The following is a 56,286-nucleotide window of genomic DNA, read 5'->3' as shown; positions in this document are numbered from 1 at the left end:
GAGTGACTGAGCGGTGACCCGTTGTCAGTGGCGAGTGCCACCATGTCGAATGTGCCCGCCTTCAGCCCGATGAGGAGCAGGCCGAGCAGCATGATCACGGAACCGAGCAGCGTGTAGAGGATGAAGCGGAGGGCGGACTTCTCCCGCTTCTCGCCGCCCCAGCGGGCGATGAGGAAGTACATCGGGATGAGGACGGTCTCGAAGGCGAGGAAGAAGAGCAGCAGGTCGAGCACGGCGAAGGTGGCGAGCGTGCCCGTCTCCAGGAGGAGCAGGAGCGCCACGAAGGCCTTCGGGGAAGGACCCGCGGGCATCTTGAAGTAGCTGTAGAGCGCGCAGAGGAAGGTCAGCAGCGCGGTCAGGACGAGGAGGGGGAGGCTGATGCCGTCGATGCCGAGGTGGATGCGGACGCCGAGCGCCGGGATCCAGCTGATGTCGGTGTTCGCCTGCATCGTCGCGGGGTGGTCGTGGTCGAAGCCCGCGGCCAGGACGATGCTCAGGACGAGGACGAGCCCGGTGACGGTGACGCCGTGGCGGAGCACCGCCTGGTCGGGGTTCTTCCCCTTCAGACCGGGCGGGGGCGGCAGCAGGGCCGCGGCGGCGCCGAGCAGCGGCAGGAGGACGGCGGCCGCGAGGACGTACTGGAGGACGGTGTCGTTCACGGCTCACGCTCCGACGGCGACGAGGACGGCGAGGATCACGGAGCCGGCCAGCAGCACGCTGATATAGGTCTGCACGTTGCCCGTCTGGGTGCGGCGTACGAGGGCGCCGAGCAGCCGGGGCAGTCCGCCCGCGCCGCGGACGTACGTCTCGACGACCTCGCGGTCGAGGAAGCGGACGAGGCCGGAGGCGGCGAGCACGGGGCGGACGAAGAGCGCCGCGTAGAGGGCGTCGAGACGGAAGCCGTGCGAGGCGGGCCCGAAGAGCGGGCCGAGCAGCAGGCGTCCGGGGTCGGCGGGGTCCTGGGCGGCGGCGACGTCCCCGTAGACCTGCTCGTGGGTCTGCAGAGCGGCGGCCTCGGTGAGCGCCGGCTCCTCCTCGGCGGCCTCGGCGGTGACGACCGCGCCGAGCGGGGTGCCGCGGCGGGACGCGGTCGCCTGCCAGGCGCCGTAGGTCGCGAGGATGCCGACGACGGCGAGGCCGACGCCGAGGATCGAGGTGACCAGGGTCGGGGCGAGGGCGTTGCCGTCCAGCCAGGAGGGGAGGTCGAGGAGCGAGGGCACGAGGGCGACGGCGCCGAAGGCGAGGGTCGGGACGGCCAGCACCCACAGGACGAGGGTCATGACGGCCGGTTCCCTGCCGTGGGCCTCGGGGAGCGTGGCGCCGTGGCCGCGGAAGGCGAGGAGGAACAGGCGGGTCGCGTAGCCCGCGGTGAGCACGGCGGTGATCAGCGCGGCGACCAGGACGAGCCAGCCGACGGCCGAGGGCACGCCCTCGGCGTGGCCGGAGGCGGCGTGCTCGGCCGCCCGCAGCACCGATTCCTTGGAGAAGAAGCCGGAGAAGGGCGGGACGGCGGCCAGGGCGGCCAGCGCGATGGCCATGGTCCACATGGCGTCGGGGACGCGCTTGCCGAGGTCGCCCATGCGGGACATCGCGGCCAGCGAGTTGGTGCCGGCGGCGTGGATGACGACGCCGGCGGCGAGGAAGAGGAGAGCCTTGAAGGCACCGTGCGAGACGAGGTGGAACACGGCGGCGCTGCGGTCGCCGACGGCCAGGGCGGCGGCCATGTAGCCGAGCTGGCCGATCGTCGAGTAGGCGAGCACGCGTTTGATGTCGTCCTGCGCGAGCGCGGCCAGTCCCGAGCCGATCATGGTGATGGCGGCGAGCACACCCAGCACCGCCAGGGTGACGGTGGAGGCTTCGAAGACCGGCAGCAGCCGGGCGACGAGGTAGATGCCGGCCGCGACCATCGTGGCGGCGTGGATCAGCGCGGACACCGGGGTGGGGCCGGCCATCGCGTCGGGCAGCCAGGTGTGCAGCGGGAACTGCGCCGACTTGCCGGCGACCCCGGCGAGGAGCAGCAGACCGACGACGGTCGGGTGCGCGATCTGGCCGTGGGTGGCGGCGGTCAGGATGCCGTTGATCCGGAAGGTGCCGGCGTCGGCGGCGAGCGCGAACACACCGATCAGGAAGGGGACGTCGCCGAGCTTGGTGACGAGGAAGGCCTTGAGGGAGGCGGCCCGGGCGACCTCGGTCTCCCAGTAGTGGCCGACCAGGAAGTACGAGCAGATGCCCATGATCTCCCAGCCGACCAGCAGCACCATCAGGTCGCCGGTGTAGACGACCAGGAACATGGCGGCGGTGAAGAGGGAGACGAGGGCGGAGTAGGAGGCGTAGCGCGGGTCGTGGCGCAGGTAGGCCGTGGAGTACAGCTGCACGCAGGTGGCGACCAGGCCGACGAGGACGGCGATCAGCACCGCGAAGCCGTCGAGGTGCAGGGCGAGGTCGACGGGCACCGAGCCGGTCGGGGTGAGCCGGGTCGCGGCGTCGGTGGCCGGGCCGCTGCCCTGCCGTACGGCGACGACGACGGCCAGCACGAAGGCGGTCGCGGTGGGCAGCACGGCCAGCGGCCGGAGGAAGCCGGGGGCGGTGCGGCCGAGCAGCAGGCCGCCGACGGCGCCGAGGAAGGGCAGGAGGGGGACGAGGACGGCGAGGGTCGTCAGGGTCACGCTGCGGCCTCGGCCTTCTCTTCGGGTGCGGAGGGCCCGTCCCCTTCGCCCTGCGGGTCGTGCGGGTCGTGCGGTCCGTGCTCGGCGAGGTCGGTGAGGCGGTCGATGTCCGAGCTGCCCCGGTTGCGGTACACGAGCAGGACGACGGCGAGGCCGATGCCGATCTCGGCGGCGGCGATGACGATGACGAACAGTGTCAGCGCCTGCCCGGCGTGGAGGGTGTCGCGGAGCCAGACGTCGAAGGCGACCAGGTTGAGGTTGACCGCGTTCAGCATCAGCTCGACCGACATCAGGACGAGGATCGCGTTGCGCCGGGCGAGGACGCCGTACAGGCCGACGGAGAACAGGAGGGCGGCGAGGACGGCGGGGTAGGCGAGATGCATCAGCGCTCTCCCGGCTGCTGACGGGACTGCTTGCGGGACAGGACGATCGCACCGACGAGCGCGGCGAGCAGGAGCACGGACAGCGCCTCGAACGGCAGCACCCAGTGCCGGAAGAGGATCTGTCCGGTGACCTTGGTGGAGCCCTGCGCGGCGCCGTCCACCTCGATCCAGGTGGCCCGGAAGGCGTCGACCACGACCCACACGAGCGTGCCCGCTGCGGCCACCGCCACGGCCAGCGCCGCGATCCGGTTGCCCGAATCGGCGTCCGGGGAACGGCCGATGGGCGCCTTGGTGAGCATCAGGCCGAACAGCACGAGCACGACGACGGACCCGACGTAGATCAGCACCTGCACCCAGGCGATGAACTCGGCGGTGAGGAGGAGGTATTCGACGGCCACGCCACCGAGCGCGACGACCAGCCACAGGGCAGCGTGCACCAGTTGCTTCGTGGTGACGCTGACGACTGCGGCGGCCAGGGTCGCCACGCCGACGAGGACGAAGACGATCTCGACGCCGGTCGGGGACAGGAAACCGGGGTGGGCGGCGGTGAGGTTCACGCGTCGCCCCCCGGCTCCTCGGCCTGGGTCTGGGTGGCCGCCTGGGCCTCGGCCTCTGCGGCGGCTGCCGCGGCGGCGGCCTTCTCCGCGGTCTTGCGGGCGGCGCCGATCTCCTTGGGCTCCTCGGCGGCGGGGTCGAGCGGCGGCGGGGCCGGCACCGTCCACATCCACTCGCGCAGCTTGTCGCGCTCGTGGGTGAGTTCGAGGATGTCGGTCTCCGCGTACTCGAACTCCGGCGACCAGAACAGGGCGTCGAAGGGGCACACCTCGATGCAGATGCCGCAGTACATGCAGAGCGAGAAGTCGATGGCGAAGCGGTCGAGCACGTTGCGGCTGCGTTCGCGGCCGGCGGGGGTGGCGGCGGGCACCGTCTCCTTGTGGGAGTCGATGTAGATGCACCAGTCGGGGCACTCGCGGGCGCACAGCATGCAGACCGTGCAGTTCTCCTCGAACAGCGCGATCACACCACGGCTGCGGGGCGGCAGGTCGGGCTGCACCTCGGGGTACTGCGCGGTGTGCGAGCGGCGGGTCATCGTGCGCAGGGTGACGGCGAGGCCCTTGGCCAGGCCGGAACCGGGGACGCCCATCAGGAGATCACCACCTTCACCACGCCGGTGAGCGCGATCTGGGCCAGGGCGAGCGGGATGAGGACGGTCCAGGCGAGCCGCTGCAGCTGGTCCTCGCGCAGCCGGGGGTAGGTGACCCGCAGCCAGATGACGACGAAGGCCAGGGCCGCGGTCTTGAGCAGTGTCCACAGCCAGCCGACGCTGCCGGACCAGGGGCCGTGCCAGCCCCCGAGGAACAGGACGGTGGTCAGACCGCACAGCACGACGATGCCGGCGTACTCGGCGAGCAGGAACAGGGCGAAGCGCATCCCCGTGTACTCGGTGTACGCACCGAAGATGATCTCCGAGTCCGCGACGGGCATGTCGAACGGCGGGCGCTGGAGTTCGGCGAGGCCGGCGGTGAAGAACACGACGGCGCCGATCAGCTGCCACGGCGTCCACCACCAGGCGTACGCGTCGACGATGCCGGGCAGCGAGAGCGTCCCGGCCGCCATGGCGACGGACGCGGCGGCGAGCAGCATCGGCAGCTCGTACGACATCAGCTGCGCGGCGGTGCGCAGACCGCCGAGGAGGGAGAACTTGTTGGCGGAGGCCCAGCCGGCCATCAGCGAGCCGAGCACGCCGACGCCCATGACGGCGAGGACGAAGAACAGGCCCGCGTCGATGTCCTGGCCGACGAGCCCGTCGGGACCGACCGGGATCGCGACGAGCACCAGGAGGTAGGGCAGCAGCGCGACGGCGGGCGCGAGTTGGAAGATCTTCCGGTCCGCGTCGGCCGGGACCACGTCCTCCTTCTGCGCGAACTTCACGCCGTCGGCGACGAGCTGGGCCCAGCCGTGGAAGCCGCCGGCGTACATGGGCCCGAGGCGGCCCTGCATGTGGGCCATGACCTTGTGCTCGGTCTGGCCGACGACCAGGGGCAGGACGAGGAAGGCGACGAGCACGGCGAGCAGCCGGAGGATCACTTCGAGGGCGTCGCTCACGGTGTGCTGCCTCCTCCTGCGTCGTCGGGGTCGGGGGTGCCGGCGGCGTCGCCGCCCGGTGCGGGCCGCGCGGGTTCGTCCTCCGCGCCGCCGGCCGGTGTGGCCTGCCCTGCGGGAGGCCGGTCGCCGTCGGCCGCGTCGGCGGCGGCGGGTGCCTGCGGGGCCGCTTCCGGCGCCGGGCCGGTGGCGGGCGTGTCACGCGGGACGTCCCAGGGGGCGTCCGGGGTGCGTTTGCGGGGCGTCGCGGGAGCCGCGGGGGTGTCCGTGGCCGGCGCCGCGGGGGTCCCGGCGGGGGCACCGGTCTGGCTGACGGAGCCGTCGCCGGCCGAGCGGGTACGGCGCGGGGTCGCGGCAGGGGCGGCCGGGGCCGCGTCGCCCTGGCTCGCGGAGCCCTCGGTGACGCTGCGGGTGCGCCGTGCGGGACGCTCGGCGGCGCCCGCCGCACCGGCGCCTGCCGCACCGGCCGCGCGCGGGGTGCGGGCGGGTCGCGCCGGGGCGGGCGGCAGCTGCCCCTTCAGCGGGCCCCACTCGTTGGGGTCGGGCACGCCCGGCGGCAGCATCTGGCGGCGCTTGGGCCCGCCGTGCTCGGACTCGCCCGGCTCCTTCGCGCCCGGCCAGGCCTTGGCGACGCGCGCCGCCAGCACGAAGTCCTTGCGCAGCGGGTGCCCCTCGAAACCGTCGGGCAGCAGCAGCGGCACCAGGTGCGGGTGGCCGGTGAAGCCGACGCCGAACATCTCGTGCGTCTCGCGCTCGTGCCAGGCGGCGCCCGCGTAGACGCCGGTGGCGGTCGCCAGGGCCGGTGCCTCGTGCGGGACGGTCGTACGGATCATCAGCCGCCGCACGGAGCCGACCGCGGGGGCCACGACGTGGGCGCAGACCCGGAAGCCGGTGCCGGGTTCGTCGACGGCGCTGAGCCAGTCGAAGAAGGTGCAGCCGAGGGTGTCCCGGGCGGCCCGCAGGGCGTCCGTCCACGACGCGGCGGGGACGTCGACGGTGAGCAGACCGTACGCCTCCTCCGCCGTGGCCCCGGCGCCGAAGACCTCGGCGACGGCGTCCGGCTCGGGGAGCCGGTCGAAGGGCGTGGTCACTTCGTGGCCTCCCCGGGCGGCGGCGGGGCCTGGACGAGGCCGCTGCGCAGCGCCGCGGTGGACGCGTGCGGGGTGCCGCCGTCGCCGTAGCGCTCGCCGAGCGATTCGCGGGCGATCTTCTCCTGGAGCTTGAGGATGCCCTGCAGCAGCGCCTCGGGCCGCGGCGGGCAGCCGGGCACGTAGACGTCGACGGGGATGATCTGGTCGACGCCCTTGGTCACCGAGTACGAGTCCCAGTAGGGCCCGCCGCAGTTGGAGCAGGCGCCGAAGGAGATGACGTACTTCGGCTCGGGCATCTGCTCGTACAGCCGCTTGACGGCCGGGGCCATCTTGTCGGTGACGGTGCCGGAGACGACCATGAGGTCGGCCTGGCGCGGGCCGGGCGCGAAGGGGATCACGCCGAGCCGGATGAAGTCGTGCCGGGCCATGGACGCGGCGATGAACTCGATGGCGCAGCAGGCGAGCCCGAAGTTGAAGACCCACAGGCTGTAGCGGCGGCCCCAGTTCAGGACCACCTTCATCGGTTCCGGCGCCAGGCGCGCCAGCGTTCCGAGGCGGCGCGGCTCCGGCAGGTACTCGGGAGTGCTCACATCGGTCACTTCGGTCACGTCCATTCCAGGACGCCCTTCTTCCAGGCGTAGAGCAGACCGACGGCGAGGAAGCCGAGGAAGACGAACATCTCGACCAGCGTCGTGCCGCCGTACCCCTCGGCGGCGAACACCGTCGCCCAGGGGAAGAGGAAGATCGCGTCGACCGCGAAGATGACGTAGAGGAAGGAGTAGACGTAGTAGCGGACCTGGGTGTGCGCCCAGCCCTCGCCGACGGGGTCGACGCCGCACTCGTACGTGAGCATCTTCTCCTGCGTCGGCACGACGGGCCGCAGCAGGCGACCGGCTCCGAAGGCCACGGTCACGAAGAGCACCCCGAGCACCGCGACCAGCCCGACGACCGAGTAGCCGTGGAAGTAGTCCACGTCCGTCCGCCCCTCGTTTCTCGTCGTAAGCGCGTTGTCCAGCGATCCCGGTGGATCTTTAGACGATCTGTACGAACGGAGTCTAGGCCCTGCCCCCCGGAGCCGAACCACCCGTCCTGACCGGTGGTACGGATAACCCCACCTTGTCCTGGCAGGCGCACCCCATGGCGGTGGCCGCCCCGTCCCCGGCAGGCTTGGCGTCATGACCATCAACTCCCAGCGCGGGGAAGCCGCCCCGCTGCCGCCGGCGCGCTTCGCCTTCGACGCCGTGACGTGGAAGGAGATCGCGTATCTCCTGGCGAACCTGCCCGTGGACCTCGTGGGCTTCGTCTTCGTGGTCGTTGTGCTCTACCTCGGCGTCGGGCTGTCGGTGACCGTGATCGGACTGCCGCTGCTGGCGCTGGGACTGGCCGGCTGCCGGCTGCTGGGGCGGCTGGAGCGGATACGGGCGCGCGCCATGCTCGGGGTGGCCGTGGAGGAACCCCGGCAGCTGCGTCCCGGGCGGATGGGCTTCTTCCCCTGGCTGTGGACCTCGTTGAAGGACCCGGTGGGGTGGCGGCACGCGCTGTACTTCTTCATCCGGCTGCCGTGGGGGATCGCCACCTTCACCATCGCCCTGACCTCGCTCTTCGTGGCGTGGCCGGTGCTGCCGTTCATCGCCAGGGGGCTGGCCAACGCCGACCGCGCGATGGTCCGCGGCCTGCTGTCGCCCTCCGACGAGCTGGAGCGGCGGATCGCGGAGCTGGAGTCGGACCGGGGCACCGTGGTGGACACCGCAGCCGCCGACCTGCGCCGCATCGAGCGCGACCTGCACGACGGGGCGCAGGCCCGGCTCGTGGCCCTCGCCATGGACCTGGGCCTGGCCAAGGAGAAGCTGCAGGAGGACCCGGAGGCGGCGGCGAGGATGGTCGACGACGCCCACGGCGAGGTGAAGCTGGCCCTGCAGGAGCTGCGCGACCTGGCCCGCGGCATCCACCCGGCCGTCCTCACCGACCGCGGCCTGGACGCCGCCCTGTCCTCGGTGGCCGCCCGCTGCACGGTGCCGGTGCAGGTCCAGGTGGACCTGGCGAGCCGCCCGGCGCCGGCGATCGAGGGCATCGCGTACTTCACCGTCTCCGAGCTGCTGCAGAACATCAGCAAGCACAGCGGGGCCCGCCGGGCCGTCGTCGAACTGTGGCGCTCGGACGGCCGGCTGATGATCCAGGTGCGTGACGACGGCCGGGGCGGGGCGACCACGTCGGGCGGCAGCGGTCTGGGCGGGCTGGCCGAACGGCTGGACTCGGTGGACGGTCTGCTGGTCGTCGACTCCCCGACGGGCGGCCCGACGACGGTGACGGCCGAACTGCCCTGGCGGGACCGCGCCTGAGCCGCACACGGAGAAGGCCGGCGCCCGTGGGGAGGGCGCCGGCCTTCTCCTGTTGCCGTCAGGCGGCGAGTCCGGCCTCCGCCGCCGGGGTGGCGGCGGGCTCGGGCCGGCTGTCGCGCATGACCAGGGCGGCCAGCAGGGCGGCGGCCAGGACGCCGACCGCGCCGATGGTGAAGGTGGTCGACATCGAGGCGGTGAACGCCTCCCGGGCCGCGCGGACCATGGCGCCGTCGCCGTGGGCGGCGGCCAGCGCTCCGGCGATGGAGTGCCTCGCCTCCTCGGGGGTGCCGGCGGGCATCCCGCGGGAGAAGCCGCTCGCCAGCAGCGAGCCGAGGATCGCGATGCCGAGCGCGGTACCGGCCTGCTGGATGGTGTCGTTCAGGGCGGAGCCGACGCCCGCCTTCTCCGCGGGGATGGTGCTCATCAGGGCGCCGACCGCGGCGGGCATCGCCAGGCCCGCGCCGAGGCCGAGCAGGCCGAGGGCGACCGCGGGGACGGTGAAGCCGCTGCCCTCGGTGACGGTGGCCAGCAGCGCGAAGGAGGAGGCCATGACGAGCATGCCGCCGAGGATCAGCGGGCGGTTCCCGGTCCGCGCGGCGATCCTGGCGCCCAGGACGTTGCCGGCCAGCGCGGCGACGGCCAGCGGCACGAAGGCGGCGCCCGCCTTGACCGGCGAGTAGCCGAGCACGAACTGCAGGTACTGGGTGAGCACCAGCAGCAGGCCGCCGTTGCCGATCTGCACCAGGGTCAGCGAGAGCGAGCCGCCGCTGAAGTTGCGGTGCCGGAACAGGACCAGCGGCACCATGGGCGCGGCGGTGACGTTCTCCCAGGCCACGAAGGCGCCGAGGGCGACGACCGCGACGGCCAGGGTGGTCCCGGAGCGGCCGCCGACGGCGCCGTGCTGCGGCAGCTCGATGATCCACCAGACCAGGGCGGTCATGCCGGCCGCGGACAGCACGGCGCCGAGCGGGTCGGGCTTGCTCCAGGGGCCCTTGGACTCCGGCATGAGGGTGAGGCCGGCGAGGACGGCGAGCGCGACGACGGGGACGTTGATCAGGAAGATCGCGTGCCAGGAGAAGTGGTCGATCAGCACGCCGCCGAGCACCGGGCTGCCGACCAGGCCCAGCATCGACACCGAGCTCCACGCCGCCATCGCCTTGCCGCGCTCCTCCTCGTCGAAGACGGTGATGAGGATCGAGAGCGTCGAGGGCATGATCAGCGCGCCGCCGAGGCCCATCGCGACCCGTACGGCGATGACCTCGCCCGGGCTGGTGCAGAAGGTGGCGGCCAGCGAGGCGGCCCCGAAGAACAGCAGGCCGACGATCATCACCTTCCGGCGTCCGAACCGGTCGCCGAGGCTTCCCGAGGTCAGCAGCAGACCGGCGAAGACCAGGATGTAGGAGTCGAGGATCCACTGCGTGTCCTGGGCGCTCGCGCCGATGTCCCCGGTCATCGCGGGCACCGCCACGGTCAGCGCCATGCTGTCGACCACCAGGACCAGCGAGCTGAGGCACAGCACGATCAGGATCCACCAGCGGCGTGGGTTGCGGGTTTCCATGGGGTGTCCTTCCCGGGACCTCGGTTCGTGCGTACACCGTTCCTTCGATGCGCACACTGTACGCATGGCGGAACAGTGTGCGCAACACCCATTCCTGTACGCTGATGCGAACGCTGTACGCAGCAGTCCCCGCCCCGACACCTCGGCCACCGCCCGCAGGTCCCCGAAGGAGTGCCATGGCCGCAAGGACGAAGCCGAACCCGATCCCCTCCGTGTGGGCCCGCCGGCAGCGCGAGGCCGACCAGCCCGCGCTCAGCCGCGACGCGATCGTCCGCGAGGCGGTCGCCGTGCTGGACGCCGAGGGGATCGAGGCCCTCAGCATGCGCAAGCTCGGGGCCCGGCTGAACGCGGGCGCGACCTCGCTCTACCGGCACGTCGCGACCAAGGACGAGCTGATGGAGCTGGCCGTCGACGAGGTCGCCGCCGAGATCGCGGTCCCCGCCGCCGGCGGCGCCGACTGGCGCGCGGCGGTCACGGAGGCCGCCGGGTCCTTCCGCGCGACAGCGCTGCGCCACCCGTGGCTGTCCTCGGTCCTGGGCCAGGCGGGCCTCGCCTACCTGGGCCCCAACCTCATGTCGTACTCCGAGCGGCTGGCCGCCCTGTTCGCCGGCGCCGGCTTCCCCGAGCCGGGCCGGGCGATCGACACCCTGCTGAGCTACGTGATCGGCATGAGCACCACGGAGGCGGCCTGGCTCACCACGGTGGCCCGCTCCGGCGAGAGCGAGGCCGACTTCATCGCCCGCCTCATGCCCGCCGCGCAGGCCGCCGCGGCCCCCCACGACCACCTGTCCGCCTCCTACGCCGACCCCGCGGAAGCCGTCGGGGACCCGGTCGCGCTGCGCGAGGCCAAGTTCGCCTACGGCCTCGACGTCGTCCTGGACGGGCTGGCGCTGCGGCTGCCCCGCTGACCCCGCCCCGGTGCGGGCCGCCGCAGCCCGGGGGTGGGGTTTTCCCCAGGTCCGAGACGCCGATCCGCACCATGGGCGCGAGGTCCCCGGAAGAGGAGGCTGAAGGCATCACAGGCGGAGACAGGCCGGTACGACGAAGAGGACGGACGTGACCATGGCATACGGATTCCCGGAGCCGCGCCAGCACCGGCTGCCCGCGGCGCTGCGCGCGCCGTTCGAGGCCCGCACCTGGCGCGAGCTCCTGTATCTGCTGCTGAACCTGCCGATGGGCGTCATCGGCTTCGTCTTCACGGTGACGATGCTGTCGCTCGGCGCGGGCCTGCTGGTCACCTTCCTCGGGCTGCCCGTCCTGGCCGTCATGCTGGCCGGCTGCCGGGGGCTCGGCGTCGTGGAGCGCGAGCGGGCCCGCCAGTGCCTGCGCATCGACGTGGCCGCGCCCGAGCCGCTGCGCCGGCGCCCCGGCCAGGGCTTCATGTCGTGGCTCGGCGGCCAGCTGACCAGCGGCGCCTCCTGGCGGCACATCCTGTACTTCTTCGTGCACTTCCCGTGGGGCGTGTTCACCTTCTCGGTGGCCGTCTCCTTCGTCACCTACGGCTGGGGGCTCCTCACGTACCCGCTGTGGCAGTGGGTCTTCCCGGCCTACACCGACCAGCCCGGGCTCCAGCTGTACGGGGACGGGAACGGCAACGGCTGGTGGCTGGACACGCCGTTCGAGGTGGCCATGACCTCCGTGCTCGGACTGCTGCTGGTCCTGGCCACCCCCTGGCTGATCCGCGGCATGGCGTACGTCGACCGCGGCCTGGTCGCCGGGCTGCTGGGGCCGTCACGGCTGGCCAGCCGCGTCACGGAGCTGGAGTCGGACCGGGGCACGGTCGTGGACACCGCCGCCGCCGACCTGCGCCGCATCGAGCGCGACCTGCACGACGGCGCCCAGGCCCGGCTCGTGGCGCTCGCCATGGACCTCGGCCTGGCCAAGGAGAAGCTGCAGGAGGACCCGAAGGCGGCCGCCACCATGGTCGAGGAGGCGCACGGCGAGGTGAAGCTGGCCCTCCAGGAGCTGCGCGACCTGGCCCGCGGCATCCACCCGGCCGTCCTCACCGACCGCGGCCTCGACGCCGCCCTCTCCTCCCTCGCGGCGCGCTGCACCGTGCCGGTGGAGGTGAGCGTGGACCTGCCGGGGCGCCCCGTGCCCGCGATCGAGGGCATCGCGTACTTCACCGTCTCCGAGCTGCTGCAGAACATCAGCAAGCACAGCGGCGCCTCGCGCGCCGCGGTCGACCTGTGGCGCTCCGGTGACCGGCTGATGATCCACGTCGTCGACAACGGTCGCGGCGGCGCATCCACGGGGCGGGGCTCGGGTCTGGCGGGGCTCGCCGAGCGGCTGGGGGCGGTGGACGGCGTCCTGGCGGTCGACTCCCCCGCCGGCGGCCCGACCACCGTCGCGGCCGAGCTGCCCTGGCGGACCTGACCCCGCGGAGCCCGCGGTGCCGCTGGACCGGTGAGGACCGGAAGACCCGAAGACCGCAGAAGCCGCAGAAGCCGAAGAAGCCGAAGAAGAACCTAGAGGACGCTCACCGCGCCCCCCTCCGTCCCTCCCCCGCACTCCGCCCCGGTGGCAAGGCCGTGTGCCGGCCGCCGGAAGCTGGAATGCTGGGGAGGGACACGTCGACGTCGACACGGGGGAGCCGGTAGCGGTGGAGGACAGGGTGCGGGTGGTCATCGCCGAGGACTCGGTGCTGCTGAGGGAGGGACTGACCCGCCTGCTGACCGACCGCGGGCACGAGGTCGTCGCCGGGGTCGGCGACGCCGAGGCCCTGCTGAAGGTGATCGGGGAGCTCGCCGCCGAGGAGGCGGTGCCCGACGTTGTCGTGGCCGACGTGCGGATGCCGCCGACCCACACCGACGAGGGCGTGCGCGCCGCGGTGCGGCTGCGCCGCGACCACCCGCAGCTCGGGGTGCTGGTGCTGTCGCAGTACGTGGAGGAGCAGTACGCCACCGAGCTGCTGGCCGGCAGTTCCCGCGGGGTCGGGTATCTGCTCAAGGACCGGGTAGCCGACGTTCGGGAGTTCGTCGACGCGGTCGTACGGGTGGCCGGCGGCGGTACCGCCCTGGACCCGGAGGTGGTGGCACAGCTCCTGGGGCGCAGCCGCAAGCAGGACGTGCTGGCCGGTCTCACCCCGCGGGAGCGCGAGGTGCTGGGACTGATGGCCGAGGGCCGGACGAACTCGGCGATCGCCAAGCAGCTGGTGGTGAGCGACGGGGCCGTGGAGAAGCACGTCAGCAACATCTTCCTGAAGCTCGGGCTTGCCCCCAGCGACGGCGACCACCGGCGTGTCCTGGCCGTGCTCACGTACCTGAATTCCTGATCCTCTGACGTATCGTCAGAGGCACCCGCGGAGGCGAGAACCGGAGCGGCGCCAGGAGGCGTCCCATATGGAGGAAACAGGCAGCACGGGCTCCGGGGGGCGGTGACCGTGACCCATCAGGGCACAAAGGGAGCTCAGCGCGGCGCTCACGTTGCGGGTAGGCCCGGGAAGGCGACCCTTACCCACGTACGATGGCGCGTGGGACACAAGGTCACGGCCCCGGTCGTGAGCCGCCGCCTCGAAGGAGGTCCGATTCAGTGACCAGCCAGGTCAGCAGCCCGACAACCCCCGATCGTCCCGTTCTGGGAGAGCAGCGGAAACCGGCCAAGGAGACCAGGAAGCTCGATCGGGTGGTGATCCGCTTCGCCGGGGACTCCGGCGACGGCATGCAGCTCACGGGAGACCGGTTCACCTCGGAAACGGCGTCGTTCGGCAACGATCTGTCGACCCTGCCGAACTTCCCGGCCGAGATCCGGGCCCCGGCAGGCACCCTGCCGGGCGTCTCCAGCTTCCAGTTGCACTTCGCCGACCACGACATCCTCACCCCGGGCGACGCCCCGAACGTCCTGGTCGCGATGAACCCGGCGGCACTGAAGGCGAACATCGGCGACCTGCCGCGCGGCGCGGAGGTCATCGTCAACACGGACGAGTTCACCTCCCGCGCGATGGGCAAGGTCGGCTACGCGGCCTCGCCGCTGGAGGACGGCTCGCTGTCGGGCTACGCGGTGCACCCGGTACCGCTGACCACCCTGACGGTCGAGGCGCTCAAGGAATTCCCGCTGACCCGCAAGGAGGCCGAGCGCAGCAAGAACATGTTCGCGCTCGGGCTGCTGTCGTGGATGTACCACCGTCCCACCGAGGGCACCGAGGACTTCCTGCGCAAGAAGTTCGCGAAGAAGCCCGAGCTGGCCGAGGCGAACGTCGCGGCCTTCCGGGCGGGCTGGAACTTCGGCGAGACGACCGAGGACTTCGCGGTCAGCTACGAGGTGGCCCCGGCCGAGGCGGCGTTCCCGGCGGGCACCTACCGCAACATCTCGGGGAACCTGGCCCTGTCGTACGGCCTGGTCACCGCGAGCCGGCAGGCGGACCTGCCGCTCTTCCTGGGTTCGTACCCGATCACCCCGGCCTCGGACATCCTGCACGAGCTGAGCAAGCACAAGAACTTCGGCGTGCGCACCTTCCAGGCCGAGGACGAGATCGCCGGCATCGGCGCCGCGCTCGGCGCGGCCTTCGGCGGCTCGCTGGCCGTCACCACGACCTCCGGTCCGGGCGTCGCGCTGAAGTCGGAGACCATCGGGCTCGCGGTGTCGCTGGAGCTGCCGCTGCTGGTCGTCGACATCCAGCGCGGCGGCCCGTCGACGGGCCTGCCGACCAAGACCGAGCAGGCCGACCTGCTGCAGGCGATGTACGGCCGCAACGGCGAGGCGCCGGTCCCGATCGTGGCGCCGTGCACCCCCGGCGACTGCTTCGGCGCGGCGCTGGAGGCGGCCCGCATCGCGCTGACCTACCGCACCCCGGTCCTGCTGCTCTCCGACGGCTACCTGGCCAACGGCTCCGAGCCGTGGCGGGTCCCCGAACTGGACGAGCTGCCCGACCTGCGGGTGCAGTTCGCGACGTCGCCCAACCACGTCGCGGAGGACGGCACCGAGGAGTTCTGGCCGTACCTGCGCGACCCGGAGACCCTGGCCCGCCCCTGGGCGGTACCGGGCACTCCGGGCCTGGAGCACCGGATCGGCGGCATCGAGAAGCAGGACGGCACCGGGCACATCTCGTACGACCCGGCCAACCACGACCTGATGGTGCGCACCCGGCAGGCCAAGATCGACGGCATCGAGGTGCCCGACGTGGTCGTCGACGACCCGGACGGCGAGGCACGGACGCTGGTCGTCGGCTGGGGCTCGACGTACGGGCCGATCACGGCGGCCGTACGGCGCATCAGGGGCGCAGGGGGCGCGGTCGCACAGGTCCATCTGCGCCATCTGAACCCCTTCCCGCGGAATCTCGGGGAGGTCCTCGGTCGTTACCAGAAGGTAGTGGTCCCGGAGATGAACCTCGGCCAGCTCGCCCACCTGCTGCGGGCGAGGTACCTGGTCGACGCACGCTCGCACACCCAGGTCACCGGCCTGCCCTTCAAGGCCGAGCAACTCGCTGCCGCCATCCAGGAGGAGAGCGCAGATGTCTGAGGCTCCTGCCGTCGAACACCGCACGCCCGGGCTGCCGGCGCTGTCCCTGGTCCCCAAGGCCGAGGCCAAGCAGTCCATGAAGGACTTCAAGTCGGACCAGGAAGTGCGCTGGTGCCCCGGCTGCGGTGACTACGCGATCCTCGCCGCGGTGCAGGGCTTCATGCCCGAACTGGGCCTGGCCCGGGAGAACATCGTCTTCGTCTCGGGGATCGGCTGCTCCTCCCGCTTCCCGTACTACATGAACACCTACGGGATGCACTCCATCCACGGCCGCGCCCCGGCCATCGCGACCGGGCTGGCCGCCTCACGACGCGACCTGTCGGTGTGGGTGGTCACCGGTGACGGCGACGCGCTGTCCATCGGCGGCAACCACCTGATCCACTCGCTGCGGCGCAACGTGAACCTCAAGATCCTGCTCTTCAACAACCGGATCTACGGCCTGACCAAGGGGCAGTACAGCCCGACCTCCGAGCTCGGCAAGATCACCAAGTCGACGCCGATGGGCTCGCTGGACGCGCCCTTCAACCCGGTCTCGCTGGCGCTGGGCGCGGAGGCCTCCTTCGTGGCCCGCACCGTCGACTCCGACCGCAAGCACCTCACGAGCGTGCTGCGGGCGGCCGCCGCGCACCCGGGCACGGCCTTCGTGGAGATCTACCAGAACTGCAACATCTTCAACGACGGCGCCTTCGAGGTGCTGAAGGACCGGACCTCCGCCGAGAACGCGGTGATCCGGCTGGAGCACGGGGAGCAGATCCGCTTCGGCGCGGACGCCGCCAAGGGCGTCGTGCGCGACCGGGCGACCGGAGACCTGAGGGTCGTCGACGTCGACGCGTCGAACGAGGACGAGGTGCTGGTCCACGACGCGCACGCCGCGACGCCCACGACCGCCTTCGCCCTGTCCAGACTCGCCGACCCCGACACGCTGCACCACACGCCGATCGGCGTGTTCCGCAGCGTCGAACGGCCGGTCTACGACGCCCTGATGTCCGAGCAGCTGGAGCAGGCCGTCGAGCAGCACGGCAAGGGCGACCTCGCCGCCATGCTGGCCGGCACCGACACCTGGACGGTCGTGGGCTGAGCCCACCCGCCCACGGCGCCCACCGAGGCCGCCGTACGGGGCCCGGGCCTGACGATCAGGCCCGGGCCCCGTCGTACGTCCGGCGGGCCGCCATGACCTGCTCGGTGCGCCGCTCGGTCCAGCGGGCGAGCGCCCAGACCTGGTCGGCGGCCTCCTTGCCGAGCGGGGTGAGGGAGTACTCGACGCGCGGCGGGATGACGGGGTGCGCCTCGCGGTGCACGAAGCCGTCGCGCTCCAGCGTCTGCAGGGTCTGGGCGAGCATCTTCTCGCTGACCCCGCCGACCGTGCGGCGCAGCTCGCTGAAGCGCAGGGTGCCGTCGGTCAGCGCCGCCAGCACCAGCACACCCCAGCGGCTGGTCACGTGCTCGAGGATCACGCGCGAGGGACAGTTGCGCGCGTTCACGTCGGGGGGCGCCTGGAGCACCTCGCTCAGCTCTTCCCTTACGTCCATACCACTAGCTTACTTTGAAGTGGGTACTTTCTGGAAGTTAGTACCAGCCCTAGGGTTAGTCCAGTCATCACCGACGGGGACTAAGGAAACTGGAGTGAACCCCTCATGAGCATCGTCGTCACCGGAGCCACCGGACAGCTGGGCCGCCTCGTCGTGGACCGGCTGCTGGCCGAGGTACCGGCCGAGGCGGTCGTGGCCGTCGTGCGCGACGCCGACAAGGCCGCGGACCTGGCCGCCCGGGGCGTCGAGCTCCGGGTGGCCGACTACAACGCACCCGGGACACTCAAGGGCGCCTTCCAGGCGGGCGACGTGGTGCTGCTGATCTCGGGCAGCGAGGTCGGGCAGCGCGTCGCCCAGCACACCGCCGTGATCGAGGCCGCCAAGGAGGCGGGGGTCGCGCGGCTCGCGTACACCGGCATCCTCGGCGGACCGGCCGCCGACTACCTGCTCGCCGCCGAGCACCACGCCACCGAGCAGGCCCTGCTGGACTCCGGCCTGACCTACACGATGCTACGCAACGGCTGGTACACCGAGAACTACACGGCGCAGATCCCCACCCAGCTGGAGCACGGCGTCGCGGGCAGCGCGGGCGAGGGCCGCGTCGGCTCCGCCGCCCGCCGGGACTACGCGGACGCCGCCGCGGCCGTGCTGACCGGCGAGGGGCACGAGAACGCCGTGTACGAGCTCAGCGGGGACGAGGCCTGGACGATGGCCGAGTACGCCGCCGAACTGGCCCGCCAGTCCGGCCGGCCGGTGGCCTACGCCGACCTGCCCGCAGACGCCTTCCTGGCGGTCCTGACCGGCGCCGGGCTGCCCGGGCAGATGGCCGCGGTCTACGTCGACGTGGACGTCGCCGGCATCTCCCGCGGCCTCCTCCAGGGCGGCAGCGGCGACCTCGCCCGGCTGATCGGACGTCCCACCACCCCGCTCGCGGACACCATCGCGGCGGCGCTCAAGAGCTGACCCCGGGCGGCGGGGCGGCGGGCGGCGCTCCACTCGCGGGGCCCGTCCGCGGCCCGCCCGCGGCCCGTCCCGGCGCGTTCCCGACCTGCGGCGAAGGTGTCATGACCGTCATGCGATACGCAGATGACGGGAGGAGGCCCCGCACGCTACCTTCGAGCAGTCGGCGAGCGTCCCGGGAGGAACGAGTGAGCGAGCAGCGTGCCGGTCTGCTGTACGGATTCGTTGCCTACGGGCTCTGGGGGCTCTTCCCCCTCTACTGGCCGCTCCTCGAACCGTCCGGCGCGGGCGAGATCCTCGCGCACCGCATGGTCTGGTCGCTGGTCGTCGTCTCCGTCGTGCTGCTGGCGATGCGCCGCTGGGCGTGGGTCCCCGAACTCCTGCGGCAGCCGCGGCGGCTCGCGATGCTCGCCGTGGCCGCGGCCGTCATATCCGTGAACTGGGGCCTGTACATCTGGGGCGTCAACAGCGGCCACGTCGTCGAGACCTCGCTGGGCTACTTCATCAACCCGCTGGTCACCATCGCCCTCGGCGTCCTCGTGCTGCACGAGCGGCTGCGGCCCGCGCAGTGGGCGGCCGTGGGCGTCGGCGCCGCCGCCGTCCTGGTGCTGACCCTCGGGTACGGGCGGCTGCCCTGGATCGCGCTGACGCTGGCCTGCTCCTTCGCCACGTACGGCTTCATCAAGAAGAAGGTCGGCATGGGCGGCCTGGAGTCGCTGGCGGCGGAGACGGCGATCCAGTTCCTGCCGGCCCTTGGCTACCTGCTCTTCCTCGGCACCCGGGGGGAGACAACCTTCGCCTCGCACGGGGCCGGGCACGCCTCCCTGCTGGCCGCCTGCGGCGTCGTCACCGCGGTGCCGCTGATCTGCTTCGGCGCGGCGGCCATCCGCATCCCGCTGAGCATGCTGGGGCTGCTGCAGTACCTGGCCCCGGTCTTCCAGTTCGGGCTCGGACTCCTCTGGTTCCACGAGGAGATGCCGGCCGAGCGCTGGGCCGGCTTCGGCCTCGTCTGGCTCGCCCTGGCCCTGCTGACCTGGGACGCGCTGCGCGCCGCCCGGCGCGGCCGGATCGCGGTGCGCGACGCCGCCGTGGTGCCGGACGAGGCGGCGCCACGCGGGGCCGTCACGGGGTGAGCGGCGGCGTCCGCGTCTGCGGCGCCTCCCGGCGGGAGCGGTGGGCACGGACCTTGTGGCGGTTTCCGCAGTGCTCCATGGAGCACCAGCGACGCCTGCCCGGGCGCGAGGTGTCCACGAAGACCAGCCGGCAGTCGTGGGCGGAGCATTCCCGTACGCGGTCGGCGTACGGGCCGGAGAAGAGCTCCACCGCGTCCCGCGCGACGGCCGCCAGGACCTGGTTCCCGGTGACCGGGGTGCGCCAGCTGCGGCTCCCGTCGGGGGCCAGGCGCAGTGCGGGGGGACGCCAGGCGGCCGCCTCGTTGAGGACGACGAGGTCGGGGGCGGGGAGCGGCTCCCCGTGGACGCGGGCGACGGCGATGCGCCAGAGCGCGTCGCGCAGGTAGCGGGCCACGGCGACGTCGTCCGGGGAGACGGTGAGGGCGCCGGGGTAGGGGCGCAGCCGGGACGCCGCCGCCCAGCGGGCCAGGTCGGCGGGGCCCTGGAGGACCTCGTGGCCGGCGTGGGCGCCGGGGCCGCCGGTGGGCAGCAGTTCCAGGCCGAGAGCGCCCGGGTCGAAGCGGTAGGCAACTCCTTCGGATGAATGGAGGACCAGACCGATTGCGGGCTCCGTCATGTAACCAATATAACTGGTTACGAGCGTCGGTCGCGGCCGGCGGGGACGCGAACGAGGGGGCTCGTCATGGCAGTTCACTGGAAGCTCGTGATCGACGCGGCGGATCCGCATCAGCAGGCCGCCTTCTGGGCGGAGGCCCTGGAGTACACGCTCGAGGACCACAGCGTGCTGATCGGGAAGCTGCGGGGCTTCGGCGCCGTCACGGAGGAGATCCTGACGGAGGTCGCCGGCCGTGCGGCCTGGCGGGACCTGGCCGCCGTGCGGCATCCGGACGACCCGTACGACGAGGAGAGGGGCAGCGGCCTCGGGCGGCGCATCCTCTTCCAGCGGGTGCCCGAGGCCAAGACGGCGAAGAACCGGCTGCACATCGACCTCCACCCCGGCGAGGGGCGACGGGAGGAGGAGGTGGCCCGGCTGGAAGCGCTCGGCGCGAAGGTGCTGCGGCGGATAGCCGAGCCCTCGGGCACCTGGGTCGTCATGGCCGACCCGGAGGGCAACGAGTTCGACGTCGCATAGCCCTCGTGCGCTCGCCTTGACGGCGGAGGCGGAGCGGTGAAAACATCTCCATGCGTACGCAACTAATGCACACGCAAGGAGATGACGGGGTGTCGGACTCAGAGCGGTCGTTCCTCTTCCTGGTGGGAAGCAGCCGCGCCGACGGCAACACCGAGACGCTGGCGCGGCAGGCGGCCGAGCAGCTTCCGCCCACGGCGGACCGGCGCTGGCTGCGGCTCAAGGACCTGCCGCTGCCGCTCTTCGAGGACGTCCGGCACGAGGGCGAGGGCCGCTATCCCGCGCCGTCCGGGCATGCCGCGACGCTCCTGGAGGCCACCTTGGCGGCCACCGACATCGTGGTGGTCTCCCCGCTGTACTGGTACAGCGTCTCGACCTCCACCAAGCTCTACCTGGACCACTGGTCGGGGTGGATGCGGGTGCCGGGGCTGGACTTCCTGGAGCGGATGCGCGGCAAGACCCTGTGGTCGGTGACCGTGCACGGCGGCCGGAACCCGGCGACGGCGGCCCCGCTGGTGGGCACCCTGCGCCACACGGCGGACTACGCCGGGATGCGCTGGGGCGGGGCGTTGCTGGGCTACGGCAGCAGGCCGGGCGACATCCTGCGGGACACGGCGGCACTGGGCCGGGCGAAGAACTTCTTCAGCTGACCGGCGGCCGGCGGTCGGTGGCCTCAGGCCGTGACGTCGCGGGTGGTGAAGCGGGCCCAGGCCGCGGATCCGAACACGGCGACGTAGAGGGCCTGGAGCTGGAAGTTGCTGCGCATCTCGTCCCAGTAGACGGGGTCGCGGACCAGGTCGGCGAAGCTCAGCCAGTAGTGCGGGAAGAGGTAGGGCTGCACGGCGTGCAGTTGGGGGATGGTGTCGACGATCTGCACGGTGATCAGCAGGCCCACGGTGGTCGCCATGGCGGCGATACCGCTGGTGGTGAGCGTGGAGATGAACAGGCCCAGCGCGGCGATGCCGGTGAGCGAGGCGGCCACGACCAGGGCGACCAGCAGCGCGCGCAGCAGCCCCTCGGAGAAGGGGACGGTCGTGCCCGACAGCAGGGTGACGTCGCCGAGGGGGAAGAGCAGCGCGCCGGTGACCAGTGCCGAGACGGCCACGACGAGCGTGCCGATCAGGCAGAAGGCCAGGACGGAGGCGTATTTGGAGACCAGCAGACGGGTGCGCCCGGCCGGGGCCACCAGCAGGTAGCGCAGGGTGCCCGCGTTGGCCTCGCCGGCGATGGCGTCGCCCGCCACGACACCGATCGCCATGGGGAGGAAGAAGGGCAGGGTCGCCGCGAGTGAGGCGAACACCAGGAACAGACCGTTGTTGGTGATCAGCGCGACGAAGGCCGGGCCGTCCCCGCCACCGCCGCCGGCCGAGCCGCCGTCACCGGTCTCGATCCGCACCGCGATGCCGATGAGCACCGGGACCCCGGCCAGGACGGCCAGCAGGGCGAGGGTGCGCCAGCGGCGGAGCACGGTCACCAGTTCGCTGCGGAACAGCCCGAGCGAGCGGATCGGCCACACCGACCTGGTCAGGGTGTCAGCCTGCGACATCGAAGCCCTCTCCGGTCAGCGCGACGAACGCGTCCTCCAGCGACGCCCGTTCGACGCCGAAGCCGCGGACGCGGACTCCGGCGGCGACGAGTGCGGCGTTGAGAGCGGCGAGTTCGGGGAGCGCCGCCGGGTCCTGCGGCAGTTCCCCGGTGACCCGGTCGCCGTCGGCGGCGAGACCGGTGACCCCCTGCTCCTTCAGGACGCGCACCGCCTCGGCGGGGTCGGGGGTGCTGACCACCAGGCGCCCGGCGGAGGACAGCGCCTCCACCGGGCCCTGGGTGATCAGCCGGCCGCGGGACATCACGGCGGCGTGCGTGCAGACCTGTTCGATCTCGTCGAGGAGGTGGGAGGAGAGGAAGACCGTGGTGCCGTCCGCGGCCAGTTCCCTGACGAGCGAGCGGATCTCCCGCATGCCCTGCGGGTCCAGGCCGTTGGTGGGCTCGTCCAGCACCAGCAGCTCCCTGGGCCGCAGCAGCGCGGCCGCCAGGCCGAGCCGCTGCTTCATGCCCAGCGAGTAGGCCCGCGCCTTCTTGCCCGCCGCGGCGGCCAGGCCCACCCGCTCCAGGGCGGTGTCGACCCGCGCCCGGCGGGTGCGGGGTCCGGCGGTCGGATCGGCGGCGTCGAAGCGCAGCAGGTTGTCCCGGCCGGAGAGGAAGCCGTAGAGGGCAGGACCCTCGATCAGCGCGCCCACGCGCGGCAGGACGCTGCGCACCGCGCGCGGGATGGGCTCGCCGAGCACCCGCGCCGTGCCGGAGGTCGGGGCGATGAGCCCCATCAGCATGCGGATCGTCGTCGTCTTCCCGGAGCCGTTGGGCCCCAGGAAGCCGAAGACGCTGCCGCGGGGGACGGCCAGGTCGAGGCCGTCGACGGCGAGCTGTCCGCCGCGGTACCTCTTGGAGAGCCCGCTCGTGGAGATCGCGTGCTCACCGGTCTGGGCGGACGGCTCCCCCATCGGCGCTCCTTCGCTCTGTGACGGTGCCCTGCTCCGCGCCCTACTTCGCGGCCGCGTCGGCGGCCTTGATCAGGGCGTCCTGGGTCACGGTGCCCACGTAGACCTTGCCGCTGTCGGTGATCAGGGCGTTCACCAGGCGGGTGCTGACCACCGTGCCGGTGCCGAAGTCGCCCTTGACCTCCTTGCCGAAGGTGCCGAGCAGCCCCTGCCCGCCGAGGCCCGGGGCCCCTTCGCCGCCCTTGGAGGGTTCGGCGTTGAGCGCCTCCTGCGGCAGCCGCAGCTCGGCGATGGAGTCCCAGCCCTTGCCGAGGACGTCCAGGCCCTGCAGGCCCTCCAGGCCGCCGCCGAGGCCACCGAACTCCTCGTGCGCCCCGCGGCCCTGCTGCCCGGGCTTCTCCGCCGCCTTCTCGCCGGCCTTCTCCGTCGTGACCTCGGCGCCCTTGGGCAGGGTGAAGTCGAAGGTGGAGGCGGCGGGCCGGGAGAAGTCGACCTTGGTGAAGGCCACGTCGACGATGGCCTTCCCGCCGCCCCGCGGGGCGAGGGTGAACTTCAGCGGCACACCGGTGCCGGCGTCGACGCCGATCCGGATCGCCCCGACCGTGGAGTCGGTCGCCTTGGGCGTGACCACCAGCTGGTAGGCGTCCCGCCCGGCGATGCGCGCGGTGCCGTCCACGCTGACGGTGGAGGTGTCGTCCGCCGCGTCGAGGATCTTCTTGGCGGCCTCCTGCGGGGTGGCCGGCCAGCCCTCGGGCAGCTCGTGCCCGCCCTTGGCCCGGTCCTCACCCTGCGTCTCCTGCGGGAGGCCGGTCAGGTGGTAGGCCTGGTTGCTGCCGCTGTCGTAGGCCCAGACCTCGTCACCGTTGTGGATGAGGCTGTACTCGGCGGCGTTCTGGACGATCGACACCTTCTGCCGCTGCGGGCCGTCGGCCGCCACGCGCAGGGTGTGGGAGCCGGCCAGCAGCTGGGGCAGCTGCTCCTGAGGGTCGGCCGAGGAGTCCCCGCGGCCGCCGCCTCCGCCGAACGGCCCCGCGGCGCCCGTGGCGCCGGTCAGCACGGCCGGCAGGCCGAAGTCCGTGCTGATGCGGACCGATCCGGAGATCGTCTCGGTGTCCGAGGCCGCGACCTTGGCGATCAGCTCCTCGGCCGTGATCCTGGGCAGATCCGGGCTGCCGGCGCTCGCGAGCGCCGGTACGAGCCCGATGGTGGCCGCGGCGACTCCCGCCGCCGCCACCGGGACCGCGTAACGTATCGCCTTGGCCCGGCGCCGGGGCTCCCGGTCGTCGTCCATGGGCTGGATGGGTGCCATTACGTCCCTACCTCCGTTGTCAACGGCGGGTTCCCGTCAGCGTCGCACTCGTCCACCTCGGGCCATTGTCACCCGATCCGCCGTGTGGTGGTGCCTCTTATCCCATCAATCCCGCCACCCGGGCGCATCGCCCGCCGGGATCAACTCCGCGTACACCTCTGGGATGACGTCCCCTGACAACGGCTCAGGGCATCCGGCACCCCCGCCCCCGTGGCCGCGGGGGCCGCGTGGGCGCCGGGGACGGACCGTCGCGGGCCGGCCCGGGCGGGACTAGCCCGCGCGGTGCACCACGGCGTCGCAGAGGCCCTCCAGGGCCCGCTTGGCGGCGCAGTCGGGCAGCGGGGCCAGCAGGGCCCGCGCCTCGTCCGCGTAGCGCACGGTGTCCCGGCGGGCCTGCTCGAGCGCCGGGTGGGCGCGCAGCAGCCCCAGTGCCTCGGCGTGCCGCCGGTCGTCCGTCAGATCGCCGTCCAGCAGTTCGCACAGCCGCCGGTCGTCCGCCGAGGCGAAGCCGCCGGCCTTGGCCACGGCCGCACGCAGGTGCAGCACCGGCAGGGTCGGCACGCCCTCGCGGAGGTCGGTGCCCGGGGTCTTGCCCGACTCGTGCGAGTCGCTGGCGATGTCCAGCACGTCGTCGGCGAGCTGGAAGGCCGTGCCGACGCGCTCCCCGTACTGGGTGACGATGTCGACGACGCCCTCGTCGGCGCCGGACATCATCGCGCCGAAGCGGCACGAGACGGCGATCAGGGAGCTCGTCTTGCCGGCGATGACTTCCAGGTAGTGGTCGATCGGGTCGCGTCCGTCGCGCGGGCCGACGGTCTCCAGGATCTGCCCGGTGACCAGCCGCTCGAAGGCCTCGGCCTGGATGCGTACGGCCTCCGGCCCGAGGTCGGCCAGTATGTGCGAGGCCTTGGAGAACAGGAAGTCACCGGTCAGCACGGCCACCGAGTTGTCCCAGCGGGCGTTGGCGCTCGCCACCCCGCGGCGCACGTCGGCCTCGTCCATGACGTCGTCGTGGTACAGCGTGGCCAGGTGCGTCAGTTCCACCACGACGGCCGACGGCACGATGCCGGGCGCGTGCGGGTCGCCGAACTGGGCGGCCAGCAGGGCCAGCAGGGGACGGAACCGCTTCCCGCCCGCGTGCACGAGGTGGCGGGCCGCCTCTGTGATGAAGGGCACATCGCTCTTGGTGGCCTCCATGAGGCCTTCCTCGACGGCGGACAGCCCGGCCCGGACCCCGGACTCGAGGTCCTCGTCCATGACGCTCAGCCCGAAGGGCCCGACGACGGTCGTCACCTGGGATTCTCCTGTCGCTGAGATCGCTTCTGCGGCTTGCGGCGTGGCGCTTTACTACACCGGCAGAGTAACCGGTCGCCTCTCGATCACTGCGAGGGCATGGCCCCCTCGGGCCACTACGCCCGGTTTTGCCCGCCTGTGCCACCGGCCCGTCCCGGTCCCTCGCACCGCCTCGGCCCCGCTCCGCCGCCCGGCCGCCGTCCCACCGCCGCCTCGGACCACCCCTGACGGGGCGCCCGGAACGGGCCCCGCGCGGGGACTTCCCCGCTGTCCCGCCTTCCCCGCGGACCGCCCGCCATGCGTCCGCCGTGCCCCCGCCGTGTGCCGCCCCGGTACGTCCCCGGCGCGCACGGCGAACGGCGCGGCCCCCCGCCAAGTGCGGGGAGCCGCGCCGTGGATGGCCGCGCGAGCCCTCTCCGAGCGGAACCGGTCCGGGTCGGCCCGGACCTCCTAGCGCCCGTACGTCTTCGCCACCGCCGCCGCCAGGCGCGGCGAGGCCCACTCCGTACCGCACACGAAGCGCAGCACCGGCCCGAAGGTGGCCGCGGCAGGCAGGCCGGTGAAGTACAGCCCAGGGACGGAGGAGCCGAAGTCGGCGCCCAGCCGGGGCGAACCGCCGGTACGGGCCAGTTCGGCGCGCAGCTCCGGGCCGAGGAAGTCCAGCGCCTCCAGGTCGACGCGGTAGCCGGTGGCGGCCATGACGTGGTCGGCGCGGAACTCGGCCGCCCGCCCGCCGGGAGCGGCGGTGGACAGCACGACCCCGCCGTCCTCGTCCAGGCGGGCGCTGCGCAGCGTGTGGCCCTCGCTGACGGCGACCTTGCCCTCGAAGCGCTCCCGCAGCCACCAGGCCCCCAGCGGCCCCAGCACGCGCCGCACGAGGTACAGCCGCAGCGGCGCGGGCAGGCCGCGGAAGTACTGGGCGTGGTACGTGAAGGCGTACAGCGACCAGGCCCGGCCGAAGGGCGACGGGGGCCGCAGGCGCGGCTGCCGGTCCGGGGGGTCGCCGAAGCCCACGGCGCGCCGTCCGCGGGCCAGCAGCCGTACGGTGGCGCCCGCCTCGGCGAGCAGCGCCGCGCTCTCCAGGGCGGACTGCCCGGCGCCGACGACGACCACCTCGCGTCCGGCGAGCCGGCCCGGGTCGGTGTGCTGGGAGCTGTGCGAGACGGGCCCGGCCGCGGACGGCCCGTCGGGGGTGACGCGGCGCAGCACGTCGGGCGTGTACGCCAGGCCGTGCAGCCCGCTGGCGACGACGACCGCCCGGGCCCGGAACTGCTCGCCGGAGTCCAGCTTGAGCTCGAAGCCGCCGCTCGCGGCCCGGTCCACGGACACCACGTCGACCTGCTCCAGGTCGGGGACGAGCCGCTCCTGGAACCAGTGGCCGTAGCGGACGAAGGTCTCGGCGGGGATCAGGTCCCAGTCGGTGACCAGCGGCTTCTCCCCGGCGTCCAGGCAGAAGTCGCGCAGGGTGTGGCCCGGCCGGGCGGTGGAGATGTCGGAGGCGGCGGGGGTGGACTTCAGCACCATGGCGGAGGGCATGTTCTCGCGCCAGCTGACCATCGGGTTGCCGAAGGTGCGTACGGGAACGCCCCGTTCGCGCAGGTGTGCGGTGGTGGACAGACCGTACGGACCGGCGCCGATCACGGCAACGGGCGTCGTCATGGGTGTTCCCTTCGCATCGCGGTTCGACGTCGTGACCGGTACATCTGCATCAGGTGCCGGGCGCCCGGTCGCACGAAGCGGGCGAGCATCGTGACGAACGGCCGCGGGTCGTCGGCGGCCAGCCAGGCCAGTTCGGTGCCGGTGGCGCGGGCGGGGGCGTGGGGCGTCGTGTAGCCGCTGCGGCGGTAGGCCAGGAGGGCGGGCAGGTCGATGTTCTCGACGACGAAGCGCCGGCCCTCCAGTTGCCCGGCCCGGGGGATCTCCCGGCCGGTCAGGTCCAGGTGCTGCGCGCGGACGACGTCGATCCCGGCCGCGGATTCGAAGAGCCGGAACTGGGCGCCCATGCGGGGGTTGAAGTCGAGCAGTTTGTAGCGCCCGTCGCGGCGGTCGTAGCGCCAGTCGAGGTCGGCGATGCCCCGGAATCCGATGGCCGCGCAGAACCGGCGGGCCGTCGCGGCGAGTTCCTCGTTGGCCACCACGTAGGCGCAGGCCGTCATTCCGGCGTGCGGCGGCCAGGAACGCACCTTGACCCCGGTGAACACCACCGGCTCCGTCGCGCCGTCCCCGAAGTAGGCGTGCACGATCCAGTCCTCGGCCTCCTCGCGCGGCAGGTACTCCTGGAGGATCACGCCGGGCTTCGGTCCCCAGCCGCGGGCCAGCGCCAGCAGTTCCTCCGCGTCGTCGATCCGGGTTGTGCCGGGTACGGCGGGTGCCCGGCGCCGCTCGAAGGCCTCCCGGTTCTTGGCGACGACCGGGAAGCGGGCGTCCGCCGCGAACTTCTCGACCTCCTCCGGCGAGTCGGGGAAGGACGCCCGGGGCGTCGGCACCCCGTGCCGGACGCACAGCTCGTGCAGACCCTGCTTGCTGGCCAGGCGCCGGGACAGCCCCGGGTCGTCGGCGCGCGGGAAGAGGAAGAGGTCGTCCAGTTCCGCGGCGTGCTCGGCGATGAGCACGGCCGCCTCCTCGTCGGTCGGGACGAGCACCGTGGGGCGCCCGATCCGGCGGCCGATCCGGCGCAGTCCCTCGACCAGGCGCTCCGCCGGTTCCAGTCCGGTGGTCGGCCAGACGAACCGCCCGCGCAGGTAGCGGGAGGCCGCGGCGGGCGTGCGCCGGTCCTCGGTGACGGCGTACATGGGGACCCCGAGCCTCCCCAGGCTGCGGATGGCCCCCACGCCACCGTGGTGCAGCGGATAGTTCCCGATCTTCACGATCAGCCCCGGCACGGCAGGGTCGACCGCGAACGCGGACTTCACCACGTAATCCCCCCAATGATCACGGTATTGATCGGCCCCTCCCGACCGTGACCTGAAAGGAAGCTAAGCCCGAATTGACCATCGCTGCAAGACTTTTCCGGACATTGCGAACTCTTTAGACAATCGAGAATCGCTGTTCACCGGGGCACGAAGTGGCCGAATCCATCGGGGTGTCGGGGGCGCACGCAGGTCAGGAAGTCGGCACCGGAGGGGAATTGGCGCGATCAAGGCGTGACAGGCCGAATGGGCGGCCCGTTGTGCGGCTCAATGGGCGGCCCGGAGTGCGCCCCGGCGCGCAGGTCACGGCAGCACGACGCCCCGCGACCGGGGAGCCGGTCGCGGGGCGCTCGGGCCGTGCGAGGGGGTCAGCGGACGAAGACCCCCGCCTGGTTCGCGAGGTCCAGGAAGTACTGGGGCGCGACGCCCAGCACCAGGGTGACGGCCACGCCCACCGCGATGGCCGTGGAGGTCAGCGGCGAGGGCACCGCGACCGTGGGGCCGTCGGCCTTGGGCTCGCTGAAGAACATCAGCACGATGACCCGGATGTAGAAGAACGCGGCGATCGCGGACGAGATCACACCCACGATCACCAGCGGCACCGCGCCACCCTGTGCGGCGGCGCTGAAGACCGCGAACTTCCCGGCGAAGCCCGAGGTGAGCGGGATGCCGGCGAAGGCGAGCAGGAAGACCGCGAAGACCGCCGCCACCAACGGGGAGCGCCGCCCCAGACCCGCCCAGCGCGACAGGTGCGTGGCCTCCCCGCCGGCGTCGCGCACCAGCGTGACGACCGCGAAGGCGCCGAGCGTCACGAAGGAGTACGCCGCCAGGTAGAAGAGCACCGAGGAGACGCCCTCCGGCGTGGTCGCGATGACACCGGCCAGGATGAACCCGGCGTGGGCGATCGAGGAGTACGCGAGCAGGCGCTTCACGTCGGTCTGGGTGACCGCCACGATCGCGCCGACCAGCATCGTGAGGATCGCGACGCCCCACAGCACCGGCCGCCAGTCCCAGCGCAGCTCCGGCAGGACCACGTAGAGCAGCCGCAGCAGCGCGCCGAAGGCGGCGACCTTGGTGGCCGCGGCCATGAAGCCGGTGACCGGGGTCGGGGCGCCCTCGTAGACGTCGGGCGTCCACATGTGGAAGGGCACGGCGCCCACCTTGAACAGCAGCCCCATGCCGACCAGCGCGGCGCCGATCAGCAGCAGCGCGTCGTTGCCCGCCGAGTCGGCGAGCGCCGGGGTGAGCTTGGCGGTGCCGTCGACCACCGACGCGATGCCGGAGTAGGAGACGGTGCCCGCGTAGCCGTACAGCAGGGCGATGCCGAAGAGCAGGAAGGCGGAGGAGAAGGCGCCCAGCAGGAAGTACTTGACGGCCGCCTCCTGCGACATCAGGCGGCGCCGCCGGGCGAGGGCGCAGAGCAGGTAGAGCGGGAGGGAGAAGACCTCCAGGGCCACGAAGAGCGTCAGCAGGTCGTTGGCCGCGGGGAAGATCAGCATGCCGCCGATGGCGAACATCAGCAGCGGGAAGACCTCGGTGGTGGTGAAGCCGGCCCGGACGGCCTCCTTCTCCTGGTCGCTGCCGGGCACCGCGGAGCCCTGCGCGGCGAAGGAGTCGACGTGCCGGCCGTGCGCCTTCGGGTCGAGCCGGCGCTCGGCGAAGGTGAACACCCCGACCAGGCCCACCAGCAGGATCGTGCCCTGCAGGAAGAGGGCCGGGCCGTCGACGGCGACCGCGCCCATGGCGGCGATGTGGGCCTTCGTCGTGGCGTAGCCGCCCGCCGCGAGCGCCACGACCGCGGCGAAGGAGGCGGCCAGGCCGACGACCGCGAGGCCGACCTGCCCGGTGTAGCGGAAGCGCCGCGGCGCGAACGCCTCGAGGAGGATGCCGAGGACGGCCACCCCGAAGACGATCAGGACCGGGGCGAGCTGGGCGTACTCGATCTTCGGCGCGGTGATCTTGTCGGCGGCGAGCGGTGCCGCCGTTGTCCACAGGCTGTGGACAGCAACTGTGCTGCTCACTTGGATGCCTCCAGCGCCGGCTTGGGGTCGGTCTTGTGCACGTCGGAGAGCGTCTGCCCGACCGCCGGGTTGACGACGTCGGTCAGCGGCTTCGGGTAGACGCCGAGCAGGAGCAGCAGCGCGATCAGCGGCGCCACGACGGCGAGTTCCCGGACCTTCAGGTCGGGCATGCCCTCGACCCCGGCCTTCACCGGGCCGGTCATCGTCCGCTGGTAGAGGACGAGGACGTACAGCGCGGCGAGGACGATGCCGGCGGTGGCGACGATCCCGATGGCCGGGTAGCGGCTGAACGTCCCGACGAGGACGAGGAACTCGCTGACGAAGGGCGCGAGCCCCGGCAGCGACAGGGTGGCCAGTCCGCCGATCAGGAAGGTGCCGGCCAGCACCGGGGCCACCTTCTGCACCCCGCCGTAGGAGGCGATGAGCCGGGAGCCGCGGCGGGAGATCAGGAAGCCCGCGACCAGCATCAGCGCGGCGGTGGAGATGCCGTGGTTGACCATGTACAGCGTCGCGCCGCTCTGGCCCTGGGAGGTCATCGCGAAGATGCCCAGGATGATGAAGCCGAAGTGCGAGATCGACGCGTAGGCGACCAGCCGCTTGATGTCGCGCTGGCCGACGGCGAGCAGGGCGCCGTAGATGATGCTGATCAGCGCCAGCACCAGGATCACCGGCGTCGCCCACTTGCTGGCCTCCGGGAAGAGCTGGAGGCAGAAGCGGAGCATCGCGAAGGTGCCGACCTTGTCGACGACCGCGGTGATGAGGACCGCGACCGGCGCCGTGGCCTCGCCCATGGCGTTGGGCAGCCAGGTGTGCAGCGGGAACAGCGGGGCCTTGACCGCGAACGCGAAGAAGAAGCCCAGGAACAGGGCGCGTTCGGCGGTGGTGGACATGTCGAGCTTGCCGGACGCCCGGGCCTGGAGGATCTCCTGGAGGGAGAAGGTGCCCTGCCCGAGCTGGTCGGCGGTGACGGCGTAGAGCCCGATGACCGCGGCCAGCATGATGAGCCCGCCGGCCAGGTTGTAGAGCAGGAACTTCACCGCCGCGTAGGAACGCTGACGGGCCGCCTCCTCCTCACCGTGCTCGTGCGCACGGTCCCCGAAGCCTCCGATGAGGAAGTACATCGGGATGAGCATGGCCTCGAAGAAGATGTAGAAGAGGAAGACGTCCGTGGCCTCGAAGGAGATGATCACCATCGCCTCGACCAGCAGGATCAGCGCGAAGAAGCCCTGGGTGGGCCGCCAGCGGCGGTTGGGGTTCTTCTCCTCCAGGGGGTCTGCGTCGTGCCAGCCCGCGGCGATGACGAACGGGACGAGCAGCGCGGTCAGCGCGATCAGCGCGACGCCGATGCCGTCGACGCCGAGTTCGTAGCGGACGCCGAAGTCGGCGATCCAGGCGTGGGACTCGGTGAGCTGGTACCGGGCCCCGCCGGGGTCGAAGCGCACGAAGACGACGGCGGCCAGCACGAGCGTCGCCAGCGAGACGAGCAGCGCGAGCCACTTGGCGGCCCCGCGCCGCGCGGCCGGCACGGCGGCGGTCACGATCGCGCCGAGCGCCGGCAGGCCGGCGGTCAGGGTGAGCAAGGGGAACGACATCAGGCAACACCCCTCATCAGCAGCGTCGCGGCGACCAGCACCGCGGTGCCCGCCAGCATCGACACGGCGTAGCTGCGCACATAACCGTTCTGGAGACGCCGCATCCGGCCGGAGAGGCCGCCGACGGCGGCAGCGGTGCCGTTGACGACGCCGTCCACACCCTTGTGGTCCACGTAGACCAGACCGCGGGTGAGGTACTCGCCGGGCAGCACCAGGGCGACGTGGTTGAAGTCGTCCTGGAGCAGGTCGCGCCGGGCGGCGCGGGTGAGCCAGGAGCCGCGCGGGGCGACGGCCGGAACCGGACGGCGTCCGTAGACGGCCCAGGCCAGGGCCACGCCGAGCACCATGACCACCATGGTGGCGCCGGTGACCGCGCCCGCGCCGATCGGCGGGTGGCCCTCCTCGTGACCGGTGACCGGCTCCAGCCACTTCACGAAGGCCTCGTTCCAGCTGAACAGGAAGCCGGCGAAGACCGAGCCGAAGGCCAGGACGACCATGGGGATCGTCATCGACTTCGGCGACTCGTGCGGGTGCGGCTCGTGGCCGTCCGCGTCGGGCTGCCAGCGCTTCTCGCCGAAGAAGGTCATCAGCATCACGCGGGTCATGTAGAACGCGGTGATCGCCGCGCCCAGCAGGGCCGCGCCGCCGAGGATCCAGCCCTCGGTGCCGCCCTTGGCGAAGGCGGCCTCGATGATCTTGTCCTTGGAGAAGAAGCCGGACAGGCCCGGGAAGCCGATGATCGCCAGGTAGCCGAGGCCGAACGTGACGAAGGTGACCGGCATGTACGTGCGCAGGGCCCCGTACTTGCGCATGTCCACCTCGTCGTTCATGCCGTGCATGACCGATCCGGCGCCGAGGAAGAGCCCCGCCTTGAAGAAGCCGTGGGTGACCAGGTGCATGATCGCGAAGACGTAGCCGATCGGGCCGAGGCCCGCGGCCATCACCATGTAGCCGATCTGCGACATCGTCGAACCGGCCAGCGCCTTCTTGATGTCGTCCTTGGCGCAACCGACGATCGCGCCGAAGAGCAGCGTGACCGCGCCGACCGTCACCACGGCCACCTGGGCGGTGGGCGCGGCGTCGAAGATCGCGCCGGAGCGGGTGATCAGGTAGACGCCCGCGGTCACCATCGTCGCCGCGTGGATCAGGGCCGAGACCGGGGTCGGGCCCTCCATCGCGTCGCCGAGCCAGGACTGCAGCGGGACCTGGGCCGACTTGCCGCAGGCGGCCAGCAGCAGCATCAGGCCGATGCCGGTCAGGACGCCCTCGCCCGCCCCGTCCACCGCGCCGAGGACCGGCCCGAAGGAGAAGGTGCCGAAGGTGGTGAACATCAGCATGATCGCGATGGACAGGCCGACGTCGCCGACGCGGTTGACGATGAAGGCCTTCTTGGCCGCCGTCGCCGCGCTGGGCTTGTGCTGCCAGAAGCCGATGAGCAGGTACGAGGCGAGGCCCACGCCCTCCCAGCCGACGTACAGCAGCAGGTAGTTGTCGGCGAGGACCAGCAGGAGCATCGCCGCGAGGAACAGGTTGAGGTAGCCGAAGAAGCGGCGGCGCCGCTCGTCGTGCTCCATGTAGCCGATCGAGTAGATGTGGATGAGCGTGCCCACACCGGTGATCAGCAGCGCGAAGGTCATCGACAGCTGGTCGAGCTGGAAGGCCACGTCCGCCTTGAAGCTCCCGACCGAGATCCAGGTGAAGGCGGTCGAGTGCAGCGCGCGGTCCTCGCCGCCGCGACCGAGCATGTCGAAGAAGAGCACCGCCGCGACGGCGAAGGACGACCCCGCGAGCACGGTGCCGATCCAGTGGCCCGTACGGTCCAGCCTCCGGCCGCCGGTGAGCAGCACACCGGCGCCCAGCAGCGGCAGGAGGACGAGCCATCCGATCAAGTAGTCCACTGTGGCTACCCCTTAGAGCTTCATCAGGCTGGCGTCGTCGACCGAGGCCGAGTGGCGGGAGCGGAAGATCGTCACGATGATCGCCAGGCCCACGACGACCTCCGCGGCGGCCACGACCATCGTGAAGAAGGCGATGATCTGGCCGTCGAGGTTGCCGTGCATGCGGGAGAAGGTGACGAACGCCAGGTTGGCGGCGTTCAGCATCAGCTCGACGCACATGAAGACGATGATCGCGTTGCGCCGGATCAGCACCCCGGCCGCGCCGATGGTGAACAGCAGCGCCGACAGGTACAGGTAGTTGACCGGATTCACTTCGACGCCTCCTCGGAGCGCTGTTCCAGCTCGGCGACCTTGGCGACCGACTCCGCGGAGACGTCCCGGTACTGGCCGCGGCCGCGCAGTGTCGGGCTGACGCTGAGCTCCGAGACCGTGCCGTCCGGCAGCAGGCCGGGTACGTCGACCGCGTTGTTGCGGGCGTAGACGCCGGGCGCGGGGAGCGGGGTGACCTGCTTGCCCTCGCGCACGCGGCGCTCGGCCAGTTCGCGCTGGGTGGCGCGGGCCTCGGTGCGCTCGCGGTGGGTGAGGACCATCGCGCCGATGGCGGCGGTGATGAGCAGCGCGCCGGTGATCTCGAAGGCCCACACGTACTTGGTGAAGATCAGCGAGGCGAGTCCTTCGACGTTGCCGCCGGCGTTGGCCCGGCCCAGCCCCTCGAAGTTCTTGAGCGAGGCGTTGGCGATGCCGGCGACCAGCAGCACGCCGAAGCCGAGGCCGGCTCCGGCGGCCAGCCAGCGCTGCCCCTTCAGCGTCTCCTTGAGCGAGTCGGCGGCGGTGATGCCGACCAGCATGACGACGAAGAGGAAGAGCATCATGATCGCGCCGGTGTAGACGACGATCTGGACGACGCCGAGGAAGTACGCGCCCTGGGCCAGGTAGAAGACCGCCAGGACGATCATCGTCCCGGCGAGCGACAGTGCGCTGTGCACCGCCTTCTTCATCAGCACGGTCGCGAGCGCGCCGAGCACCGCGACGGTGCCGAGCACCCAGAACTGGACCGCCTCCCCGGTGGAGGTGGTGTACGCGGCCGCAGTGGTCAGCGTGGTCACGCCGTTCATGCCTCGCCTCCCGTCCCGGCCGGGGCGGTGCCGCCCGTCGCGGGGACCGTCGTGCCCGCACCGTCCTGCTCGCGCTGGTCGTCCGGCACCGTCTCGTCCGGCTTCTCGCCCTTGGAGACCGCGACCTGGCGCTCGGTGCCCGGTGCCGCGTGGGTCACCGCGCCGCGGTAGTAGTCGCCCTCGTCCATGCCCGGGAAGATCGCGTGCGGGCTGTCGACCATGCCCTCCTCCAGGCCGGCCAGCAGCTGCTCCTTGGTGAAGATCAGCGACTCGCGGCTGCTGTCGGCCAGCTCGTACTCGTTGGTCATGGTCAGGGCGCGCGTCGGGCAGGCCTCGATGCACAGCCCGCACAGGATGCAGCGGGCGTAGTTGATCTGGTAGACGCGGCCGTAGCGCTCACCCGGCGAGTAGCGCTCCTCGTCGGTGTTGTCGGCGCCCTCGACGTAGATCGCGTCCGCCGGGCAGGCCCAGGCGCACAGCTCGCAGCCCACGCACTTCTCCAGCCCGTCCGGATGCCGGTTGAGCTGGTGGCGGCCGTGGAACCGCGGCGCGGTGGGCTTCTTCTCCTCGGGGTACTGCTCGGTCAGCCGCTTCTTGAACATGGCCTTGAAGGTCACGCCGAAGCCGGCTACCGGGCCCAGGAACTCAGGCATCGTCGGCCTCCTTGCCTACGAGTTGACGCTCCGCACGGGACGGCCGCCGCGGGACGGGCGGCAGCTCCTGGCCGGGCAGCGGCGGTACGGGGAACCCGCCCGCCATGGGGTCGAACGGCTCCTGCGGACCGGCCTCCTCGGCCGCCTCCCTGGCCTTGTCCCCGCGGTCGCGGAAGACGTCGAAGACCAGCGAGACCAGGAGCAGCAGGACCACGCCGCCGCCGACGTAGAGCACGATCGACTGGAAGTCGTAGTTCTCGTTGCGCAACGCCCGGACGGTGGCGACCAGCATCAGCCAGACCATCGAGACCGGGATCAGGACCTTCCAGCCCAGCTTCATCAGCTGGTCGTAGCGCACTCGGGGCAGCGTGCCGCGCAGCCAGATGAAGAAGAAGAGCAGCAGCTGCACCTTGATCACGAACCAGAGCAGCGGCCACCAGCCGTGGTTGGCGCCCTCCCAGAAGGTGCTGATGGGCCACGGGGCCCGCCAGCCGCCCAGGAAGAGCGTGGTGGCCACGGCCGAGACGGTCACCATGTTCACGTACTCGGCGAGCATGAAGAGCGCGAACTTGATCGAGGAGTACTCGGTGTTGAAGCCGCCGACCAGGTCGCCCTCGGACTCGGGCATGTCGAACGGCGCCCGGTTGGTCTCGCCGACCATGGTGCCGATGTAGATGATGAAGGACACCGGCAGCAGCAGCACGTACCAGCGGTCCTCCTGCTGGGCGACGATCTGCGAGGTCGACATCGAGCCGGAGTAGAGGAAGACCGACGCGAAGGCGACGCCCATCGCGATCTCGTACGAGATCATCTGCGCGCAGGAGCGCAGTCCGCCGAGCAGCGGGTAGGTCGAGCCGGAGGACCAGCCGGCCAGCACGATGCCGTAGATGCCGACCGATGCGGTGGCCAGGATGTAGAGGACGCCGATCGGCAGGTCGGTGAGCTGCATCGGCGTGCGGTGGCCGAAGATGGAGATCTCGTTGCCCGCCGGGCCGAACGGGATCACCGCGACGGCCATGAAGGCCGGGATGGCCGCCACGATCGGGGCCAGCACGTAGACGACCTTGTCGGCCTTCTTGACGATCAGGTCTTCCTTGAGCATCAGCTTGATGCCGTCGGCGAGCGACTGGAGCATGCCCCAGGGGCCGTGCCGGTTGGGGCCGATGCGCAGCTGCATCCACGCGACGACCTTGCGCTCCCACACGATGGAGAAGAGCACGGTCACCATCAGGAACGCGAAGCAGAAGACCGCCTTGATGGCGATCAGCCACCACGGGTCCCGTCCGAACAGGGACAGGTCCTCGGCGGCGAGCGTCGTCAGTCCCGTCACGGGGTCACCTCCGGTGCGGCAGCGGCGTCCACGGCGGCCGGGGCGATCCGGACGACCTGGCCCGGCAGGGCACCGGTGTCCGAGGCGACTCCCCCGCCGGCCGAGTTGAGGGGCACCCACACGACCCGGTCGGCCATCGCCGTCACCTGCAGCGGCAGCCGGACCGTGCCCAGCGGACCGGACACCTCCAGCGGCTCGCCGTCGGCGACGCCGATCTCCTTCGCGGTGGTCGCCGACAGGCGGGCGACCGCCGGGTGGCGGGTGCCGGCGAGGGCGTCGTCGCCCTGCTGCAGCAGGCCCTGGTCGAGCAGCAGCCGGTGGCCCGCGAGGACCGCCTCGCCGCTGCCGGGCTTCGGCAGCTGGCGGCCGGTCTCCTGCGGGGCCGCGGCGCGCGGGCCCTCGTACGGGGCGAGCCGGGACAGCTCGGCGCGGGCCGAGCGGACGTCCGCGAGGCCGAGGGGGACGTCCATCGCGTCGGCCAGCATGGTCAGCACCCGGGCGTCCGGGTACTGGTGGCGCTGGACCTGCTGGCCGGGCTTGATCGCGGCCTCGAAGAGCCGCACCCGGCCCTCCCAGTTGAGGAACGTGCCGGCCTTCTCGGCGACGGCGGCGACCGGCAGGACGACGTCCGCCCGGTCGGTGACCTCGCCGGGACGCTGCTCCAGGCTGACCACGAAGCCCACCGCGTCCAGGGCCGCGCGGGCCCGGGCCGGGTCGGGCAGGTCGGCCGGCTCGACGCCGCCGACGACGAGCGCACCGAGCTCGCCGCTCGCGGCCGCCTCCAGGATCTCGCCGGTGTCGCGGCCGTGGCGGGACGGGAGCGTGGCCACGCCCCAGACCCCGGCGACCTCGTCGCGGGCCCGCGGGTCGGTGACGGGGCGGCCGCCGGGCAGCAGCCCCGGCAGGGCGCCCGCCTCGACGGCACCGCGCTCGCCCGCGCGGCGCGGGATCCACGCCAGGTTGGCGCCGGTCGCCTGCGCGAACCGCACGACCGCGGTCAGCGCGCCGGGTACGGCCGCCAGCCGCTCGCCGACCAGGACGACCGAGCCCTCCTCGCGCAGCGCCTCGTGGGCGGTGAGGCCGTTGCCGTCCAGGCCCACGCCGCCGGCGAGGGCGTCCAGCCACTCGGTCTCGGTGCCGGGCGCGGCGGGCAGCAGGGTGCCGCCCGCCTTCTCCAGCCCCCGGGTGGCGAACGGGGCCAGCGCGAAGGTGCGCTGCTTGTGCCCGCGCCAGGCCTTGCGGAGCCGCAGGAAGACGCCGGGCGCCTCCTCCTCGGCCTCCAGCCCGGCCAGCAGGACGGCGGGGGCCTTCTCCAGCAGGGTGTACGTGACGCCGTCGCCGGACAGGTCCCGTCCGCGGCCCGCCACGACGGACGCCAGGAAGTCGGCCTCCTCGGCGGAGTGCACACGGGCCCGGAAGTCGACGTCGTTGGTGTCGAGTGCGACGCGGGCGAACTTGGCGTAGGCGTACGCGTCCTCGACGGTGAGCCGGCCGCCGGTCAGCACGCCCGTCCGGCCACGGGCCGCCGCGAGGCCGCGCGCCGCGGCCTCCAGGGCCTCGGGCCAGCTCGCCGGCTCCAGCTCACCGGTGTCGGCGTCGCGGACCAGCGGGGTGGTCAGCCGCTCGGGGCGCTGCGCGTAGCGGAACGCGAAGCGGCCCTTGTCGCACATCCACTCCTCGTTGACCTCGGGGTCGTCCTGCGCGAGCCGGCGCATGACCTTGCCGCGCCGGTGGTCGGTACGGGTGGCGCAGCCGCCCGCGCAGTGCTCGCACACGCTCGGCGAGGAGACCAGGTCGAAGGGCCGGGACCGGAAGCGGTAGGCCGCCGAGGTCAGGGCGCCGACCGGGCAGATCTGGATGGTGTTGCCCGAGAAGTACGACTGGAAGGGGTCGCCCTCGCCGGTGCCCACCTGCTGCAGCGCACCGCGCTCCAGCAGCTCGATCATCGGGTCGCCGGCGATCTGCTGCGAGAAGCGGGTGCAGCGCGCGCAGAGCACGCAGCGCTCGCGGTCCAGCAGCACCTGGGTGGAGATCGGCACCGGCTTCTCGTAGGTCCGCTTGCGTCCCTCGAAGCGGGTGTCGGCCTGGCCGGCGGACATCGCCTGGTTCTGCAGCGGGCACTCGCCGCCCTTGTCGCAGACCGGGCAGTCCAGCGGGTGGTTGATGAGCAGCAGCTCCATCACCCCGCGCTGGGCCTTGTCCGCGACGCCGGAGGTGAGCTGGGTCCTGACGACCATCCCGTCGGTGCAGGTGATGGTGCAGGACGCCATCGGCTTGCGCTGGCCCTCGACCTCGACGATGCACTGGCGGCAGGCGCCCACGGGGTCGAGGAGGGGATGGTCGCAGAAGCGCGGGATCTCGATGCCGATCATCTCGGCGGCGCGGATCACCAGGGTGCCCTTGGGCACGGAGATCTCGACGCCGTCGATGCTGACGGACACCAGGTCCTCGGGCGGCACCGTCGCCTCACCGGAGGCGGCGTTGGTCGTGACGGTCACGCGTTCACCTCCAGGTGAGACTTGTCGGCCCAGACCGTGGACTTGGCCGGGTCGAAGGGGCAGCCGCGGCCCTCCAGGTGCTCCACGTACTCGTCGCGGAAGTACTGGAGGGAGGAGAAGATCGGGCTGGCCGCTCCGTCGCCGAGGGCGCAGAAGGACTTGCCGTTGATGTTGTCGGCGATGTCGGCGAGCTTGTCGAGGTCCGCCAGGGTCCCCTTGCCCGCCTCGATGTCGCGCAGCAACTGGACGAGCCAGTACGTGCCCTCGCGGCAGGGGGTGCACTTGCCGCAGGACTCGTGGGCGTAGAACTCGGTCCAGCGGGTGACGGCGCGCACCACGCAGGTCGTCTCGTCGAAGCACTGCAGCGCCTTGGTGCCGAGCATGGAGCCCGCGGCGCCGACGCCCTCGTAGTCCAGCGGGACGTCGAGGTGCTCGTCGGTGAACATCGGCGTCGAGGAGCCGCCCGGGGTCCAGAACTTCAGCTTGTGGCCGGGCCGCATGCCGCCGCTGAGGGTCAGCAGCTGGCGCAGCGTGACGCCCAGCGGGGCCTCGTACTGGCCGGGGTTGGCGACGTGGCCGCTGAGCGAGTAGAGCGTGAAGCCCGGCGACTTCTCGCTGCCCATCGAGCGGAACCAGTCCTTGCCCTTGAGCAGGATCGACGGCACCGAGGCGATGGACTCGACGTTGTTGACCACCGTCGGGCAGGCGTAGAGGCCCTCGACCGCCGGGAAGGGCGGACGCAGCCGGGGCTGGCCGCGGCGTCCCTCCAGGGAGTCCAGCAGCGCGGTCTCCTCACCGCAGATGTAGGCGCCCGCGCCGGCGTGGACGGTCAGCTCCAGGTCGAAGCCGCTGCCCAGGATGTCCTTGCCGAGGAGTCCCGCCTCGTACGCCTCGGCCACCGCGTGGTGCAGCCGCCGCAGCACGGGGACGACCTCGCCGCGCAGGTAGATGAAGGCGTGGTTCGAGCGGATCGCGTGGCAGGCGATCACCATGCCCTCGATGAGCGAGTGCGGGTTGGCGAAGAGCAGCGGGATGTCCTTGCAGGTGCCGGGCTCCGACTCGTCCGCGTTGACGACGAGGTAGTGCGGCTTGCCGTCGCCCTGCGGGATGAACTGCCACTTCATCCCGGTGGGGAAGCCCGCGCCGCCGCGGCCGCGCAGGCCGGCGTCCTTGACGAGGGCGATCACGTCGTCCGGGGGCAGGGCCAGCGCCTTGCGCAGGCCCTCGTAGCCCTCGTGGCGACGGTACGTCTTGAGGGTCCAGGACTGCGGATCGTCCCAGAAGGCCGAGAGAACGGGTGACAGTACCTTCTCCGCCGAGTCGACCATGGTCACCGGTCCTCCTCGCCTTCGGTCGGGCGCTCCGTGACCGGTCCCGCCGGGTGCTCCGGGTCGGAGACCGCGGAGTCCAACGGGGCGTCGTGGGAGCTGGGATGGGCCGGGGGCGTCTCGTCCTGCGGCGGCGCGGAGGTCTGCCGGGGCACGCCGGCCCCGGTGCCGGGCAGCGACTCGCCGCGGGCGAGCCGCAGGCCCGCGAGCGAGGCGGGGCCGGCGCCGCCGCTCGCCTCGACGGCGCCGGGGCGCTCGTCGGGGAACCCGGCGAGGATCCGGGACGTCTCCTTGAAGGAGCAGAGAGGGGCGCCGCGGGTGGGTTCGACGGTGCGGCCGGCGCGCAGGTCGTCGACGAGCCGCTTGGCCGACGCGGGGTCCTGGTTGTCGAAGAACTCCCAGTTGACCATCACCACGGGGGCGAAGTCGCACGCCGCGTTGCACTCGATGTGCTCCAGCGTGATCTTGCCGTCCTCGGTGGTCTCGCCGTTGCCCACGCCGAGGTGCTCCTTGAGCTCCTCGAAGATCGCGTCGCCGCCCATGACCGCGCACAGGGTGTTGGTGCAGACCCCGACCTGGTACTCGCCGGAGGGCCCCCGCCGGTACATCGAGTAGAAGGTGGCCACCGCGGTGACCTCGGCCGTGGTCAGCCCGAGCTGCTCGGCGCAGAAGCGCACGCCGGTGCGGGAGACGTGGCCCTCCTCCGCCTGCACCAGGTGCAGCAGCGGCAGCAGGGCGCTGCGGCTGCCGGGGTAGCGCGCGATGACCTTCGCCGCGTCCTCGGCCAGCCGGTGCCGTACGTCGGCCGGGTACTCCGGCGCGGGCATCGCGGGGATGCCGAGTGATACCTCTGTCACCGGTCGACGCCTCCCATCACGGGGTCGATGGACGCCACCGCGACGATGACGTCGGCGACCTGGCCGCCCTCGCACATCGCCGCCATGGTCTGCAGGTTGGTGAAGGACGGGTCGCGGAAGTGGACGCGGAAGGGGCGGGTGCCCCCGTCGCTGACCACGTGGACGCCGAGTTCGCCCTTGGAGGACTCGACGGCGACGTACGCCTGGCCGGCCGGGACCCGGAAGCCCTCGGTCACCAGCTTGAAGTGGTGGATCAGGGCCTCCATGGAGGTGCCCATGATCTTCTTGATGTGGTCGAGCGAGTTGCCGAGCCCGTCCGGCCCGAGGGCGAGCTGCGCGGGCCAGGCGATCTTCTTGTCGGCGACCATGACCGGGCCGGGCTGCAGCCGGTCCAGGCACTGCTCGACGATGTCCAGCGACTGCCGCATCTCCTCCAGGCGGAGCAGGAACCGCCCGTAGGAGTCGCAGGTGTCGACGGTCGGCACCTCGAACTCGTAGTTCTCGTAGCCGCAGTACGGCTGCGACTTGCGCAGGTCGTGCGGCAGACCGGTGGAGCGCAGGATCGGGCCGGTGGCGCCGAGCGCCATGCAGCCGGCCAGGTCCAGGTAACCCACGTCCTGCATGCGGGCCTTGAAGATCGGGTTGCCGGTGGCGAGCTTGTCGTACTCGGGCAGGTTCTTGCGGAACTTCTTCACGACCTCGCGGACCTGGTCCACGGCGCCGGGCGGCAGGTCCTGGGCGAGACCGCCCGGGCGGATGTACGCGTGGTTCATCCGCAGGCCGGTGATCAGCTCGAAGAGGTCCAGGATCAGCTCGCGGTCGCGGAACCCGTAGATCATGATCGTGGTGGCGCCGAGCTCCATGCCGCCGGTGGCGATGGCCACCAGGTGCGAGGAGATGCGGTTGAGCTCCATCAGCATCACGCGGATCACCGAGGCGCGGTCCGGGATCGCGTCGGTGATGCCGAGCAGTTTCTCCACCGCCAGGCAGTACGCCGTCTCGTTGAAGAACGGCGTCAGGTAGTCCATGCGCGTCACGAACGTGGACCCCTGGGTCCAGGTCCGGAACTCCATGTTCTTCTCGATGCCGGTGTGGAGGTAGCCGATGCCGCAGCGGGCCTCGGTGACCGTCTCGCCGTCGATCTCGAGGATCAGCCGGAGCACGCCGTGGGTGGAGGGGTGCTGCGGGCCCATGTTGACGACGATGCGCTCGTCGTCGGCCTTGCCGACGGTCTCGGCCAGTTCGTCCCAGTCGCCGCCGGTGACGGTGAAGACCCGGCCCTCGGTGGTCTCCCGCTCGGAGGCCTGCTGGGGTGCGTGGTGAGTGCTCACGAGTACGACCTCCGCTGGTCCGGAGCCGGGATCTGGGCGCCCTTGTACTCGACGGCGATGCCGCCGAGGGGGTAGTCCTTGCGCTGCGGGTGGCCCTGCCAGTCGTCCGGCATCATGATCCGCATCAGGGCGGGGTGCCCGTCGAAGACGATCCCGAAGAAGTCGTAGGCCTCGCGCTCGTGCCAGTCGTTGGTCGGGTAGACCTCGACGAGCGACGGGACGTGCCGGTCCGCGTCGGAGACGCTCACCTCCAGCCGGATCAGCCGGTTGTGGGTGATCGAGCGCAGGTGGTAGACGGCGTGCAGTTCGCGGCCCTTGTCCTCCGGGAAGTGGACGCCGCTCACGCCCGTGCAGAGCTCGAAGCGCAGCGCGGGGTCGTCCCGCAGGGTCCTGGCGACCAGGGGCAGGTGCTCGCGCGCGACGTGGAAGGTGATCTCGTCGCGGTCCACGACGACCTTCTCGACCGCGTTGTCCGGGACGAGGCCCTGCTCCTCGAGGGCCCCCTCGAGCTCGTCGGCGACGTCGTCGAACCAGCCGCCGTAGGGACGGCTCGCCGCACCGGGCAGCCGTACCGTGCGCACCAGACCGCCGTACCCGGAGGTGTCGCCGCCGTTGCGGGCACCGAACATGCCGCGCTGGACGCGGATCGCCTCCCCGTGGTCGCCACGCTGACCGGGCAGCCCGGCCGCGTTGACGTCCTTGTCCGGGTTGGGGGTGTCCGGGGAATCCGTCATCGGAGGAGCCCCTTCATCTCGATCGTCGGCAGCGCCTTCAGCGCCGCTTCCTCCGCCTCGCGCGCGGCCTCTTCGCGGTTCACGCCGAGCTTGCTGTGCTGGATCTTCTGGTGGAGCTTGAGGATGGCGTCCATCAGCATTTCGGGACGGGGCGGACATCCAGGGAGATAAATGTCAACAGGCACCACATGGTCAACACCCTGCACAATTGCGTAGTTGTTGAACATCCCGCCGCTCGATGCGCAGACCCCCATCGAGATCACCCACTTGGGGTTCGGCATCTGGTCGTAGACCTGGCGCAGGACGGGCGCCATCTTCTGGCTCACCCGGCCGGCCACGATCATCAGGTCCGCCTGGCGGGGGGACCCGCGGAAGACCTCCATGCCGAAGCGCGCCAGGTCGTACCTCCCGGCCCCGGTCGTCATCATCTCGATGGCGCAGCACGCGAGGCCGAAGGTGGCCGGGAAGACCGAGGCCTTCCGGACCCAGCCGGCCGCCGCCTCGACGGAGGTGAGCAGGAACCCGCTCGGCAGCTTCTCTTCAATACCCATGGCTATTCTCCGCCCCTAGTCCCATTCCAGACCGCCGCGACGCCATACGTAGGCGTACGCGACGAAGACCGTGAGCACGAAGAGGAGCATCTCGACGAGCCCGAAGACCCCGAGGGCGTCGAAGGTGACGGCCCAGGGGTAGAGGAAGACGATCTCGATGTCGAAGACGATGAAGAGCATCGCCGTCAGGTAGTACTTGATCGGGAAACGGCCACCCCCGGCTGGATGCGGAGTCGGCTCGATGCCGCACTCATACGCCTCCAACTTGGCCCGGTTGTACCGCTTCGGGCCGATGATGGAGGCCATGACCACGGAGAAGATCGCGAAGCCGGCCCCGAGGCCGCCCAGCACGAGGATGGGCGCGTAGGCATTCACGTCCCCGCTCCTTCCAGTCGACGATGACTGATGACGGACCGTGCCCGAACGTGCGCCCCGTGCCACCTGGATCCGCTCCATGTGAGGCAGTTCACAAGCCCGGACTGCCCGCATCCTATGCCTCCTGGTCTGTGATCTGCGACACGGGGTTCAGTCTCGCTCTTGTGATCTCTGCCACCAGTCGAACGATCATGAACGGGGATGAGCGGTGATCTTCTCACTCAGTAATCCCAAACGATCACCAGAAGTCACATTTACCTGCGTTTCCGCTGGTAAACAGGGGTGCCGCACTATCAGGCACTCGCGAGCCGAGGCAAATTGGAGCTGGGTCGGGGGACGTGATAGCGCCTCCCCACCCGTGCGGGTGAGCCGCGAAACCGCGCGCTGACGGCGACCGGAGGCACGTGAACGCGCGCACGAGGATTTGTACTTGGGTGTCCCTATAGTCCTGAATAAGGAAGATCAAAAAGGGGACAATACCACTGGTCGTGAGCCAACTGTGGCGCATCACACTTTTGTTGAACGGAACCGACCTGGCCTGATACCCAAGTCTTCATGTCCCTTCAGACCTCGCATATAAGCCGCCGGCGACGAGCCGCGCAGAGCCCCAACTGGGTGCGCCGCGCAGGAGTCGCCGGCGGCGTCATCGGAACGCTCGCCCTGACCGGAATGTCCGCCCCGGCGAACGCCGAGCCCTCGGCCGCCGACCCGGCGACCACGGGGAGCATCCCCGTCATCCCCGCCCTCTCCACCGCCGCCTCCGCCGCGCAGGCCGCCGACGCCGTCGACGAGACCGTCGTCGAGCAGCAGCTGGACGCCGCCCGCGCGCAGGCGCGCACCGAGGCCATGAAGGCCGCTCAGAAGAAGAAGGCCGCCGCCGACGCGCGGTCGCGCGCCGCGGCCAAGGCCGCCAAGGCGCGCGAGACCGCGACCGCGTCCCGTTCCGCCGGACGCACCGCGCTGGCCGCCTCCTCCTCCACTTCCGCGACGGGCAGCGTCGCCTCCGTCCTCGCGTTCCTGAAGGCCCAGGTCGGCAAGCCGTACGTCTACGGCGCCACGGGCCCCAGCGCGTACGACTGCTCCGGTCTCACCCAGGCCGCCTTCCGCACCATCGGCGTCGACCTGCCGCGCACCTCGCAGGCGCAGTCGACCTTCGGCACCCCGGTGTCCGTGAGTGCGGTCCAGCCGGGCGACCTCCTCTTCTGGGGCGGGGTCGGCTCCGCCTACCACGTGGCCGTCTACATCGGCGGCGGGCAGTACCTGGACGCGGCGAACCCGAGCAAGGGCGTCGTCATCCAGCAGATGTCCAACTACATGCCGACGTCGGCCGTCCGCGTGCTCTGATCACGGGCCCCGTCCCCACGGAGGCCGCCGGCCCGCACCCGGGCCGGCGGCCTCCTCCGTTGCACCCGCGTACGGTCCTCCGCCGCCGCGAGGGGGGCCGCCGCACCGCGCCCCGCGGCAGGCGGCCGGGCCCGGCCCCGCCGCAAGGAGAGGTACCGCACGCGGGGCCGGGCGACCGGGGAGCCCCGTACGGGGCTCACGCGCCGGAGCCCGGCTCCGCCGTGGCGGGGGACCGGGCTCCGGGCGACGGGTTCACCGGCGGCAGTCGTGGCCTCCGCCGTGCCAGACCCTGACCCACTGGCCCGGCGTGCGGACCCATTTGACGCGACCGTGGCTGGACACGCGCACCAGGCGTCCGGGGCGGTACTCCAGCTTCCAGGAGCCCAGACCGACCGAGCACTGACGCTGCCGGTCGCCCCGCCGGTCGTCGCCCCGCCGGTCGTCGCCGCGGCGGTCGTCGCCGCGGCGGTCGTCGCCGCGGCGGTCGTCGCCACGACGGTCGCCGTCCCGCCGGTCGTCGCCACGGCGGTCGTCACCACGACGGTCGCCGTCCCGCCGGTCGTCACCGCGCTGGTCGCCCGCACGGTGGTCAGCGGAGGCCGCGGAGGCCGGGCCGGCTGCGAGCACGCCCCCTCCGGCGAGCAGGAACGAAGCGGCCGCGGCGGCGAGGACCTGGGTTATACGCGTGCTCATGTCTGCACCCTTCTGTTGATCACGGATCCCCGAGCAGTGATCAAAAGTATGAGCACAGCGCCTCAAATCCCGCATTTCGGGCGCGAGCTGACTCCGGGGCAGGCGCATCTGACATCGATGTCAACGACATCGATGTCAAAGGACCGGCGGCCCGCCCCGCCCGCGCCCCTCCGCCCCGGTCCGCGCGAACCGTCCATCCGGAAGGGGGAGTTCACCACCCCGCCCGGTACGCAGCGCCGCCCGGAGGGACAACGGGCGCCGCACCGGGCGGGGTTCGCCGCCCAGGGACAGACGGCGACCCGGTCAGCCGAGGCGGGCGTCGAGCGCTTCGAGGTCGTCGACGAACCACGTGCGGTCGCCCCGGTTGCACTCGCGGACCAGGTCCCGGAAGGCCGTGCTGGCCGCCGTGTGGGCCGAGACGTCGCCCACGACGACGAGCCGGACGCCGTAGTTGACGAACTTCTGCAGGACCTCCCCCGCGAGGCCCGACCGCAGGGCGAAGAACCGCTCGTCCAGGCGGGCGACGGGGACGGCCACCACGTCCGCCCGGTGGTAGGCCGATCCGATCACGTCGAGCGCGTCCTGGACGCCGGAGATCCTCGCGCCGTCCTCGCCGCAGACGAGGACGGGCACGCCCCGCCGCTCGGTCACCACGTCAGCCACGGCCCGCCTCCGGGTCCTCGGTGTGCTCCTCCGGGAACATGTCGTTCCCCCCTCCCATGACGTCGTCGATGGTGCGCAGGACGTCCGCCGTCGCCGCGGCACCGCCGAGCACCACGACCTTCAGCCGCGAGCGCTCGTCGTCGTAAGCGATCCGGACCCGGGCCAACTCGTGGGGGTCCCGCGCCATCTGGGCACCGGCCACGAGAAGGGTCCCGAGGCGGTCGGCGGCGGCCGGCCCGATGCCGTCCACCTCGACGATGGCCGAGACCTCCACCCGCTGCCGGGCGGCGGCCGCCGGCACGCCGGTGAGGGCGTCCAGGTCGGCCCGGGCGACGCGGTACTGCTTGCCGATGCGCACGGCCTTGAGCCGGCCGTCGCGGATGTAGCCGCGGACGGTGCGCACGTGCAGTCCGAGCCGGTCCGCGACCTGCTCGACGGACAGCCATTCCCTCTCCATGGTGCCGCATCCTACCCTGCGAAGGTAAGGAAAGGGATGTATACGTACCCCCGCGCACCTCCGCGCGCCTCAGCGCGTCCGGCTCCCTCCGGTCTCACCGCAGCAAAAAGCCGCGCCGGCCCGTGCAGCACGGGCCGGCGCGGCGAGCGGGATGCCGGGGGTCAGGAACGCGGCGCCACCTTCGACAGACCGTTGATCACGCGGTCCATCGCGTCGCCGCCCGACGGGTCGGTGAGGTTCGCCAGCAGCTTCAGCGTGAAGCGCATCAGCATCGGGTGCGTCAGGCCGCGCTGGGTCGCCAGCTTCATGACCTTCGGGTTGCCGATCAGCTTCACGAAGGCCCGGCCGAGCGTGTAGTAGCCGCCGTAGGTGTCCTTCAGGATCCGCGGGTACGACTGCAGCGCCAGCTCCCGCTGGGCCGCGGTGCCGCGCGCGTGCGCCTGGACGATGACGTCGGCCGCGATCTGGCCGGACTCCATCGCGTAGGCGATGCCCTCGCCGTTGAACGGGTTGACGAGGCCGCCGGCGTCGCCGACCAGCAGCAGGCCCTTGGTGTAGTGCGGCTGGCGGTTGAAGGCCATCGGGAGCGCCGCGCCGCGGATCGGCCCGGTCATGTTCTCCTCGGTGTAGCCCCAGTCCTCCGGCATCGAGGCGCACCAGGCCTTCAGCACCTCACGCCAGTCCAGCTCCTTGAAGGAGGCGGAGGTGTTGAGCACGCCGAGGCCCACGTTGGAGGTGCCGTCGCCCATGCCGAAGATCCAGCCGTAGCCGGGCAGCAGCCGCGGGTTGCCGGGGACGCGCCGGTCCCACAGCTCCAGCCAGGACTCCAGGTAGTCGTCGTCGTGCCGCGGGGAGGTGAAGTACGTGCGGACGGCGACACCCATCGGGCGGTCCTCGCGGCGGTGCAGGCCCATCTGCAGGGAGAGCCGGGTGGAGTTGCCGTCCGCGGCGACCACCAGCGGCGCGTGGAAGGTGACCGGGGTCTTCTCCTCACCCAGCTTGGCCTCGACGCCGGTGATCCGGCCGGTGCGCTCGTCACGGATCGGGGCGCCGACGTTGCAGCGCTCGTAGAGCCGGGCGCCGGCCTTCTGCGCCTGGCGGGCGAGGAGTTCGTCGAAGTCCTCGCGCCTGCGCACCAGGCCGTGGTCCGGGAACGAGGCCAGGTCCGGCCAGTCCAGCTGCAGCCGGACGCCGCCGCCGATGATGCGCAGGCCCTTGTTGCGCAGCCAGCCGGCCTCCTCGGAGATGTCGATGCCCATCGCGACCAGTTGCTTGGTCGCCCGGGGCGTCAGGCCGTCGCCGCACACCTTCTCGCGCGGGAAGGCGGTCTTCTCCAGCAGCAGGACGTCGAGTCCCGCCTTCGCCAGGTAGTAGGCCGTCGTGGAACCGGCGGGCCCGGCACCGACGACGATCACATCGGCGCTGCGTTCCGAAGCGGCGGTCTCGGTCACAGTGCGGCACTCCTCGCTGCTGTGGGCTGTTGCGGGCCTGGCTCCGGCCGCCGGCGGCGGCCGGACCGGACCCCGAGCAGTCTATGGGCCCCCTCCGCGGACGGGCCGGGCGGCCCGCCTTCAGCGCACCGCGCGGTGCAGCGCCACGATGCCGCCCGACAGGTTGCGCCAGGCGACCTCCGACCATCCGGCCTTCTGCAGGCGCCCGGCGAGGCCGGGCTGGTCGGGCCAGGCGCGGATGGACTCGGCCAGGTACACGTACGCGTCGGGGTTGCTGCTGACCGCCCGGGCGACCGGCGGGAGGGCACGCATCAGGTACTCGGTGTAGACCGTGCGGAACGGCGCCCAGGTGGGGTGGCTGAACTCGCAGATGACGACGCGGCCCCCGGGCCGGGTGACCCGCAGCATCTCGCGCAGCGCGGCGTCGGTGTCGTGCACGTTGCGCAGCGCGAAGGAGATCGTGACGGCGTCGAAGACCCCGTCGGCGAACGGCAGCCGGGTCGCGTCGCCCGCGGTGAGCGGGAGGAAGGGGTGGCGGCGCTTGCCCTCGCGCAGCATGCCCAGGGAGAAGTCGCAGGGCACGACCCGGGCGCCCGCGCCGGCGAACGGCAGGGAGGAGGTCCCCGTGCCGGCGCCGAGGTCCAGCACGCGCTCGCCGGGACGTACGGCGAGGGACTGCGCGACGACCTTGCGCCAGCGGCGGTCCTGGCCGAGCGACAGCACGTCGTTGGTCAGGTCGTAGTTGGCGGCGACGTCGTCGAACATCGCGGCGACTTCGTGCGGCTGCTTGTCCAGGGAGGCTCGGGTCACCTCCCCATTGTTCACCCGGCGTCCCCGCACCCCGCGCAGGGGCCCCGCCGCGGTCGTGGAACGTCGTACGGCACGGCCCGCGCGGCCGGTCAGGCCCTGCGGTGCAGGAGCCGCCCGGCGACGACGGTGGCGAGGCAGGTGCCGTGCTCGTCGAAGACGGCGAAGTCCGCCCGGGCGCCCGGCTCCAGGGACGGGGCCCGGCGCGCCGGCAGCAGGCCGCTGCGGTCCAGCGCGGAGCGCAGCGCGGGGTCGTCGGGGGCGGTGGCGACGGCGGTGACCCCGCGCACCAGCAGGGCGTGCACGCGTTCGCGCGGGGTGGGGGCGGGTGGCAGCGCGCCCTCGTGGGTCAGGCCCGGGCGCAGCGCACCGGGCCAGTTCCGTACCCGGGCGCCCGGGTGGGCGGCCCGCAGCGCGTCCTGCTGGTCGACGGCGGCGAGGAGGCCGCCGTCGACCAGCAGGGCGGTGCCGTCGGTCCCGGAATGGATCGTCAGCATCGGTGGCGCGGTCAGGAGGTGCTGAGCAGCTTCAGCTCCGGGTGCGCCGTGCCGCCCTCGATGGCGGTCGACGACAGGTGGGAGACGACGTGGTCGTCCACCGGGTCGTTCGCCGGGTCGTCGTGGACGACGAGGTGCTCGTAGGTGGTGGCGCGCTGCGCGGGGACCCGGCCGGCGGCGCGGATCAGGTGGATCAGCTCCATGCGGTTGGAGCGGTGCTTGGCGCCGGCCGAGGAGACCACGTTCTCCTCCAGCATCACCGAGCCGAGGTCGTCGGCGCCGTAGTGCAGCGACAGCTGGCCGACCTCCTTGCCGGTGGTGAGCCAGGAGCCCTGGATGTGGGCGACGTTGTCCAGGAAGACCCGCGCGATGGCGATGATCCGCAGGTACTCGAAGAGCGTGGCCTGGGTCCGGCCCTTCAGGTGGTTGTTCTCGGGCTGGTAGGTGTACGGGATGAAGGCGCGGAAGCCGCCCGTGCGGTCCTGGACGTCGCGGATCATGCGCAGGTGCTCGATGCGCTCGGCGTTGGTCTCGCCGGTGCCCATCAGCATGGTGGAGGTCGACTCCACACCGAGCTTGTGCGCGGTCTCCATGATCTCCAGCCAGCGCTCGCCGCTCTCCTTCAGCGGGGCGATCGCCTTGCGCGGCCGGGCCGGCAGCAGTTCGGCGCCGGCGCCCGCGAAGGAGTCCAGGCCCGCGGCGTGGATGCGGCTGATGGCCTCCTCCACCGTCACCTTGGAGATGCGGGCCATGTGCTCGACCTCGGAGGCGCCGAGGGAGTGGATGACCAGTTGCGGGAAGGCCTGCTTGATGGCGCTGAAGTGCTTCTCGTAGTACTCGACGCCGTAGTCCGGGTGGTGGCCGCCCTGGAACATGATCTGGGTGCCGCCGAGTTCGACGGTCTCCGCGCAGCGGCGCAGGATGTCGTCGAGGTCCCGGGTCCAGCCCTTGGCGGTGTCCTTGGGCGCGGCGTAGAAGGCGCAGAACTTGCACGCCGTCACGCAGACGTTGGTGTAGTTGATGTTCCGCTCGATGATGTACGTCGCGATGTGCTCGGTACCGGCGTAGCGGCGGCGGCGCACGGCGTCGGCGGCGGCGCCGAGGGCGTGCAGGGGTGCCGAACGGTAGAGGTCGAGCGCCTCCTCGGGGGTGATGCGGCCGCCGTCGGCGGCACGGTCGAGGACGGACTGGAGGTCGGCGTTCTCGCTCACCGGGCATCCTTCCGAGGGGTGTGACGGACCCGCCCAGCCTACGCCAGGGGGTCAGCCGCCCTGCTTCCTGAGGTCCCCTTCCGGCTGACCGGCCAGCGAGTCGCCCGAGCGGTAGTGCAGGGAGCCGTCCGCGTTGAGGGTGAACCGCTCGTCGGCCGAACCGTCGGAACAGATCCCCGGATGCGGGTTGGTGCCGCCGCTGGTGTCGAGCACGACGCCCTTCTCCGTGGCCTCGGCGAGCTTCCAGTCGCCGCTGCAGTCGTAGGACTGGCCGAGCAGGTCCAGCACGCTCTTGTCGCGGCCGACGACCGCGCCGACCTTGCCCTCGCGCAGGGTGATCTCCATCGTGCCCGGCACTCCGCCGGCGGTGACCGTGCTGCCCTTCCACGTGCCGACGAAGGCCTTGGGAAGGGCGTCCACGGGCGGTCCCGAGGCCGGGGGCGAGGACGTGGTCGAGGAGGACGTGGTCGAGGACGGGGAACCGTCCCCTGACCCCGCGCTCCGCGAGGGGGTGCGCTCCCCGCCCTTGGCCTGGTTCGAGCCGTCGAGGAGTCCCGGCAGCACGAGGGCCAGGGTCACGGCGGCCGCGACGAGCAGGATGCCCGTCGCGGCGAGCGCCGCGGCGCGGCCGCGCCGGCGGCCCGGGACGGGCGTGGGCGGCGGAGTGGCGGCGAACGGCGGCGCGTCCCGGGGCGCGGTCAGCGAGGGCGGCGGGCCGAACGACCCGTACGAGGGGTGCGAGCCGTACGAGGTGTGCGAGCCGTAGGAGCCGTGGCCGCCGGCCGATCCCCCGCCGTTCCCCTCGGCGGTGCCGTTGCCCGGGGCCACCGGGCCCGGGTGCGGGGTCGGTTCGAGGTCGAGCAGTTCGACGGCCTGCCGCCCGAGGCGCTCCGTCAGCGGGGCCGGCAGCCAGCCGGCGCGCACCAGCGACGCGGCGTCGCCGCCGGGCGCCAGCAGTTCCGCGAGCCGGCGGGGCGTCGGGCGCACCTCCGGGTCCTTGGCGAGGCAGGACTCGGCGATCCGGCGCAACTCGTCAGGTACGCCGTCGAGTTCGGGCTCCTCGTGGGCGACCTTGTAGAGCAGGACGGCCGCGCTGTCCCCGGTGAAGGGGCCGCGGCCGGTCGCGGCGAAGGCCAGCACCGCGCCGAGGGCGAAGATGTCGGCGGCGGGGCCGGTGGGTCTTCCGGTGACCTGCTCGGGCGCCATGTAGCCGGGCGAGCCGACGACCACGCCCTTGCTGGTCAGGGCGGCCGTGGCGTCCATGGCGCGGGCGATGCCGAAGTCGATCAGCACCGGGCCGTCGAGCGAGAGCAGCACGTTGGACGGTTTGATGTCGCGGTGCACCAGGCCGCGTCCGTGCACGGCCTCCAGCGCCTCGGCGAGTCCGGCGCCCAGCGCCCGTACGCCCTGCGGCGACAGCGGCCCGAAGGTGGCGACGGCCTCGGAGAGGGCGGGACCGGCGACGTAGCGGGTGGCCACCCAGGGCACCGGCGAGTCGGTGTCGGCGTCCAGCACCGGGGCGCTCCACGTACCGCCGACCCGGCGCGCGGCGTCGACCTCGCGCTGGAATCGGGTGCGGAACTCCAGGTCGTCCGCGAGTTCCGAGCGCACCACCTTCACGGCCACCGTCCGGCCGCCGGGGCTGCGCCCCAGGTAGACCCGGCCCATCCCGCCGGCGCCCAGCCGGCCGAGCAGACGGTACGGGCCGATCGACGGGGGGTCGTTCGCTTGCAGGGGCTGCATCTGCGCGCCTCTCGCCGGTGCGGAAGGTCAGTGGAGTTGTACCCGTGGCCGCCGTGGTCACCCCAGCCGGAGCGGGGGGCCGCCGCCGATCGTAGTCGGCCCGGGGAACGGGCCCGGGCCGGCGGGGGGGGTGCCCGCCGGCCCACGGGGTCAGCCCCCGGCGCCCAGCAGCTCGACGCGCGCCTGCTCCGGGAAGCCCACCCGGCGGGCGAACTCGGCGATGCCGGTGAGCTGCTCGGGACCGAGCGAGAAGTCCAGGGTGGTGAAGTAGCGCTGGAGGGTGCGGGCGTCGAAGGACTCCCAGCGGGCGGCCTGCTCGGCGACCTTCTCCACCTCCTCCATGCTCAGGTCGCGGGAGGAGAGGAAGGCCCGGTGCACCTCGTGCACCACACCGGGACGGGCCTCCAGGTAGTCGCGGCGGGCGGCCCAGACGGCGAAGACGAACGGCAGCCCGGTCCACTCCTTCCACATCAGCCCGAGGTCGTGGACCTCCAGGCCGAGCCGCGGCGCGTCGTGCAGCGAGGCGCGCAGCGCCGCGTCCCCGATCAGGACGGCGGCCTGGGCCTCCTGCATCATCAGCGAGAGGTCGGGCGGGCAGGTGTAGTACTCGGGCTCGACCCCGTACTGATCGGCGAGCATCAGCTGGGCCAGGCGGACCGAGGTGCGGCTGGTGGAGCCGAGGGCGACCCTGGCGCCGTCCAGGGCGCCCAGCGGGACCTGGCTCACGATCACGCAGGACATCACCGGGCCGTCGCAGCCGACGGCGATGTCCGGGAGCGCGATCAGGTCCTCGGCGTGCCGGAGGTACTCCATGAGGGTGATCGGGCCGACGTCCAGGTCCCCGGAGACGAGCTGGGCGCTGAGCTTCTCGGGGGTGTCCTTGGTCAGCTCCAGGTCGAGCAGGGCACCCGTTCGGGCGAGTCCCCAGTAAAGGGGCACGCAGTTCAGGAACTGGATGTGCCCGACGCGGGGCCGGGTCCGGCGCACACCACTGGCGGATGGAAGAGGCGCAGATTTGTCCACATCAGGAGGCTAGACCCCCGCTCCCCGGAACTTCCGGCGGGTCCCGCCCCCCACGCCGGGCCGCCTCCGGCCGGGCGCCGGAGGAACCCCGCGCCGGGCCGCCGCGCGGCACTTGTGAAATCCGATCTTGTCGCTCTTCCCCGGCGCAGATGCTCCGTGCTACTGTCGTCGCAAGTTGCAGTTTGGTTTCCCTTGCAGTACAGAGCCTGCGGAGCATGTGACCGCGGGCTTTTGTAGTTTTCAGACTTCTTGCAGTGAGCAGGGCAGGTTCTGGAGCAGGGCAACCCTTTGGCCCAAGGAGGGCTTATGGCTACCGGAACCGTCAAGTGGTTCAACGCCGAGAAGGGCTTCGGCTTCATCGCCCAGGACGGCGGCGGCCCCGATGTCTTCGTCCACTACTCCGCGATCAACGCCTCCGGCTTCCGTTCGCTGGAGGAGAACCAGGCGGTGACCTTCGACGTCACCCAGGGTCCGAAGGGCCCGCAGGCGGAGAACGTCTCCCCCGCCTGATCGCGGACTGACGCGCAGTAACCGACGAGCAGTACCCAAGGAGCCCCGCACCCTCGTGCGGGGCTCCTGCCTTTTGCGGCGCGCCCGTCAGGATCAGGGCGCGGGCAATTCGCTCCCGTGTGCGAAGTCGGCTGCGCCGAATCGCGCTGCAACGTTTCATGGGTGGGTGGGACGGCGCGAATGCCGCGGGAATTCGGCCGGCGGCGCGAGCGGTCTATGGATCCGGCGCGGGAAATGGCGGGAATTCGCCCGGGCGGTCCGCCGCGGCGGCGTTCGCGCGCATTGCCCCGGTGACGTCGCCGTCGGTGGCGCGGCGGCCGGACGCCGCGAGGAGGCCGCCGCCGCGGGCGGAGTCCGCCGTACGTCCCATCCGGCGCCCGTACGCCTCACGTCCACGACCGCCCCACCGACCCCGCGGGAACCCACGATGCCCCTGCTGCTCACCCTCGCCCGAGGCGCACTGACCGGGGCCGGCAAGCGCCCGGCCGCCGACGCGCCGCTGCCCGCCGACCGGCTGACCCTTCCTGCCGTCCGGGTGGACCCCCGGCGGCTCGCCGCGTACGCCGAGGTGTGCGGCTTCCCGCCCGGGACCGGGCTGCCCCTGACGTACCCGCACGTCCTCGGCTTCCCGCCGGCCGCCCGGCTGATGGCCCGGCGGAGCTTCCCGCTGCCGCTGCTCGGCCTGGTGCACACGTGGATCGAGATCGTCCAGCGGCGGCCGCTCCTGCCCGGCGACCGGCCCGGCATCACCGTCCACGCCGAGGAGTTGAGCCCCCACCGGCGCGGCGTGGAGGTCGTGATCGTCACGGAGGCGTCCCTCGACGGCGAGGTCGTCTGGCGGGACCGCAGCGGCTACCTCGCCCGGACCCGCACGCGCGGCGCGACCGGCGGCGGCCCACCGGCCGCGGCGTACACGGACGCGGACGCGGAACCGTCCGTCGTGGCGGAGTGGCGGCTCCCCGCCGGCCTCGGGCGGCGGCACGCCGCCGTCTCCGGCGACTGGAACCCGATCCACCTCCACCCGCTGACCGCGCGGCCGCTGGGCTTCCCGCGCGCCATCGCCCACGGGATGTGGACCGTCGCCCGCTGCGCCGCGGAGGCCGTCCCCGCGGACGCCGAAACGGTCACCCTGCGGGCCGAGTTCAAGGCCCCGGTCCTGCTGCCCGCCACCGTCACCTACCGGGCCTCGGGCGCCGACGCCTCCGGACCGGGCGGGGTGCGCAGCCTCGCCGTGCGCTCGGGGGGACGGC

53 protein-coding genes and 1 pseudogene (1 of these 54 running past the window's edge) are annotated in these 56,286 nt (G+C 72.2%); 13 read left to right on the top strand and 41 right to left on the bottom strand.

What is annotated here, in order from left to right; translation table 11 throughout:
- The 9 genes in view from ACZ7MY_RS29880 to ACZ7MY_RS29840 are tightly spaced (at most 3 nt apart) and all read right to left on the bottom strand, a layout consistent with a single transcriptional unit that may run on beyond the window.
- Positions 1-659 carry the 5' end (the start) of an NADH-quinone oxidoreductase subunit M gene (locus tag ACZ7MY_RS29880; RefSeq protein WP_499606407.1) on the bottom strand. Its footprint begins 907 nt before the window's first position, so the window shows 659 of its 1,566 coding nt (coding positions 1-659); the start codon lies at positions 657-659; its stop codon lies beyond the left edge, outside the window.
- A gap of 3 nt (positions 660-662) precedes the next feature.
- Positions 663-2,666 carry an NADH-quinone oxidoreductase subunit 5 family protein gene (locus ACZ7MY_RS29875; protein WP_499606406.1) on the bottom strand — a complete coding sequence of 668 codons (2,004 nt, stop codon included), beginning with the start codon at positions 2,664-2,666 and terminating at the stop codon, positions 663-665.
- Complete coding sequence (gene nuoK / locus ACZ7MY_RS29870; protein ID WP_499606405.1) at positions 2,663-3,049, bottom strand: NADH-quinone oxidoreductase subunit NuoK; 387 nt, start codon at positions 3,047-3,049, stop codon at positions 2,663-2,665. Before nuoK (ACZ7MY_RS29870) ends, ACZ7MY_RS29875 begins: the two co-directional genes overlap by 4 nt.
- The gene (locus ACZ7MY_RS29865; protein ID WP_499606404.1) at positions 3,049-3,606 is read right to left on the bottom strand and encodes an NADH-quinone oxidoreductase subunit J family protein; all 558 of its coding nucleotides are present in this window, start codon (positions 3,604-3,606) and stop codon (positions 3,049-3,051) included. The genes nuoK (ACZ7MY_RS29870) and ACZ7MY_RS29865 overlap by 1 nt, the downstream gene beginning before the upstream one ends.
- The gene (locus ACZ7MY_RS29860; RefSeq protein ID WP_499606403.1) at positions 3,603-4,193 is read right to left on the bottom strand and encodes a NuoI/complex I 23 kDa subunit family protein; all 591 of its coding nucleotides are present in this window, start codon (positions 4,191-4,193) and stop codon (positions 3,603-3,605) included. Before ACZ7MY_RS29860 ends, ACZ7MY_RS29865 begins: the two co-directional genes overlap by 4 nt.
- The gene (nuoH, locus tag ACZ7MY_RS29855) at positions 4,193-5,155 is read right to left on the bottom strand and encodes an NADH-quinone oxidoreductase subunit NuoH (RefSeq protein WP_499606402.1); all 963 of its coding nucleotides are present in this window, start codon (positions 5,153-5,155) and stop codon (positions 4,193-4,195) included. Before nuoH (ACZ7MY_RS29855) ends, ACZ7MY_RS29860 begins: the two co-directional genes overlap by 1 nt.
- Entirely contained in the window at positions 5,152-6,243 is a 1,092-nt protein-coding gene (locus ACZ7MY_RS29850; RefSeq protein ID WP_499606401.1) for an NADH-quinone oxidoreductase subunit C, read from the bottom strand. The genes nuoH (ACZ7MY_RS29855) and ACZ7MY_RS29850 overlap by 4 nt, the downstream gene beginning before the upstream one ends.
- On the bottom strand, positions 6,240-6,857 hold the full coding sequence (locus tag ACZ7MY_RS29845; protein ID WP_499606400.1) for an NADH-quinone oxidoreductase subunit B: 618 nt from the start codon (positions 6,855-6,857) through the stop codon (positions 6,240-6,242). The genes ACZ7MY_RS29850 and ACZ7MY_RS29845 overlap by 4 nt, the downstream gene beginning before the upstream one ends.
- Positions 6,848-7,216 carry an NADH-quinone oxidoreductase subunit A gene (locus ACZ7MY_RS29840; protein ID WP_499606399.1) on the bottom strand — a complete coding sequence of 123 codons (369 nt, stop codon included), beginning with the start codon at positions 7,214-7,216 and terminating at the stop codon, positions 6,848-6,850. The genes ACZ7MY_RS29845 and ACZ7MY_RS29840 overlap by 10 nt, the downstream gene beginning before the upstream one ends.
- A gap of 202 nt (positions 7,217-7,418) precedes the next feature.
- On the opposite strand from ACZ7MY_RS29840, the gene ACZ7MY_RS29835 reads away from it, so the two are divergent.
- Positions 7,419-8,582, top strand: a complete 1,164-nt coding sequence (locus ACZ7MY_RS29835; RefSeq protein WP_499606398.1) for a sensor histidine kinase — start codon at positions 7,419-7,421, stop codon at positions 8,580-8,582.
- A 58-nt stretch (positions 8,583-8,640) separates the two neighbouring features.
- On the opposite strand, the gene ACZ7MY_RS29830 is transcribed toward ACZ7MY_RS29835, so the two are convergent.
- A complete protein-coding gene (locus tag ACZ7MY_RS29830) occupies positions 8,641-10,140 on the bottom strand; it encodes an MFS transporter (protein WP_499606397.1) in 1,500 nt (499 codons plus the stop codon).
- Positions 10,141-10,316: 176 nt separating this feature from the next.
- On the opposite strand from ACZ7MY_RS29830, the gene ACZ7MY_RS29825 reads away from it, so the two are divergent.
- The 5 genes from ACZ7MY_RS29825 (at position 10,317) to ACZ7MY_RS29805 (ending at position 16,675) form a co-directional block, all read left to right on the top strand.
- Complete coding sequence (locus ACZ7MY_RS29825) at positions 10,317-11,048, top strand: TetR/AcrR family transcriptional regulator C-terminal domain-containing protein (protein ID WP_499606396.1); 732 nt, start codon at positions 10,317-10,319, stop codon at positions 11,046-11,048.
- Positions 11,049-11,202: 154 nt separating this feature from the next.
- Positions 11,203-12,516, top strand: coding sequence for a sensor histidine kinase (locus tag ACZ7MY_RS29820; protein WP_499606395.1), 1,314 nt, complete (start codon positions 11,203-11,205; stop codon positions 12,514-12,516).
- 238 nt (positions 12,517-12,754) lie between these two features.
- A complete protein-coding gene (locus ACZ7MY_RS29815; protein ID WP_499606470.1) occupies positions 12,755-13,414 on the top strand; it encodes a response regulator in 660 nt (219 codons plus the stop codon).
- 257 nt (positions 13,415-13,671) lie between these two features.
- Positions 13,672-15,597, top strand: a complete 1,926-nt coding sequence (locus ACZ7MY_RS29810; protein ID WP_499606394.1) for a 2-oxoacid:acceptor oxidoreductase subunit alpha — start codon at positions 13,672-13,674, stop codon at positions 15,595-15,597.
- On the top strand, positions 15,590-16,675 hold the full coding sequence (locus ACZ7MY_RS29805; RefSeq protein ID WP_499606393.1) for a 2-oxoacid:ferredoxin oxidoreductase subunit beta: 1,086 nt from the start codon (positions 15,590-15,592) through the stop codon (positions 16,673-16,675). The genes ACZ7MY_RS29810 and ACZ7MY_RS29805 overlap by 8 nt, the downstream gene beginning before the upstream one ends.
- 55 nt (positions 16,676-16,730) lie before the next feature.
- Here the strand turns inward: ACZ7MY_RS29805 and ACZ7MY_RS29800 are convergent, their stop codons facing one another.
- Positions 16,731-17,126 carry a winged helix-turn-helix transcriptional regulator gene (locus ACZ7MY_RS29800; RefSeq protein WP_499606392.1) on the bottom strand — a complete coding sequence of 132 codons (396 nt, stop codon included), beginning with the start codon at positions 17,124-17,126 and terminating at the stop codon, positions 16,731-16,733.
- Positions 17,127-17,231: 105 nt separating this feature from the next.
- On the opposite strand from ACZ7MY_RS29800, the gene ACZ7MY_RS29795 reads away from it, so the two are divergent.
- Positions 17,232-18,089: an NAD(P)H-binding protein gene (locus ACZ7MY_RS29795; RefSeq protein ID WP_499606391.1), complete on the top strand. Its 858-nt coding sequence runs from the start codon at positions 17,232-17,234 to the stop codon at positions 18,087-18,089.
- Positions 18,090-18,274: 185 nt separating this feature from the next.
- Positions 18,275-19,219 carry an EamA family transporter RarD gene (gene rarD / locus ACZ7MY_RS29790; RefSeq protein ID WP_499606390.1) on the top strand — a complete coding sequence of 315 codons (945 nt, stop codon included), beginning with the start codon at positions 18,275-18,277 and terminating at the stop codon, positions 19,217-19,219.
- Here the strand turns inward: rarD and ACZ7MY_RS29785 are convergent.
- Positions 19,209-19,835, bottom strand: a complete 627-nt coding sequence (locus ACZ7MY_RS29785; RefSeq protein ID WP_499606389.1) for a CGNR zinc finger domain-containing protein — start codon at positions 19,833-19,835, stop codon at positions 19,209-19,211. The two genes, rarD and ACZ7MY_RS29785, sit on opposite strands and share 11 nt — an antisense overlap.
- 66 nt (positions 19,836-19,901) lie before the next feature.
- Between ACZ7MY_RS29785 and ACZ7MY_RS29780 the strand changes: the two genes are divergently transcribed.
- Positions 19,902-20,351: a VOC family protein gene (locus ACZ7MY_RS29780; RefSeq protein ID WP_499606388.1), complete on the top strand. Its 450-nt coding sequence runs from the start codon at positions 19,902-19,904 to the stop codon at positions 20,349-20,351.
- An 89-nt stretch (positions 20,352-20,440) separates the two neighbouring features.
- Positions 20,441-20,998 carry a flavodoxin family protein gene (locus ACZ7MY_RS29775; protein WP_499606387.1) on the top strand — a complete coding sequence of 186 codons (558 nt, stop codon included), beginning with the start codon at positions 20,441-20,443 and terminating at the stop codon, positions 20,996-20,998.
- Between the two features lie 23 nt (positions 20,999-21,021).
- Here ACZ7MY_RS29775 and ACZ7MY_RS29770 read toward each other — a convergent pair whose 3' ends face one another.
- The 20 genes from ACZ7MY_RS29770 to ACZ7MY_RS29675 all read right to left on the bottom strand — a co-directional run bounded on the left by ACZ7MY_RS29770 (position 21,022) and on the right by ACZ7MY_RS29675 (position 44,637).
- Positions 21,022-21,894: an ABC transporter permease gene (locus ACZ7MY_RS29770; protein ID WP_499606386.1), complete on the bottom strand. Its 873-nt coding sequence runs from the start codon at positions 21,892-21,894 to the stop codon at positions 21,022-21,024.
- Positions 21,881-22,846 carry an ABC transporter ATP-binding protein gene (locus tag ACZ7MY_RS29765; RefSeq protein ID WP_499606385.1) on the bottom strand — a complete coding sequence of 322 codons (966 nt, stop codon included), beginning with the start codon at positions 22,844-22,846 and terminating at the stop codon, positions 21,881-21,883. The genes ACZ7MY_RS29770 and ACZ7MY_RS29765 overlap by 14 nt, the downstream gene beginning before the upstream one ends.
- Positions 22,847-22,886: 40 nt before the next feature.
- The gene (locus ACZ7MY_RS29760) at positions 22,887-24,152 is read right to left on the bottom strand and encodes a LolA family protein (RefSeq protein WP_499606384.1); all 1,266 of its coding nucleotides are present in this window, start codon (positions 24,150-24,152) and stop codon (positions 22,887-22,889) included.
- A gap of 270 nt (positions 24,153-24,422) precedes the next feature.
- Positions 24,423-25,409: a polyprenyl synthetase family protein gene (locus ACZ7MY_RS29755; RefSeq protein ID WP_499606469.1), complete on the bottom strand. Its 987-nt coding sequence runs from the start codon at positions 25,407-25,409 to the stop codon at positions 24,423-24,425.
- Positions 25,410-25,895: 486 nt separating this feature from the next.
- Positions 25,896-27,104 carry an FAD-dependent oxidoreductase gene (locus ACZ7MY_RS29750; RefSeq protein ID WP_499606383.1) on the bottom strand — a complete coding sequence of 403 codons (1,209 nt, stop codon included), beginning with the start codon at positions 27,102-27,104 and terminating at the stop codon, positions 25,896-25,898.
- Complete coding sequence (locus tag ACZ7MY_RS29745) at positions 27,101-28,360, bottom strand: carboxylate--amine ligase (protein WP_499606382.1); 1,260 nt, start codon at positions 28,358-28,360, stop codon at positions 27,101-27,103. Before ACZ7MY_RS29745 ends, ACZ7MY_RS29750 begins: the two co-directional genes overlap by 4 nt.
- Positions 28,361-28,722: 362 nt before the next feature.
- The gene (nuoN, locus tag ACZ7MY_RS29740) at positions 28,723-30,375 is read right to left on the bottom strand and encodes an NADH-quinone oxidoreductase subunit NuoN (RefSeq protein WP_499606381.1); all 1,653 of its coding nucleotides are present in this window, start codon (positions 30,373-30,375) and stop codon (positions 28,723-28,725) included.
- Positions 30,372-31,967 carry an NADH-quinone oxidoreductase subunit M gene (locus ACZ7MY_RS29735; protein ID WP_499606380.1) on the bottom strand — a complete coding sequence of 532 codons (1,596 nt, stop codon included), beginning with the start codon at positions 31,965-31,967 and terminating at the stop codon, positions 30,372-30,374. Before ACZ7MY_RS29735 ends, nuoN begins: the two co-directional genes overlap by 4 nt.
- The gene (gene nuoL, locus ACZ7MY_RS29730; protein ID WP_499606379.1) at positions 31,967-33,865 is read right to left on the bottom strand and encodes an NADH-quinone oxidoreductase subunit L; all 1,899 of its coding nucleotides are present in this window, start codon (positions 33,863-33,865) and stop codon (positions 31,967-31,969) included. The genes ACZ7MY_RS29735 and nuoL overlap by 1 nt, the downstream gene beginning before the upstream one ends.
- Positions 33,866-33,877: 12 nt before the next feature.
- On the bottom strand, positions 33,878-34,177 hold the full coding sequence (gene nuoK, locus ACZ7MY_RS29725) for an NADH-quinone oxidoreductase subunit NuoK (protein WP_018558801.1): 300 nt from the start codon (positions 34,175-34,177) through the stop codon (positions 33,878-33,880).
- A complete protein-coding gene (locus tag ACZ7MY_RS29720; protein ID WP_499606378.1) occupies positions 34,174-34,980 on the bottom strand; it encodes an NADH-quinone oxidoreductase subunit J in 807 nt (268 codons plus the stop codon). The genes nuoK (ACZ7MY_RS29725) and ACZ7MY_RS29720 overlap by 4 nt, the downstream gene beginning before the upstream one ends.
- On the bottom strand, positions 34,977-35,633 hold the full coding sequence (nuoI, locus tag ACZ7MY_RS29715) for an NADH-quinone oxidoreductase subunit NuoI (protein WP_499606377.1): 657 nt from the start codon (positions 35,631-35,633) through the stop codon (positions 34,977-34,979). Before nuoI ends, ACZ7MY_RS29720 begins: the two co-directional genes overlap by 4 nt.
- Positions 35,626-36,963, bottom strand: coding sequence for an NADH-quinone oxidoreductase subunit NuoH (gene nuoH, locus ACZ7MY_RS29710; RefSeq protein ID WP_499606376.1), 1,338 nt, complete (start codon positions 36,961-36,963; stop codon positions 35,626-35,628). Before nuoH (ACZ7MY_RS29710) ends, nuoI begins: the two co-directional genes overlap by 8 nt.
- A complete protein-coding gene (locus ACZ7MY_RS29705; protein ID WP_499606375.1) occupies positions 36,960-39,461 on the bottom strand; it encodes an NADH-quinone oxidoreductase subunit G in 2,502 nt (833 codons plus the stop codon). Before ACZ7MY_RS29705 ends, nuoH (ACZ7MY_RS29710) begins: the two co-directional genes overlap by 4 nt.
- Positions 39,458-40,789: an NADH-quinone oxidoreductase subunit NuoF gene (gene nuoF / locus ACZ7MY_RS29700; RefSeq protein WP_499606468.1), complete on the bottom strand. Its 1,332-nt coding sequence runs from the start codon at positions 40,787-40,789 to the stop codon at positions 39,458-39,460. The genes ACZ7MY_RS29705 and nuoF overlap by 4 nt, the downstream gene beginning before the upstream one ends.
- A 2-nt stretch (positions 40,790-40,791) precedes the next feature.
- A complete protein-coding gene (nuoE, locus tag ACZ7MY_RS29695; RefSeq protein ID WP_499606467.1) occupies positions 40,792-41,616 on the bottom strand; it encodes an NADH-quinone oxidoreductase subunit NuoE in 825 nt (274 codons plus the stop codon).
- Between the two features lie 26 nt (positions 41,617-41,642).
- Positions 41,643-42,977: an NADH-quinone oxidoreductase subunit D gene (locus ACZ7MY_RS29690; RefSeq protein ID WP_499606374.1), complete on the bottom strand. Its 1,335-nt coding sequence runs from the start codon at positions 42,975-42,977 to the stop codon at positions 41,643-41,645.
- Positions 42,974-43,711 (bottom strand): NADH-quinone oxidoreductase subunit C, encoded by a 738-nt coding sequence (locus ACZ7MY_RS29685; RefSeq protein ID WP_499606373.1) that lies wholly within the window; start codon positions 43,709-43,711, stop codon positions 42,974-42,976. Before ACZ7MY_RS29685 ends, ACZ7MY_RS29690 begins: the two co-directional genes overlap by 4 nt.
- Positions 43,708-44,262, bottom strand: a complete 555-nt coding sequence (locus tag ACZ7MY_RS29680) for a NuoB/complex I 20 kDa subunit family protein (protein ID WP_018558792.1) — start codon at positions 44,260-44,262, stop codon at positions 43,708-43,710. Before ACZ7MY_RS29680 ends, ACZ7MY_RS29685 begins: the two co-directional genes overlap by 4 nt.
- Before the next feature lie 15 nt (positions 44,263-44,277).
- Positions 44,278-44,637: an NADH-quinone oxidoreductase subunit A gene (locus ACZ7MY_RS29675; protein ID WP_018558791.1), complete on the bottom strand. Its 360-nt coding sequence runs from the start codon at positions 44,635-44,637 to the stop codon at positions 44,278-44,280.
- Between the two features lie 555 nt (positions 44,638-45,192).
- Here ACZ7MY_RS29675 and ACZ7MY_RS29670 point away from each other — a divergent pair.
- On the top strand, positions 45,193-45,981 hold the full coding sequence (locus ACZ7MY_RS29670; RefSeq protein ID WP_499606372.1) for a C40 family peptidase: 789 nt from the start codon (positions 45,193-45,195) through the stop codon (positions 45,979-45,981).
- A gap of 252 nt (positions 45,982-46,233) precedes the next feature.
- Here the strand turns inward: ACZ7MY_RS29670 and ACZ7MY_RS29665 are convergent, their stop codons facing one another.
- The 9 genes and pseudogenes from ACZ7MY_RS29665 to ACZ7MY_RS29625 all read right to left on the bottom strand — a co-directional run bounded on the left by ACZ7MY_RS29665 (position 46,234) and on the right by ACZ7MY_RS29625 (position 54,490).
- The gene (locus ACZ7MY_RS29665; RefSeq protein WP_499606371.1) at positions 46,234-46,674 is read right to left on the bottom strand and encodes a hypothetical protein; all 441 of its coding nucleotides are present in this window, start codon (positions 46,672-46,674) and stop codon (positions 46,234-46,236) included.
- 303 nt (positions 46,675-46,977) lie between these two features.
- Complete coding sequence (locus ACZ7MY_RS29660; protein WP_499606370.1) at positions 46,978-47,337, bottom strand: DUF4180 domain-containing protein; 360 nt, start codon at positions 47,335-47,337, stop codon at positions 46,978-46,980.
- Positions 47,330-47,794 carry a helix-turn-helix domain-containing protein gene (locus tag ACZ7MY_RS29655; protein ID WP_499606369.1) on the bottom strand — a complete coding sequence of 155 codons (465 nt, stop codon included), beginning with the start codon at positions 47,792-47,794 and terminating at the stop codon, positions 47,330-47,332. The genes ACZ7MY_RS29660 and ACZ7MY_RS29655 overlap by 8 nt, the downstream gene beginning before the upstream one ends.
- A gap of 161 nt (positions 47,795-47,955) precedes the next feature.
- Positions 47,956-49,326 (bottom strand): annotated as a pseudogene (locus tag ACZ7MY_RS29650) (geranylgeranyl reductase family protein); the annotation flags it as partial.
- A 39-nt stretch (positions 49,327-49,365) separates the two neighbouring features.
- Positions 49,366-50,055 (bottom strand): demethylmenaquinone methyltransferase, encoded by a 690-nt coding sequence (locus tag ACZ7MY_RS29645; RefSeq protein WP_499606368.1) that lies wholly within the window; start codon positions 50,053-50,055, stop codon positions 49,366-49,368.
- Between the two features lie 89 nt (positions 50,056-50,144).
- A complete protein-coding gene (locus ACZ7MY_RS29640; RefSeq protein ID WP_499606367.1) occupies positions 50,145-50,549 on the bottom strand; it encodes a hypothetical protein in 405 nt (134 codons plus the stop codon).
- An 11-nt stretch (positions 50,550-50,560) separates the two neighbouring features.
- A complete protein-coding gene (gene mqnC, locus ACZ7MY_RS29635) occupies positions 50,561-51,760 on the bottom strand; it encodes a cyclic dehypoxanthinyl futalosine synthase (RefSeq protein WP_499606366.1) in 1,200 nt (399 codons plus the stop codon).
- Between the two features lie 51 nt (positions 51,761-51,811).
- On the bottom strand, positions 51,812-53,503 hold the full coding sequence (locus tag ACZ7MY_RS29630) for a serine/threonine-protein kinase (protein ID WP_499606365.1): 1,692 nt from the start codon (positions 53,501-53,503) through the stop codon (positions 51,812-51,814).
- A 150-nt stretch (positions 53,504-53,653) separates the two neighbouring features.
- Positions 53,654-54,490 (bottom strand): menaquinone biosynthetic enzyme MqnA/MqnD family protein, encoded by an 837-nt coding sequence (locus tag ACZ7MY_RS29625; RefSeq protein WP_499606466.1) that lies wholly within the window; start codon positions 54,488-54,490, stop codon positions 53,654-53,656.
- Positions 54,491-54,832: 342 nt separating this feature from the next.
- Here ACZ7MY_RS29625 and ACZ7MY_RS29620 point away from each other — a divergent pair, with 342 nt between their 5' ends.
- Together ACZ7MY_RS29620 and ACZ7MY_RS29615 are read left to right on the top strand one after the other, a co-directional pair.
- Positions 54,833-55,036, top strand: coding sequence for a cold-shock protein (locus tag ACZ7MY_RS29620; RefSeq protein ID WP_354796699.1), 204 nt, complete (start codon positions 54,833-54,835; stop codon positions 55,034-55,036).
- Positions 55,037-55,463: 427 nt separating this feature from the next.
- The coding region (locus ACZ7MY_RS29615; protein ID WP_499606364.1) for a MaoC/PaaZ C-terminal domain-containing protein at positions 55,464-56,286 on the top strand (823 nt) is incomplete at its 3' end.

This window comes from Streptomyces sp. NPDC111520 (assembly GCF_055635295.1).
The sequence above is the reverse complement of the archived record's forward strand: the minus strand, read 5'-3'. Positions and strand labels throughout refer to the sequence as shown.

Coding starts and splice junctions, on each gene's coding strand:
- ACZ7MY_RS29845 (WP_499606400.1), bottom strand. CDS start 6,857: ATGGACGTGACCGAAGTGACCGATGTGAGCACTCCCGAGTACCTGCCG.
- nuoE (WP_499606467.1), bottom strand. CDS start 41,616: ATGCCCGCGCCGGAGTACCCGGCCGACGTACGGCACCGGCTGGCCGAG.
- ACZ7MY_RS29680 (WP_018558792.1), bottom strand. CDS start 44,262: ATGGGTATTGAAGAGAAGCTGCCGAGCGGGTTCCTGCTCACCTCCGTC.
- ACZ7MY_RS29640 (WP_499606367.1), bottom strand. CDS start 50,549: ATGCTGACGATCCATTCCGGGACCGACGGCACCGCCCTGCTGGTCGAC.
- nuoI (WP_499606377.1), bottom strand. CDS start 35,633: ATGCCTGAGTTCCTGGGCCCGGTAGCCGGCTTCGGCGTGACCTTCAAG.
- ACZ7MY_RS29670 (WP_499606372.1), top strand. CDS start 45,193: ATGTCCCTTCAGACCTCGCATATAAGCCGCCGGCGACGAGCCGCGCAG.
- ACZ7MY_RS29755 (WP_499606469.1), bottom strand. CDS start 25,409: ATGGACGAGGACCTCGAGTCCGGGGTCCGGGCCGGGCTGTCCGCCGTC.
- ACZ7MY_RS29760 (WP_499606384.1), bottom strand. CDS start 24,152: ATGGCACCCATCCAGCCCATGGACGACGACCGGGAGCCCCGGCGCCGG.
- ACZ7MY_RS29800 (WP_499606392.1), bottom strand. CDS start 17,126: ATGGACGTAAGGGAAGAGCTGAGCGAGGTGCTCCAGGCGCCCCCCGAC.
- ACZ7MY_RS29820 (WP_499606395.1), top strand. CDS start 11,203: ATGGCATACGGATTCCCGGAGCCGCGCCAGCACCGGCTGCCCGCGGCG.
- ACZ7MY_RS29860 (WP_499606403.1), bottom strand. CDS start 4,193: ATGGGCGTCCCCGGTTCCGGCCTGGCCAAGGGCCTCGCCGTCACCCTG.
- ACZ7MY_RS29685 (WP_499606373.1), bottom strand. CDS start 43,711: ATGACGGATTCCCCGGACACCCCCAACCCGGACAAGGACGTCAACGCG.
- nuoF (WP_499606468.1), bottom strand. CDS start 40,789: ATGGTCGACTCGGCGGAGAAGGTACTGTCACCCGTTCTCTCGGCCTTC.
- ACZ7MY_RS29750 (WP_499606383.1), bottom strand. CDS start 27,104: ATGACGACGCCCGTTGCCGTGATCGGCGCCGGTCCGTACGGTCTGTCC.
- nuoK (WP_499606405.1), bottom strand. CDS start 3,049: ATGCATCTCGCCTACCCCGCCGTCCTCGCCGCCCTCCTGTTCTCCGTC.
- ACZ7MY_RS29720 (WP_499606378.1), bottom strand. CDS start 34,980: ATGAACGGCGTGACCACGCTGACCACTGCGGCCGCGTACACCACCTCC.
- ACZ7MY_RS29835 (WP_499606398.1), top strand. CDS start 7,419: ATGACCATCAACTCCCAGCGCGGGGAAGCCGCCCCGCTGCCGCCGGCG.
- ACZ7MY_RS29780 (WP_499606388.1), top strand. CDS start 19,902: ATGGCAGTTCACTGGAAGCTCGTGATCGACGCGGCGGATCCGCATCAG.
- ACZ7MY_RS29795 (WP_499606391.1), top strand. CDS start 17,232: ATGAGCATCGTCGTCACCGGAGCCACCGGACAGCTGGGCCGCCTCGTC.
- ACZ7MY_RS29830 (WP_499606397.1), bottom strand. CDS start 10,140: ATGGAAACCCGCAACCCACGCCGCTGGTGGATCCTGATCGTGCTGTGC.
- ACZ7MY_RS29785 (WP_499606389.1), bottom strand. CDS start 19,835: ATGACGGAGCCCGCAATCGGTCTGGTCCTCCATTCATCCGAAGGAGTT.
- ACZ7MY_RS29825 (WP_499606396.1), top strand. CDS start 10,317: ATGGCCGCAAGGACGAAGCCGAACCCGATCCCCTCCGTGTGGGCCCGC.
- ACZ7MY_RS29665 (WP_499606371.1), bottom strand. CDS start 46,674: ATGAGCACGCGTATAACCCAGGTCCTCGCCGCCGCGGCCGCTTCGTTC.
- ACZ7MY_RS29765 (WP_499606385.1), bottom strand. CDS start 22,846: ATGGGGGAGCCGTCCGCCCAGACCGGTGAGCACGCGATCTCCACGAGC.
- ACZ7MY_RS29735 (WP_499606380.1), bottom strand. CDS start 31,967: ATGTCGTTCCCCTTGCTCACCCTGACCGCCGGCCTGCCGGCGCTCGGC.
- ACZ7MY_RS29770 (WP_499606386.1), bottom strand. CDS start 21,894: ATGTCGCAGGCTGACACCCTGACCAGGTCGGTGTGGCCGATCCGCTCG.
- ACZ7MY_RS29620 (WP_354796699.1), top strand. CDS start 54,833: ATGGCTACCGGAACCGTCAAGTGGTTCAACGCCGAGAAGGGCTTCGGC.
- ACZ7MY_RS29630 (WP_499606365.1), bottom strand. CDS start 53,503: ATGCAGCCCCTGCAAGCGAACGACCCCCCGTCGATCGGCCCGTACCGT.
- ACZ7MY_RS29805 (WP_499606393.1), top strand. CDS start 15,590: ATGTCTGAGGCTCCTGCCGTCGAACACCGCACGCCCGGGCTGCCGGCG.
- ACZ7MY_RS29655 (WP_499606369.1), bottom strand. CDS start 47,794: ATGGAGAGGGAATGGCTGTCCGTCGAGCAGGTCGCGGACCGGCTCGGA.